General features: G+C 38.2%; 70 protein-coding genes and 4 tRNA genes (1 of these 74 only partly in view). 10 read left to right on the top strand and 64 right to left on the bottom strand.

All coding sequences use genetic code 11. The annotated features are described in order from the left end of the window. From IV67_RS01985 to IV67_RS01830, 34 genes are all read right to left on the bottom strand, one after another. Window positions 1–1,242: the 5' end (the start) of a phage tail tape measure protein gene (locus tag IV67_RS01985; protein WP_057786601.1), read on the bottom strand. It extends 3,885 nt beyond the left edge of the window; 1,242 of the gene's 5,127 nt are visible here — the first part of the coding sequence; its start codon is at window positions 1,240–1,242; the stop codon falls past the left edge of the window. Window positions 1,243–1,492: 250 nt separating this feature from the next. Next, the gene (locus tag IV67_RS01980; RefSeq protein ID WP_057786598.1) at window positions 1,493–2,053 is read right to left on the bottom strand and encodes a hypothetical protein; all 561 of its coding nucleotides are present in this window, start codon (window positions 2,051–2,053) and stop codon (window positions 1,493–1,495) included. Window positions 2,054–2,125: 72 nt separating this feature from the next. Further along, window positions 2,126–2,797, bottom strand: coding sequence for a major tail protein (locus IV67_RS01975; RefSeq protein ID WP_057786596.1), 672 nt, complete (start codon window positions 2,795–2,797; stop codon window positions 2,126–2,128). Beyond that, window positions 2,798–3,163: a DUF806 family protein gene (locus tag IV67_RS01970; protein WP_057786594.1), complete on the bottom strand. Its 366-nt coding sequence runs from the start codon at window positions 3,161–3,163 to the stop codon at window positions 2,798–2,800. It abuts the gene before it with no gap. After that, window positions 3,160–3,558, bottom strand: a complete 399-nt coding sequence (locus tag IV67_RS01965; protein ID WP_057786749.1) for a hypothetical protein — start codon at window positions 3,556–3,558, stop codon at window positions 3,160–3,162. Before IV67_RS01965 ends, IV67_RS01970 begins: the two co-directional genes overlap by 4 nt. A 29-nt stretch (window positions 3,559–3,587) precedes the next feature. Next, complete coding sequence (locus IV67_RS01960) at window positions 3,588–3,938, bottom strand: phage head closure protein (RefSeq protein WP_057786593.1); 351 nt, start codon at window positions 3,936–3,938, stop codon at window positions 3,588–3,590. Continuing rightward, a complete protein-coding gene (locus tag IV67_RS01955) occupies window positions 3,913–4,269 on the bottom strand; it encodes a head-tail connector protein (RefSeq protein ID WP_057786591.1) in 357 nt (118 codons plus the stop codon). The genes IV67_RS01960 and IV67_RS01955 overlap by 26 nt, the downstream gene beginning before the upstream one ends. A gap of 17 nt (window positions 4,270–4,286) precedes the next feature. After that, on the bottom strand, window positions 4,287–5,483 hold the full coding sequence (locus IV67_RS01950) for a phage major capsid protein (RefSeq protein ID WP_057786590.1): 1,197 nt from the start codon (window positions 5,481–5,483) through the stop codon (window positions 4,287–4,289). 2 nt (window positions 5,484–5,485) lie between these two features. After that, window positions 5,486–6,199 carry a head maturation protease, ClpP-related gene (locus IV67_RS01945; protein WP_057786588.1) on the bottom strand — a complete coding sequence of 238 codons (714 nt, stop codon included), beginning with the start codon at window positions 6,197–6,199 and terminating at the stop codon, window positions 5,486–5,488. Further along, window positions 6,186–7,376 (bottom strand): phage portal protein, encoded by a 1,191-nt coding sequence (locus tag IV67_RS01940; protein ID WP_057786587.1) that lies wholly within the window; start codon window positions 7,374–7,376, stop codon window positions 6,186–6,188. Before IV67_RS01940 ends, IV67_RS01945 begins: the two co-directional genes overlap by 14 nt. Continuing rightward, complete coding sequence (locus IV67_RS01935) at window positions 7,376–7,567, bottom strand: DUF1056 family protein (RefSeq protein ID WP_236698230.1); 192 nt, start codon at window positions 7,565–7,567, stop codon at window positions 7,376–7,378. Before IV67_RS01935 ends, IV67_RS01940 begins: the two co-directional genes overlap by 1 nt. After that, the gene (locus tag IV67_RS01930) at window positions 7,560–9,497 is read right to left on the bottom strand and encodes a terminase large subunit (protein WP_057786583.1); all 1,938 of its coding nucleotides are present in this window, start codon (window positions 9,495–9,497) and stop codon (window positions 7,560–7,562) included. Before IV67_RS01930 ends, IV67_RS01935 begins: the two co-directional genes overlap by 8 nt. Before the next feature lie 3 nt (window positions 9,498–9,500). Then, window positions 9,501–9,902, bottom strand: a complete 402-nt coding sequence (locus IV67_RS01925; protein ID WP_057786581.1) for a phage terminase small subunit P27 family — start codon at window positions 9,900–9,902, stop codon at window positions 9,501–9,503. Window positions 9,903–10,071: 169 nt separating this feature from the next. Beyond that, a complete protein-coding gene (locus tag IV67_RS01920) occupies window positions 10,072–10,560 on the bottom strand; it encodes an HNH endonuclease (RefSeq protein ID WP_057786579.1) in 489 nt (162 codons plus the stop codon). A gap of 66 nt (window positions 10,561–10,626) precedes the next feature. Further along, window positions 10,627–11,094: an NEAT domain-containing protein gene (locus IV67_RS01915; RefSeq protein ID WP_057786577.1), complete on the bottom strand. Its 468-nt coding sequence runs from the start codon at window positions 11,092–11,094 to the stop codon at window positions 10,627–10,629. A gap of 265 nt (window positions 11,095–11,359) precedes the next feature. Beyond that, complete coding sequence (locus tag IV67_RS01910) at window positions 11,360–12,187, bottom strand: aldo/keto reductase (protein WP_057786575.1); 828 nt, start codon at window positions 12,185–12,187, stop codon at window positions 11,360–11,362. A gap of 187 nt (window positions 12,188–12,374) precedes the next feature. Then, window positions 12,375–12,935, bottom strand: coding sequence for a hypothetical protein (locus tag IV67_RS01905; protein WP_057786573.1), 561 nt, complete (start codon window positions 12,933–12,935; stop codon window positions 12,375–12,377). A gap of 604 nt (window positions 12,936–13,539) precedes the next feature. Beyond that, window positions 13,540–13,607: transfer RNA gene (locus tag IV67_RS01900), tRNA-OTHER, on the bottom strand. Window positions 13,608–13,743: 136 nt separating this feature from the next. Then, window positions 13,744–14,136, bottom strand: a complete 393-nt coding sequence (locus IV67_RS01895; RefSeq protein ID WP_157050270.1) for a DUF722 domain-containing protein — start codon at window positions 14,134–14,136, stop codon at window positions 13,744–13,746. Between the two features lie 167 nt (window positions 14,137–14,303). Beyond that, window positions 14,304–14,531, bottom strand: coding sequence for a hypothetical protein (locus tag IV67_RS01890; protein WP_057786569.1), 228 nt, complete (start codon window positions 14,529–14,531; stop codon window positions 14,304–14,306). A 92-nt stretch (window positions 14,532–14,623) separates the two neighbouring features. After that, complete coding sequence (locus IV67_RS01885; protein WP_057786567.1) at window positions 14,624–14,863, bottom strand: hypothetical protein; 240 nt, start codon at window positions 14,861–14,863, stop codon at window positions 14,624–14,626. Next, window positions 14,856–15,089: a hypothetical protein gene (locus IV67_RS01880; RefSeq protein ID WP_057786565.1), complete on the bottom strand. Its 234-nt coding sequence runs from the start codon at window positions 15,087–15,089 to the stop codon at window positions 14,856–14,858. Before IV67_RS01880 ends, IV67_RS01885 begins: the two co-directional genes overlap by 8 nt. Beyond that, complete coding sequence (locus IV67_RS01875) at window positions 15,089–15,268, bottom strand: hypothetical protein (protein ID WP_057786563.1); 180 nt, start codon at window positions 15,266–15,268, stop codon at window positions 15,089–15,091. The genes IV67_RS01880 and IV67_RS01875 overlap by 1 nt, the downstream gene beginning before the upstream one ends. After that, window positions 15,268–15,666 carry a hypothetical protein gene (locus IV67_RS01870; RefSeq protein ID WP_057786561.1) on the bottom strand — a complete coding sequence of 133 codons (399 nt, stop codon included), beginning with the start codon at window positions 15,664–15,666 and terminating at the stop codon, window positions 15,268–15,270. The genes IV67_RS01875 and IV67_RS01870 overlap by 1 nt, the downstream gene beginning before the upstream one ends. After that, a complete protein-coding gene (locus IV67_RS01865) occupies window positions 15,663–15,890 on the bottom strand; it encodes a hypothetical protein (protein ID WP_057786556.1) in 228 nt (75 codons plus the stop codon). The genes IV67_RS01870 and IV67_RS01865 overlap by 4 nt, the downstream gene beginning before the upstream one ends. A 2-nt stretch (window positions 15,891–15,892) precedes the next feature. Continuing rightward, the gene (locus IV67_RS09200) at window positions 15,893–16,051 is read right to left on the bottom strand and encodes a hypothetical protein (protein WP_236698229.1); all 159 of its coding nucleotides are present in this window, start codon (window positions 16,049–16,051) and stop codon (window positions 15,893–15,895) included. Next, on the bottom strand, window positions 16,039–16,341 hold the full coding sequence (locus tag IV67_RS01860; RefSeq protein WP_057786554.1) for a hypothetical protein: 303 nt from the start codon (window positions 16,339–16,341) through the stop codon (window positions 16,039–16,041). Before IV67_RS01860 ends, IV67_RS09200 begins: the two co-directional genes overlap by 13 nt. 91 nt (window positions 16,342–16,432) lie before the next feature. Then, window positions 16,433–16,783 (bottom strand): DUF7694 domain-containing protein, encoded by a 351-nt coding sequence (locus IV67_RS01855; protein WP_057786552.1) that lies wholly within the window; start codon window positions 16,781–16,783, stop codon window positions 16,433–16,435. A 50-nt stretch (window positions 16,784–16,833) separates the two neighbouring features. After that, entirely contained in the window at window positions 16,834–17,001 is a 168-nt protein-coding gene (locus IV67_RS09195) for a hypothetical protein (RefSeq protein WP_157050268.1), read from the bottom strand. Further along, entirely contained in the window at window positions 16,994–17,821 is an 828-nt protein-coding gene (locus tag IV67_RS01850) for a hypothetical protein (RefSeq protein WP_057786551.1), read from the bottom strand. Before IV67_RS01850 ends, IV67_RS09195 begins: the two co-directional genes overlap by 8 nt. Before the next feature lie 11 nt (window positions 17,822–17,832). Continuing rightward, window positions 17,833–18,351 carry a single-stranded DNA-binding protein gene (gene ssb, locus IV67_RS01845; protein ID WP_057786550.1) on the bottom strand — a complete coding sequence of 173 codons (519 nt, stop codon included), beginning with the start codon at window positions 18,349–18,351 and terminating at the stop codon, window positions 17,833–17,835. Next, on the bottom strand, window positions 18,314–19,006 hold the full coding sequence (locus tag IV67_RS01840; RefSeq protein ID WP_236698228.1) for a putative HNHc nuclease: 693 nt from the start codon (window positions 19,004–19,006) through the stop codon (window positions 18,314–18,316). The genes ssb and IV67_RS01840 overlap by 38 nt, the downstream gene beginning before the upstream one ends. A 17-nt stretch (window positions 19,007–19,023) precedes the next feature. Then, entirely contained in the window at window positions 19,024–19,659 is a 636-nt protein-coding gene (locus IV67_RS01835; protein ID WP_057786547.1) for an ERF family protein, read from the bottom strand. 1 nt (window position 19,660) lies between these two features. Continuing rightward, complete coding sequence (locus tag IV67_RS01830; protein ID WP_057786545.1) at window positions 19,661–19,867, bottom strand: hypothetical protein; 207 nt, start codon at window positions 19,865–19,867, stop codon at window positions 19,661–19,663. Window positions 19,868–19,914: 47 nt separating this feature from the next. Between IV67_RS01830 and IV67_RS01825 the strand changes: the two genes are divergently transcribed. Continuing rightward, window positions 19,915–20,367: a hypothetical protein gene (locus IV67_RS01825; protein WP_057786543.1), complete on the top strand. Its 453-nt coding sequence runs from the start codon at window positions 19,915–19,917 to the stop codon at window positions 20,365–20,367. A 125-nt stretch (window positions 20,368–20,492) separates the two neighbouring features. Here the strand turns inward: IV67_RS01825 and IV67_RS01820 are convergent, their stop codons facing one another. From IV67_RS01820 to IV67_RS01785, 8 genes are all read right to left on the bottom strand, one after another. After that, window positions 20,493–20,750: a helix-turn-helix domain-containing protein gene (locus tag IV67_RS01820; RefSeq protein WP_057786541.1), complete on the bottom strand. Its 258-nt coding sequence runs from the start codon at window positions 20,748–20,750 to the stop codon at window positions 20,493–20,495. Next, entirely contained in the window at window positions 20,743–20,940 is a 198-nt protein-coding gene (locus IV67_RS01815; RefSeq protein WP_057786539.1) for a helix-turn-helix domain-containing protein, read from the bottom strand. Before IV67_RS01815 ends, IV67_RS01820 begins: the two co-directional genes overlap by 8 nt. Continuing rightward, window positions 20,925–21,137 (bottom strand): hypothetical protein, encoded by a 213-nt coding sequence (locus tag IV67_RS01810; RefSeq protein ID WP_057786537.1) that lies wholly within the window; start codon window positions 21,135–21,137, stop codon window positions 20,925–20,927. The genes IV67_RS01815 and IV67_RS01810 overlap by 16 nt, the downstream gene beginning before the upstream one ends. Beyond that, the gene (locus tag IV67_RS01805; RefSeq protein WP_057786535.1) at window positions 21,134–21,343 is read right to left on the bottom strand and encodes a hypothetical protein; all 210 of its coding nucleotides are present in this window, start codon (window positions 21,341–21,343) and stop codon (window positions 21,134–21,136) included. The genes IV67_RS01810 and IV67_RS01805 overlap by 4 nt, the downstream gene beginning before the upstream one ends. A gap of 9 nt (window positions 21,344–21,352) precedes the next feature. Continuing rightward, on the bottom strand, window positions 21,353–21,592 hold the full coding sequence (locus tag IV67_RS01800) for a hypothetical protein (RefSeq protein WP_057786533.1): 240 nt from the start codon (window positions 21,590–21,592) through the stop codon (window positions 21,353–21,355). A 127-nt stretch (window positions 21,593–21,719) separates the two neighbouring features. Continuing rightward, window positions 21,720–21,917 carry a hypothetical protein gene (locus tag IV67_RS01795; RefSeq protein ID WP_057786531.1) on the bottom strand — a complete coding sequence of 66 codons (198 nt, stop codon included), beginning with the start codon at window positions 21,915–21,917 and terminating at the stop codon, window positions 21,720–21,722. A gap of 2 nt (window positions 21,918–21,919) precedes the next feature. After that, on the bottom strand, window positions 21,920–22,639 hold the full coding sequence (locus IV67_RS01790; protein ID WP_057786529.1) for a phage antirepressor KilAC domain-containing protein: 720 nt from the start codon (window positions 22,637–22,639) through the stop codon (window positions 21,920–21,922). Between the two features lie 2 nt (window positions 22,640–22,641). Then, window positions 22,642–22,854, bottom strand: a complete 213-nt coding sequence (locus tag IV67_RS01785) for a helix-turn-helix domain-containing protein (RefSeq protein WP_057786528.1) — start codon at window positions 22,852–22,854, stop codon at window positions 22,642–22,644. Window positions 22,855–22,924: 70 nt separating this feature from the next. On the opposite strand from IV67_RS01785, the gene IV67_RS01780 reads away from it, so the two are divergent. The 6 genes from IV67_RS01780 to IV67_RS01755 all read left to right on the top strand — a co-directional run bounded on the left by IV67_RS01780 (window position 22,925) and on the right by IV67_RS01755 (window position 27,257). After that, entirely contained in the window at window positions 22,925–23,482 is a 558-nt protein-coding gene (locus IV67_RS01780) for a hypothetical protein (protein ID WP_157050267.1), read from the top strand. Between the two features lie 395 nt (window positions 23,483–23,877). After that, window positions 23,878–24,231, top strand: coding sequence for a helix-turn-helix domain-containing protein (locus IV67_RS01775; protein ID WP_057786524.1), 354 nt, complete (start codon window positions 23,878–23,880; stop codon window positions 24,229–24,231). A 10-nt stretch (window positions 24,232–24,241) separates the two neighbouring features. Next, window positions 24,242–24,655 (top strand): peptide-methionine (R)-S-oxide reductase, encoded by a 414-nt coding sequence (locus tag IV67_RS01770; protein WP_057786521.1) that lies wholly within the window; start codon window positions 24,242–24,244, stop codon window positions 24,653–24,655. Between the two features lie 27 nt (window positions 24,656–24,682). Beyond that, the gene (locus tag IV67_RS01765; protein ID WP_057786519.1) at window positions 24,683–25,240 is read left to right on the top strand and encodes a hypothetical protein; all 558 of its coding nucleotides are present in this window, start codon (window positions 24,683–24,685) and stop codon (window positions 25,238–25,240) included. 62 nt (window positions 25,241–25,302) lie between these two features. Then, a tRNA-Ile gene (locus IV67_RS01760) sits at window positions 25,303–25,376 on the top strand. Window positions 25,377–26,171: 795 nt separating this feature from the next. After that, window positions 26,172–27,257, top strand: coding sequence for a tyrosine-type recombinase/integrase (locus IV67_RS01755; protein WP_057786518.1), 1,086 nt, complete (start codon window positions 26,172–26,174; stop codon window positions 27,255–27,257). A gap of 213 nt (window positions 27,258–27,470) precedes the next feature. Here IV67_RS01755 and IV67_RS01750 read toward each other — a convergent pair. From IV67_RS01750 to IV67_RS01725, 6 genes are all read right to left on the bottom strand, one after another. Then, window positions 27,471–27,544: transfer RNA gene (locus tag IV67_RS01750), tRNA-Ile, on the bottom strand. 28 nt (window positions 27,545–27,572) lie between these two features. Beyond that, window positions 27,573–27,645 (bottom strand) — tRNA-Lys (locus tag IV67_RS01745). 66 nt (window positions 27,646–27,711) lie between these two features. Beyond that, window positions 27,712–28,506, bottom strand: a complete 795-nt coding sequence (menH, locus tag IV67_RS01740) for a 2-succinyl-6-hydroxy-2,4-cyclohexadiene-1-carboxylate synthase (protein ID WP_057786516.1) — start codon at window positions 28,504–28,506, stop codon at window positions 27,712–27,714. Further along, window positions 28,493–30,160: a 2-succinyl-5-enolpyruvyl-6-hydroxy-3-cyclohexene-1-carboxylic-acid synthase gene (gene menD / locus IV67_RS01735; RefSeq protein WP_057786514.1), complete on the bottom strand. Its 1,668-nt coding sequence runs from the start codon at window positions 30,158–30,160 to the stop codon at window positions 28,493–28,495. Before menD ends, menH begins: the two co-directional genes overlap by 14 nt. After that, entirely contained in the window at window positions 30,153–31,283 is a 1,131-nt protein-coding gene (locus IV67_RS01730; RefSeq protein ID WP_057786511.1) for an isochorismate synthase, read from the bottom strand. The genes menD and IV67_RS01730 overlap by 8 nt, the downstream gene beginning before the upstream one ends. After that, entirely contained in the window at window positions 31,264–32,499 is a 1,236-nt protein-coding gene (locus IV67_RS01725) for a DUF2075 domain-containing protein (protein WP_057786509.1), read from the bottom strand. Before IV67_RS01725 ends, IV67_RS01730 begins: the two co-directional genes overlap by 20 nt. 232 nt (window positions 32,500–32,731) lie before the next feature. Between IV67_RS01725 and IV67_RS01720 the strand changes: the two genes are divergently transcribed. Continuing rightward, entirely contained in the window at window positions 32,732–33,139 is a 408-nt protein-coding gene (locus IV67_RS01720; protein ID WP_057786507.1) for an Hsp20/alpha crystallin family protein, read from the top strand. Between the two features lie 105 nt (window positions 33,140–33,244). Here the strand turns inward: IV67_RS01720 and ndk are convergent, their stop codons facing one another. The 3 genes from ndk to IV67_RS01705 all read right to left on the bottom strand — a co-directional run bounded on the left by ndk (window position 33,245) and on the right by IV67_RS01705 (window position 35,307). Next, window positions 33,245–33,664, bottom strand: coding sequence for a nucleoside-diphosphate kinase (ndk, locus tag IV67_RS01715; protein WP_057786505.1), 420 nt, complete (start codon window positions 33,662–33,664; stop codon window positions 33,245–33,247). Window positions 33,665–33,747: 83 nt separating this feature from the next. Next, window positions 33,748–34,752, bottom strand: coding sequence for a YdcF family protein (locus IV67_RS01710; RefSeq protein ID WP_057786503.1), 1,005 nt, complete (start codon window positions 34,750–34,752; stop codon window positions 33,748–33,750). 6 nt (window positions 34,753–34,758) lie between these two features. Then, complete coding sequence (locus IV67_RS01705) at window positions 34,759–35,307, bottom strand: RBBP9/YdeN family alpha/beta hydrolase (protein ID WP_057786501.1); 549 nt, start codon at window positions 35,305–35,307, stop codon at window positions 34,759–34,761. A 125-nt stretch (window positions 35,308–35,432) separates the two neighbouring features. On the opposite strand from IV67_RS01705, the gene IV67_RS01700 reads away from it, so the two are divergent. Then, complete coding sequence (locus IV67_RS01700) at window positions 35,433–36,632, top strand: ammonium transporter (RefSeq protein ID WP_057786500.1); 1,200 nt, start codon at window positions 35,433–35,435, stop codon at window positions 36,630–36,632. Between the two features lie 504 nt (window positions 36,633–37,136). Here IV67_RS01700 and IV67_RS01695 read toward each other — a convergent pair. From IV67_RS01695 to IV67_RS01645, 11 genes are all read right to left on the bottom strand, one after another. After that, complete coding sequence (locus IV67_RS01695; RefSeq protein WP_057786498.1) at window positions 37,137–38,435, bottom strand: 2-hydroxycarboxylate transporter family protein; 1,299 nt, start codon at window positions 38,433–38,435, stop codon at window positions 37,137–37,139. Window positions 38,436–38,641: 206 nt separating this feature from the next. Then, a complete protein-coding gene (locus tag IV67_RS01690; protein WP_057786495.1) occupies window positions 38,642–40,048 on the bottom strand; it encodes a C69 family dipeptidase in 1,407 nt (468 codons plus the stop codon). Window positions 40,049–40,257: 209 nt separating this feature from the next. Beyond that, a complete protein-coding gene (locus IV67_RS01685) occupies window positions 40,258–41,139 on the bottom strand; it encodes a phosphate ABC transporter substrate-binding protein (RefSeq protein ID WP_057786493.1) in 882 nt (293 codons plus the stop codon). Between the two features lie 275 nt (window positions 41,140–41,414). Further along, window positions 41,415–42,173, bottom strand: coding sequence for a tyrosine-protein phosphatase (locus IV67_RS01680; RefSeq protein ID WP_057786491.1), 759 nt, complete (start codon window positions 42,171–42,173; stop codon window positions 41,415–41,417). Between the two features lie 79 nt (window positions 42,174–42,252). Next, a complete protein-coding gene (gene pgmB, locus IV67_RS01675; RefSeq protein ID WP_057786489.1) occupies window positions 42,253–42,906 on the bottom strand; it encodes a beta-phosphoglucomutase in 654 nt (217 codons plus the stop codon). Between the two features lie 2 nt (window positions 42,907–42,908). Then, complete coding sequence (locus tag IV67_RS01670) at window positions 42,909–45,266, bottom strand: glycosyl hydrolase family 65 domain-containing protein (protein ID WP_057786487.1); 2,358 nt, start codon at window positions 45,264–45,266, stop codon at window positions 42,909–42,911. 29 nt (window positions 45,267–45,295) lie between these two features. Next, window positions 45,296–46,798 (bottom strand): PTS transporter subunit EIIC, encoded by a 1,503-nt coding sequence (locus IV67_RS01665; RefSeq protein ID WP_057786485.1) that lies wholly within the window; start codon window positions 46,796–46,798, stop codon window positions 45,296–45,298. A gap of 21 nt (window positions 46,799–46,819) precedes the next feature. Further along, window positions 46,820–47,314, bottom strand: a complete 495-nt coding sequence (locus IV67_RS01660; RefSeq protein WP_057786483.1) for a PTS sugar transporter subunit IIA — start codon at window positions 47,312–47,314, stop codon at window positions 46,820–46,822. Between the two features lie 24 nt (window positions 47,315–47,338). After that, window positions 47,339–48,034 (bottom strand): trehalose operon repressor, encoded by a 696-nt coding sequence (gene treR, locus IV67_RS01655; RefSeq protein ID WP_057786482.1) that lies wholly within the window; start codon window positions 48,032–48,034, stop codon window positions 47,339–47,341. A 182-nt stretch (window positions 48,035–48,216) separates the two neighbouring features. After that, a complete protein-coding gene (locus IV67_RS01650; RefSeq protein ID WP_057786480.1) occupies window positions 48,217–48,954 on the bottom strand; it encodes a hypothetical protein in 738 nt (245 codons plus the stop codon). Between the two features lie 75 nt (window positions 48,955–49,029). Continuing rightward, window positions 49,030–49,968 (bottom strand): nucleoside hydrolase, encoded by a 939-nt coding sequence (locus IV67_RS01645; RefSeq protein ID WP_474193374.1) that lies wholly within the window; start codon window positions 49,966–49,968, stop codon window positions 49,030–49,032. Window positions 49,969–50,179: 211 nt separating this feature from the next. Between IV67_RS01645 and IV67_RS01640 the strand changes: the two genes are divergently transcribed. Next, window positions 50,180–52,126, top strand: a complete 1,947-nt coding sequence (locus tag IV67_RS01640) for a KxYKxGKxW signal peptide domain-containing protein (RefSeq protein WP_057786476.1) — start codon at window positions 50,180–50,182, stop codon at window positions 52,124–52,126. 113 nt (window positions 52,127–52,239) lie between these two features. Here IV67_RS01640 and IV67_RS01635 read toward each other — a convergent pair whose 3' ends face one another. Together IV67_RS01635 and IV67_RS01630 are read right to left on the bottom strand one after the other, a co-directional pair. Beyond that, entirely contained in the window at window positions 52,240–53,847 is a 1,608-nt protein-coding gene (locus IV67_RS01635; protein WP_057786474.1) for an Nramp family divalent metal transporter, read from the bottom strand. Window positions 53,848–54,140: 293 nt separating this feature from the next. Continuing rightward, window positions 54,141–55,487, bottom strand: coding sequence for a dihydrolipoyl dehydrogenase family protein (locus IV67_RS01630; protein ID WP_057786472.1), 1,347 nt, complete (start codon window positions 55,485–55,487; stop codon window positions 54,141–54,143). Between the last annotated feature and the right edge of the window lie 361 nt (window positions 55,488–55,848).

Genomic DNA, 55,848 nt, shown 5'->3' with positions numbered 1-55,848 from the left:
ACTTGCTTTCTCGCCCCCAGTAACGAGTAAATTAAAGGTTGTCTTATATTGGTTTTCTAACTCTGATGCCATTTCGGCGCCCTTTAATGATGCAGCACTAACAGCTCCAATTCCAATTGCAGCAGATAGCGCACCACTTCTCACTTTTTGAAAACCACGTTGCATTGAATCAAACGTTTTGTTGGACGTTCTATACAACGAGTTCATTCCTTGTCCCATTTTTGTAAATCCAAATGGGCTTAAGTGATCAACCTCTTTTTGAACAACACGAATCTCTTTACCATATCCTGCGAGTTTTGCTTCAGATTTTGCTACTTCTGTTCGTTGTTTTGCAATTGAATTTCGACTGCTATCCTCTGCAAGTTCCAAACGTTTTAATTGACTACGTTGTTCTGTCAATTCCCTGCTTTGTGAAGCATACGCATTTTTGGTCCCTGCTAATTTCGTCTGTAATGCAAGATTATGTTGCCCTTCGGCTTCTAACCTTTGCGTGTTAGCTCTGAACAAATCATTATTCTGACTAAGTTCCGCATTCAATTCTTTAATCTTAACTTCGCCACCGGCTAAACCAGATTGATAATGACGCAATTCAGTTGTAGTTTCTGCTAAGCGCTTTTTCGTTTCTTCCACACGCATAGCTTGCAGATGATACGCATCTGAATTTTTACCACTTTGACGCGATACGCGATTCAGTTCACCTTCTTGTATCTTTAAAACATCAGATAAAGATTCTTGTGAATTTTTTAGTCCTTCAACGTGAACTCTTGCAGCTCCTTCTGCTCTTCCCTGTGCTTGTAGACGTTGCTCACGAATGCGCATAATATCAGTATTTCTGTTTAACTTTTGATTTAACTCTGCTAACCCAGATTGATAATACCGATTTGCTTCTTCTGCTCTTTTTTGCTGTCCATTAAATGACCCAAGTTGGCGTTCAGCTTTCTCAAGTTCTTTTTGCAAATAATTATAAAGAGTTGCGCCTTTTTTCGTACTCGTATTTACATTTTCTAGTGACTCCCGCAACATTTTGATTTTCTGTTGCTGATTATTAACTGAATCACCCAGACCTTTATATCTTTCAGCAGCTGCACCAGCATAATCACCCGCAGCCTTTAATTGAGTTGTTGTGGTTTTCCATTCTCGTGTCGCCATTGTAGCTTCTCGCTGAAAATCACGTAATGCATTTTGAGCATTTGATGTGTCCATGGTCAGCTTTGTGGCCATCTCACGGGTAATCATTACCATAAGTTATCCTCCTTTCTTTACTGTTTTTTGATATTTTTATTTGCTTGGTCTGGTGTTAAATCCATATGACGCATAAAGTCACGAGCACTCATAGGACGATCATCACGAGATTGTGCTGCTAACACTTCCATCATTCGATAGTACGGCTGTTGTTCATATTCAGATGGTGCAATGTGTAAGTTGTAAAATGCTTGTTGCTCGGCATAATCTAAATCTTGGACTAAGTTATCCCAAAAATGATAACTTTCAACTAATCGTTTAAACCCTCATCTACTGTCAACTCTTCATCTTTCTTTTCTGCTTCATCTTCTTCAGATTCATCTGGAATGCCCAGAATTTGACGAGCAAGGTTACGCGAAAATTCAATAATGTCAGTACCATTTGCTTCATCAACGATTGCTTTTTGTTTTTTAGTTAAACGATCATCCAAAACATCATGTAGAAAATCAACAGATAAATCTAACGCTTCGATACTTTGATCAATCTTGTTAAGCAAATTATCTCCGTCATATGCTGGATTTTCTTTTTTGTTCATGATGGTTTGTAATTCGTTGACTTTAATTGCCTTATCGGCAGCGTTCAGATCACTATCTCGAATATCATCAATTGCTTCTGATAATTGAGTTACATCACGATAATAATCTTGAATCGCTTTTTCTAACTTCATATCTACAATATCTTGTTGTGCCAAATCCTTCATATATTGTGCAGTGCGACGGTATTGTAGTTGCGTTGGGACAATTTTCATTGGTTGATCATCTTCCAAATTAAACAATTCAATTGATCCATTTAACTCCATTGCTTGTGGCATTATTTATCTCCTTAATTATGTACAAGCCGCCCTTCCGTATTGTGTATTTATGGCGACGTTATTGCTTAGTTCTTAATCTTGCGGTACAACTTTTGTGTTTCCACCCTTTGCTGCATCTTCTCCAGCATTGGCAAATTCTGTTACATCTGCACCAGGGAAAAAGTCCTGGAACATACGTTCCTTAGTAAAGGCTGCATAATCTGGATAATACCAAGCTCCAAATCCATCATCGCCACGTTCGATTGCCTTAAATGTAATGTCATCCGTTTGGCGTTGTTCGGTTGCATTGTTAGTTTGCATATTTTGCGCTTGATCTTGTCCAATAGCTTTATAGAAACCTACATATAGCGGTTCTTCAATATCAAATGATTCTGCCGATTCAACCAAAATCGTGACATGAGTATTGTTTGTACCTGCAGCTTCAAAGCCACCATTTCCCTTTTCTTTACGGCCTAATAATTTATTAAGCACGGCATGTGGAAAAGCATTGGCTGTTAAAACACCTTGCGGTGACGCCTTACCTGTTGAAACGGCAACTACACGATTTGATCCAAAAATATCAGTTTGGCTTCCCGCCATATTGGTTAAATTAAACCCAACTAGCCCCATTACCGAACGTACATCCGCTTGAAAAATTCCAGACTTATCATCTTGACGCCCATTGATTCCATCAATTCCCGTAACGATTTTGTTAGTATTGTCGTCAATAATAGCGACCCAACCTCGATTAATTCCTAATGACATTTATAATGCCTCCTTTGTTCTGCTTATGTTTATTGTTGCTGTTAATTGTTTTGTATCTGGATCAGGTATAGCAGGCTTCACTTCATTTATTTGCCAACCACCCTGATTTAAAGCATTCATCAGTGCTATTAACTTTTCTTCTAAATCAAAAGAAGCATTTAAACTCAAAAATATTTGAATTTGAACGCTTCCTTCATAAGTATTAAATTGATTACTACCATAATCACCGACTCCACTCGTGCTATTCCTAACGAGAATCAGTGTTTTGTTTTTATCTTCATCTGCTTTTAAAGCATTTACTCGTATAGCATCGGCCCAAACAGCTTCCAGTTTAATTTGCCGATACGCTTCCATTAATAAACTCATAGGCCCTTCTTCTCCTGAATTTTAGCTAATGCTGCTGCTTCAGCCATAAACACAGGTTCTTTAGCCGTCTCTATAGCTTGGTCATAAAATGAATCACCAGGCATTTTTATAGTGCCATCATTTAAAAACCTCGCAATTCGTGCATGATTTACATCATTTGTAGAGAATCCCACTGCTGACGTGCCATCAATTCGTGTACCAGCTAATCTTCCAGAGGTTACGGAATCAGCCAAATGTTCAAATTTTGATGTATCACGGCCACTATTGAAATGACTTTTTTTCGTTTCCTCTTCTATCACTTTTTGCATTGCCAAAGCGCCAACTTTGGTTACTTTTTGTCTATCATCAACTGAAATATTAACTATTCCGCCAACATCGTGTACTAATTTATTCATTTGAGTTTCAAAATCATCGTCCAAAGCTATCAAGCACCTCTCTTCTCGATTAATTGAAGCGTTAAGATGTCATATGAATTTAAACCAGTTCCATTTCGCTCATCAGCACTAAGTGTCACGATTTTAAAGAGATCATCATCAATTTGACAATACATACTCTCTTTAATTTTGTGAGAATGACGCACCGCAATTAATTTAGTCTTTTTAATATCAAGGCCTTCCAATGTATATTGTTGATTCAACGTTTGTTGACGATAACCAAACCAAAGTTTAAATTCAGAAACAAACTCTTCTAATTTTTGACCATTAGCATCATATTCATCTTCACGCAAATAACCAAATGCCACCCTATGGTTAAATTGATTTGGATTGATTTTCATCTGTTACATCCTTTAATTCAAGATACACTTCATAGCGTCCACGCATTTGTCCGACAATAGAGTTTACAGCCATATTAATTGGATACATTGGAATGTTAGTTAATGAAGTTCTTGCTGCATAATATCCACTTGCTTGCGCGATTAGAGCAGTCTTGAACATCGGCTTGATTGAATCGTCTTCCCAGAATGATTCACTATCACCAACTGCTCCTTTTATATAGCTAGAAGCCGCATCAATATACAAATTAAGCAACTCATCATCTTCTTCCATATCCAGCCTAAGCGACAATTTTAGTTGTTCTAATAACTCACTTTTTTCATTATCACCCATATGCCACGCTCACTTCACTAAGCTGTAGGTGCAGTAGCTGCTGGTTGATCTGCAATCTTCTTAAATGATGCCGAAATCAAGGCATCTGAATCTGTTGCTTCCACATCAAAGCGGTCAATAACACGTACCTTTGTTTGGTCATGTTCGAATGCACCACCTCCGATATTTGTTGACAACAATGACATATGCTCGCGATCATAAAGTGTAATAGCTTGCTTCATATCTCCAAAGTACAATGGGAACGTATCCTTGGCTTGATTTGGCAACCATCGGTCGGCCACTACTACAACCTGCTTTCCACCAATTTGCTTAACTTCAGGTTGAGTAACAACCGGTTGAATCAAATATTCACCATGTGCATCCTTAACCTTGGCCAATTCAGAAAATCCTGATTGATTAGTAATAAACATAGATGTTGATAATAGTGCTGGGTCCAATGTCTTATTTTGCAAGTCCTTAATATCGTCAAACTTACTCAAAGTTTGCTTAGATGGTACAGCATTCATTTTTTCAATAATAGCTTGATTTCGTGTAACAACTACCTTACGAGCAATCCAAGTAGTTAGCCATTGTAGGATATTGTCTGCCGTATCCTTAAGCAATGAATTAGTAACTGTATTAATTCCTGCATATCGCTTAATTACATACTTAATAAGGGTTAGCTTAGGTGCGTCTTGTTCTTTAATCTCACCTTCTTCATCATCAAGATTTACAAGTGGTGTAATTTCAGAGAACTTTTCATATACTCGGCTTCCTGAAGCTGTAGTTACAGACTCATGATTAACATATTGTTCCAATGAATCGTATTGGCGCATCAATTGATGAATGGCAGTTTGTACATCAACCGGAATTGTTAATCCAGCTGCGTTTCCTTGTTCATCAGTAGATGAGGTTAGAGAGTTAATGATTGTTGGATCATTCTTCATCATTCCCTTAAATTCATCAATAAACTTAATCTTGTCCGCTTTCTCCTCACCATTAAGTGGTTGTACATCCTTATCACTCATTGAAGCCACTTCTTCTGCACGCGCATCCACCAAGTTTTGATATGCCAAGTCTCGTTGCGCTTTTGCTGCCTTAACATTGTTTTGCACCTTAGTAATGTCTTCAACCGTTACATCATCGACGTTTACCATGGCGTTTGCCTCAGCTTGTAAGTCAGACACCTTTTGTCCCGCATTTACCCATGCATCATTTAATTCATTAATAGTCATTTTTAATCCTCCAATAAAATAGTCGCCTTAGCACTTCGTTGTGCTAGACGACTTCCGTTGTTATTTGTCTTGTTCTTTTGTGAATTTTTATTTTGTGATTGCTTAGCAATTAATGTACCTACCTTATTAATTGCATCCGTTGATAACAAACCTGTTTCAATGGAATTTGTAGCCTTTGCAGTAGCCTGATTAGCAAACATAATATTGTCAGCAAAACCATACTCAACTGCTTCTGTAGCTGTTAAAAAGGTTTCGTCTGCCATCATCTTTGCAATCTCATCCATTGAAACGCCTGTTCGTTCGACATATGCCTGTGCAATAGATTGGTCCGTCTTATCAAGCATGTCCGCAACATGAGTTAGTTTATCTTTATTTCCTGCTGTTTCAGATACACTAGCTTGATGGATCATAAATTGAGCAGTTGGCGAAATATTAACAATATTCGCTCCCATTGCAATTACTGACGCCGCACTTGCTGCCATACCAGTGATATTAATAGTCACTTCCTTGTCAATTTGACGTAAAGCAGTATATATTTCACTTGCCGCCGTCACTTCTCCACCGCCTGAAGATAAATTAATTGTTAAATCATCATCTCCTAAGTCATTCAATGTACTTTTAACCTTATTAGGGCTAATACAATCAATTTCTAAAAAGTCGTAAATCCAACTTGAATCATTTCCGACAACCGGCCCAATTAAATCAAGTGTTTTCATTGTTCGTACCTCCTTCCTTTATAAATCTAGGATTGGTTTCTGGTATATCAGGAAAATCTTTACTTAAATATCCGCGCTCTTTAAGTAAAAGTTTTGCTTCTCCTGAAGTTAAAGCACCATCTTTCATTAAATCAGAAACTTCCCTAACTGTATTACCACCCAAAATGTCATAAACTGGTCTCAAATCTAACTCTACGTTATCGTTGAGTTTATTACTTAATTCCGCTTCAATCGTAATTGCAAAACGCCGCAAACTTTTAATATATTGCTCCATTTGCATTTGGATAGATGATTGTTGATCACCATTACCATTTAACTGACTATCATCAACACCATAAACTTTAGCAATATTGTTTCTTGTCCAATCGGTTGATGCCAATAATTTTGAAATATCATTTTTAACTTCGAATGGTGTAAAGCTTTCCAATTCATCTAATACAATTGGGCCACCCTTTGATGACTCCAGTCTCTTCATAAATGATCGTGATAATGCTGTTTTTTCTACCGCACCTTGTAAACCACCTTTTTCAACACCAACTTTTAAAATACCTGGCGTAAACACCGACTTCGCAAGCGATGTCAACGATAGTCTATTAGCTTCACGCTTAATTTGAAATTCATCCCCTAATGCTGAAAGAGGACTAATCCCCGTCTTTCCACCATTCGTACTCATCAGACGAAAATGTAGCATATCTCCACTAGGTATTCCTTGAACAAAACCAACTGCTGGCTCATCAAAAGTTGCGTTGTACATTAAACCTGCCCCATTCATCAAACGTACAGTTTGAACTTGACTTGGTCTTAAGTATTCAAACGACTTAATCTGTGCATTTTTATTTCTCCAAATATAAGCGAACGCCTCACCCCCTAACAATAACTGTGCATAAACAGACTGCCAAAATGCTAATTGGTTTGTCATTGGTGTCGGATTCTGCAAAATAAAGCTTGTCTTGCTTTGTTCCGTATGTACTTTTGCTGACACCAAATCAAAACTTAATCTTGAAATAATGGCATAAATATCGGAATCACGTAATGCATCGTTAGCATTTACATAATCGTTATTTAAACCAAGTTTGCTCAAAATATTTTCATTATCAATTGATAGCCCATTAGTTGATACATCCAACGTTTTGTTCCCAGTTTCATTCAGAAACTTAGGTGGTCGTAACATGGGCATTAAGCATCACCACCTTTATTCACTTGAATTTGTTCAACAATGACCCCCGCTATAATAAAAGTTAGTGTCAGCGTCACATATCCCCAAATTTGACCTAAATAAAAGCCGCCACAATTAAATGTAATTGCAGCAGCTATAAAAAATAGTAAATCCAAAATAGTCCAAATGTTTGAAAATAATTTCTTAAACATCATCATTCATCTCCAATCTTTCAAGTTCCTTTTGCAGTTTGTTCATTTCATCTTCAGTCATAATTCCACCATCTTCCGAGAAAATCCATTCTGCTTTAGCTTCATTTGACATGTTTTCAACACGCTTCTTTGGATCGTTGATTTCAGCATATTCTTCAAAATGATACATTCCTTGATATAAAGCATCAATAATTGCATCAACAACGTCAATCTTCAGAGTTGCTTTATCTTTGTCAACTTGAATGCCAATTTTATCTTCCTTAATCACTGCATTTAATAAAGCTTTTTCCATCACTTTATCGTCTAAACGAGTAATCGAACCTTCCACAAAAGCAGTTTGTAAAAATTTAGTTGGGTGCATTACATAAGGCGTCGTTTGTTTAACTGGCATATATTGCCAATCTACATTGATTCCCAATTGTTTTGCCCATTTCGTCAATCCATAAGGATCATATTCGAAAAGTTGAACATCCAGCATATGTTCATCAACATAATTCATTAACCAACGGTATATTTGGTCATCATTTACCATTCCTTGTGGGTGCGATGTAATAGTACAAAAGCCTTTTTCGGCAAGTTTCCGATACATAATGCCGTCTTGTTTTTCCTTCGCTTCAATTGAACCGGCTTTTTCCCAAGGTATAAACGAATGTTGCTCGATATGCCACTTTGGACTACCGTTTTCCATATATGGGTATACAAACGCAATTCCTGTATTATCACTCATCATAGAATAATCAAATCCGATATATACTGGCCGTCTGTCTATACTAAAATCTTGAACAATTGCATTATCAATATCTGCTAACTTTAAATATGATTTATTCGAATCTTGCAAGTAAACATTCATAGATTTATTTTGAAATTCTGCTAATTTCCCCTCGGTTATCATGGTTTCGCGTAATTTCATCAATGAATCAATCGTTGAATCATGTCGCTCTGCCATACCTATCAACGGTGTTGACTTTTCCCACGTTTCTGGCTGATATACTTCATTTTCATCATCTTGTGCCCAAACTAACCACAACTCAAAATCAGATTCACGATTCCAATCCTGCTCCATCACTTCTTGGCCACGTCTCAATCCGTTATGAAATTCCGTCCCCAAAAACTCGTAAGCTGTAGAAATCTTAATAAATTGATGATACTGAACATCTTGCTGTCCTGTTGTTATTCGTGATGTATACTTTCCTGCTTTTTCATCACCAGCTTCATCATAGACTGCAGTTGTAAAATGGTACCCATCATATTTACCGGATTCATTTGACACCTTTACTAACCTATTTCGCACCTTTTTTGCTATGATTTGTTTCTCTTGAACAATCATTCCGGTTTGTTTTGCATATTCACGATAAAGTGGTTGCTTCTCAATCAACAAACTAATCATGTCGCTGACATATCCATATAATTTGGCAGTTTGATCAGATGTATTTGCCGCTGCTAAAAAGTCTTGGTTATGCATACCGATACTTTCCAATAAGAAAGAATAAGCTAGGATAATAGCAGCAAAGTATGTTTTACCTTGTTTACGAGCTACACTTACACTAGCTAAAGTAAATCGCTTATCATCTCTGTCTGACGTTCGCCAACCTATTAATTGACACAAGATAAATTTTTGCCAAGGCATCAACGGTAATGGTTTCCCAGCATCTGGATCGGGGCATAATTTTGCAAAAGTCAAAATACTATTTACTTTTTCTTTACTATAAAAATATGGAAACTCTGGGTCCTGCTCTTCAACTCGCATTAAATCTCGAACATGGCGTAAGCAAGCTAATTGTAATTGATAACCTGCAATTTGCTTACCTTCTAGAACACGAAATGCATAGCAGGTTGCTTCATCAGTGTATTTGTGTTTAATATTAGATGAATCAAAAGTTAAGAATGAGCCTAATACATCTTTCGATTTGGTTAAATCTAACTTTTTCATATGTTATCCACCCGCCGCCTTTCTTAACTCGTCCATAATTGATATGTCATCTTTGTCTGTATCATCTATCAAGTCCAATAATTCAGCCCGTGCTTTGGGTGTCATCCCTAAGGCTTCACATCCAGCCTTTATATTTTTACTTGCGCGATCAATATCTGTAATGGCGGGATTTGATTTCAACATACCGCTTTCTGACCAGTAATGAATACCCACGCCATCTTCTGAATTGATTTCATCATAGCTTCGTCTCAAAATTTCATAGTTAATACAAATGCTCTCAATAATAGTTTTATCCAAGAGTTGAACATCGAAATTCTCTTTCAAAACTGGCACTAATCTTTTCCATAAATTCCGCGCTTCACCTTTCAGATAACGTGGTGGTTCGTCTGAAATTCCTTTTGTCATTGATCAACTCCTTTCTAAATTACTTAGGTGCATTTTTCTCTCATATATCTACTACAAACGTCCACGGTGGGCGTTTTTTGTTTGAAAAAAAGTTTTCAAAATCCGATATTTTTACGAGAACACGAACTGTGTGCGCTCCTTTTTACTCACAACTACAGGGGGGTCTAAATTATTTTTCAATTAATTTTGCGATTGCCCCCGTTGATTTTATTTCGGGGACTTTCTTTTTATTTTGTTGCTGTCCTGTTCCATAATAATGTTGTTCCCATGCTGTCTTTTTAGAGTGACAACGACCACATATAACCGATAAGTTCGTGACATCTGCCTTTCTGTCTGTGTCGTACTCTATAGGAACAATATGGTCTACTACCTTAGCAGGTGTTACTCGTCCATGCACTGCACAGTACTGACACAGATAACTGTCTCGATTCAACACAACCTTACGCAACTCAACCCATTGTTTGGTTCGATAGAATGACGTTTGTTCTCTTTTAGTCCCATCCCTATTACGTATCTGTTTGTTATATCTCTGCGTCATATACTTATCATGCCTATTCCTGTCTGCTTCTTCTAAATCCTGGTGCGCATCACAGTATGCTCTGCCGTTAGTTGCAAGACTATGGCATCCAACCTTACGACATTGTTTAACTCTTGGCATAACATCCCTCCAAGTTTTGTGCACAAAAAAAGAGAACCACTTTACAAAGTCCTCTTTTTTATATTTTTAATTAACACTAGACATATCTAGCTTAACGTCGACTGGTTGACTCTCTGTAAAGAAAATCACATTAATATCAACATGTCCATTTAATGTATTCTCTAATACACTAGTTGGTAATGTGAATGTCCATGAATTACCGTTCTTAACTCCAGATGTTCCATTAATTGAAAATCCTGTAATCATCTTTGCAGACGATGCACTGTTAGCTGAAATAGTAAGTTTTGCTGTATTTCCCTTAATAGTTACATCACTTACAGCTGACATGTATTTCCCCATTGTTGAAGCGTTAGTCGTTCCTTGCTTCAAGTATGTTGTATTGACTTGGTACATACCATCTGTGTACTTTGCAGAATTACTTACTTGTGAAGATGTAGCATTTGCTACATTATCAGCATGAATATTTGGTGCAGCTATACCAAACCCTATCGATGATACAACAGTTGCCAAAATAAACATTTTCTTACTAAACATAATCAAATTCCTCCAAAATAAAATACAAGTGCAACAATTAACAAAGTTATTATATATACCATTACCTTAAATCAACTTTAATTCTTATAAAAAGCACCATACAAAAAAGAGCAACCCATCGGTTACTCTTAATACATTTTAAATTTATAAAGTGCTATTATCTTAACTTTCTATCTTTAATACTTGTCAAGTAATAAACATTACATTCAATCCAACCACCGAATTAAAAAATTGAAAACCCTTAATGTTGATTAGCTACACTTACTTAAAATTCTTGATACGTTTCCGGGTTTTGGTCATGTGTTCTCCCATCCGGTCGTGACATAGAATTAATGTTCATCATTTCCGAATCGCTTAACATAAAATCAAAAACATCTAAGTTTGCCAACTGATTTTTATCACTCGACGACTTAGGAATAGGTACAACTCCTAACTGAATCTCCCAACGTAATATAATTTGCCCAACATTTTTATTATGACTTTTGGCAATTTGTTGTAAAGTTTCGTCTTCTAAGACGCTACTTGCTCTTCCTAAAGGACTCCATGCTTCAGTTAAAATTCCTTTACTCTCATTGTATGCTCGTTGTTCTTTTTGATTAAACAATGGATGTAATTCAATTTGGTTGATAACTGGTAACACACCGGTTTCCTTTTCCAGACGATCAATATGTTCCGGTAAGAAATTACATACACCAATATTGCGCACTAACCCAAACTTCTGTGCTTCTATGAGTGTTTCCCATGCTTCAACATAGTGGTCGTCTTCAGGATTAGGCCAGTGCAATAAATAAAGATCAAAGTAATCAAGTTGACTTCTATACAAAGATTCTTGAATGGTCTCAATACTATTTTCGTGATAGTATCGTCCTGGCAATTTTGATGTAACTAGCACTTCAGAACGATCTACTTTAGATGTTTGGATACCTTGACCTACAGCACCCTCATTTTCATAGTTGTATGCAGTATCGATTAATCTATATCCATTATCGATGGCATGTTTAATCGAATTTGCACCACTTGTTCCATTTAGTTTATATGTTCCAAAACCAATTTTCGGAATAGACATTCCGTTTAAAAGAGTATATTTTTCCATAAATAAATCCTCCATTTTCAACTACGGTTCATTCTACTCTTAATTGAAACAACAAAAAAGAGCAACCAACTTAATGATTACTCTTTAATGTTTTGACAACCATTTTATTAGACAATAAACAATTAAAAAACCAATAATTATTGAAATGCCAAATGCTATTATCCAAGTTGCCATAATGCGTTATCTCCTATTCCTTAATTTTTCTAATTTCATCTCGGTATCTTGCTTCGCTGATTTTATTTAAATCATTAATTTTTATTCTTATCAGGTCAATTGGATCAAATGATTGACCTGTAAAATCTTGTTTTAATAATGAAACAATTACTGCTATGAAAGCTATAAATGTATATGTATCTTCATCGCCTTTTTTATTTTCAGATTGGTTCTGTTCTGAATTATCTTGAGTATTCTGGACATACAAAAACTGCATAAAGTTTCCAACTGTTTTTATTGTTTTTTCTGATGCATACCCTATTGTTTGCCCTTGCAATGCAAGCAAACCGAACGGCCCCATCTTTTTAGTTCCTTCATTATCGATTAATAAATTTGACCATTCCAAAATTAGCTTTTGCATATCTGATTGTCCATTTAAACGATAATAGTTATCAATTTGTAATTGCTTATCAAAATTAAAATTTCTATTTTGCTTTAGCGCATCTCTAAACATATCTGGAATTTTTTTAGCAAATCCCCAGTAAAGAACTCCCAAGATAACTATTAAGCCACTTCCTAATTGAACCCATGTCATAATCTAAAGTCTCCTGTCATTTAATAAGTAAATTATACCAAAGTTCAGTAACTATGCCCAAAATAAAAAGCCTGTCATCTCTGACAGACCTAACATGGTCTAACTTGCGTATTTGTTTTACATTCGTATCTTTAACTGGTCGAAATCGACCAGTTTACATGTACTTGTGGATAACTCTAAACTAGGTCGATTTATACCTAGTTTACTCTTCATTACTATGTTTTACTCTTCAATGCCCCCAGTAGGATTTGAACCTACGACCCACGTTTGACGGCTTTATTCATTATATTTAAATCCAGTAAAAAAGACAGATACATCTGCAGATGTGTCTGTCTTTTAATAAATTACTCTCATCTAACAATTGAAAACTGCTAAAGTTTTAGTCAGCCTTCTTATAATCAGGGGCTTCTGGAGTAGACTTCACTTCTTCTTGAGGACTAAGTGATGACTTCTCTTCTTCCTTACTATTTTCTTGAGACATTATATTCTCCCCCTCTCTTTATATATTCAGCACCATTAGCACTTAAACATATTCTATCAAATTAAATCTACATATTAAAGCCCCATGCTATTTAAATAGTTAGGTTTAAATATCTATTCTTTATAGACACGACAGGAATCGAACCTGCAAATATACCTAAGTATGTGGCTTTACCATTAAGCTACGTGTCTAACCAGATTAAATAAGAATCAAGGAGTTGATTCATTAGCTTGTTGAATAACCATCATCTAATTATTCAACACTATCATAATAACACCTTTTTTTAGTCAAAAACGGTTAAGTTTGCAAAAATTCCGGCCCATGGTTTCACTTTATCCATTCTTTGATCACATCTTTAAAGTCATCTCGCCATTTTCTAGCAGTTCGTTCTGTTATATTCCCTGCAGTAGCTATTTGTTTCCAGCTCGTATGTCGGTTTCGGTATCGGTCCCTAATTACCTGTTGCCGTTCTGGACATAATACTGTAAACCATGTCTTGATCAGAAACTCTTGGCTCTTAAGTTCAGCCAGTTGTTCATCTTGCTCATATCTAGCCAGCTTATTTTCAATCGTTTTATCATACTTAAATTGAGCTTTTCCACCCCCAACATTTTCATCAGTGTTGTTACTGACGCTTAGCTCCAATATCCGAATTTGAATTAGGTTAGGATAATTGCCTAAAAAATAGTTCTCTAACATCTTGTCATATTTATCAGCCAACCTTTGCCCTCCATGTTATAATTATATTGCTTTAAATCAAAGGCGCCTAGTATTTGCTGGGCGTTTTTTATGTTATGATATTTGTGCATGGATTGTTACCTTCTTTTTCAACTTACTCCCATATAGCCCAATCCATGTAACACCACTTCCCCATAAAGTGGTGTTTTTTATTTGTCTTTTTCTAGCCATTCAACAACTTTGCAATACGTATCTTGATGCACCGTTACTGTTTGCTTATCCAAAAATTTAGCCAACGTTGGTGCTGTAATCTTAATTTTTCGAGCAATCATCGTGTCAGGTAGCTTTCGATTATGCTTGTCCCCATACCGTTTAAGATACTTAACTCGCTTTGCTAATTCTCTACGCACTTCTGGTTCAATTTCAACTAAACTCATCTCGGCCTCCTTTCTACGGTTAAATTTAAGTTTTTAATTTTATTCAACATTCATTTTAACCTAAACCTAACTGCAAATAACACAAATATAAACTAAAAACCTTTATTGTTGTCCATGAATTCAATTACTTTAGATAGCTGATCTGATGAACATTTTATTTTAATCAGGGCATTTCCCACATTAAGTACTAATGAAATTACAGCTACTGCAATCCAAATTAATTGCCACGTTGCTTGATAACCACCTATTTTTGCAATTAAAAGTGCAAATCCAACATAAACAATTGATTGAACAAAATTACTACATAATCCTTTAAATGCGTATTTAATCATCTTCTACCTCTACGATTTCATATCCAAATTCTATTCTGCCATCATCTTCAAACATCGCCGTCAATATATTAGCCACTTTTAGTTGGATTTTTGTTTCTTCTAATGACTCCCATATTTGAGGTTCGGTCGCTCCAATTTCAACTGGCTGAATACAACCGCTGCCAAAGTGTTGAAAATATAATATTTCACCGTTGTTATTACTTCCAGTTTTAATAGCGTATTTCATTACTCTTCTACCTCATCAAGTTCACGAGTGAAACACCATGTTGTAACGTATCCAAAATCAATCAGAACAAAACGTCCTAAATCACGAACCACTTTTTCTTTTTTACAAACTCCAGTTGGACCTTCGCCCGTAAACTCACTTTTATAGCGTGTTTTAAATTTCTTACCAACGTTACTCACTATTCCACCTCAACTACTTCTGTTTGTGGATTACTCCACTTTTCTGCTTCTTCTCGTGTATCAAATTTGTAAGGTGTATATTTATCGCCAAAGTATAAATTCATAAGTCCATGTTTATTTAACGCTAAAAACCAATACCCAGTAAATAAATCTATTTTCTTAGACCTTACAATCCACTTTTTAGGCTTCTCTGCTTCAAATTGCGGGTCGCCATTAACATGCTTAATGATTTTTAAGAACACGTTAAAATCAAGACCTACACCGTGCGTACAACGGTAATGTTCCAACTCCGGATAGCAGTTTTTAAAAAATAGGTTCATTCCAATATCAAACGTATGTCTTCCAAAATCCTCTAACTCATCCATCATCTCTTTAGATACTTGTTCTAGTTCACTCATGATTTCTTCACCTCTTCTAATTCACCATGTGTTTGACGCTTGTATACTTTAGCTACGTCATATGTGAACCCTTCAGCATATGTGAAAGTCTCTTCATGCTCGTTTGGATCTATTACAATTGGTCGGCCTTCATCGTTTTGATAAGCCACCATCGGGAATATTCCAGGAGCATCATCTCTTGCTCCAGTAAAATGTACAATGTAATGCTTTTCTTGTTCACTCATGACTACTCTCCAATCTTTTCAATCCATGCTTTCACACCTTGATTCGTTAACTTTAATGCTTCTCGGGTAGCTTGCTCATGTGTCATGCATTGTTCAACAACTGTCTCTTCATTCGTAACTTCTGATTTTGTCTTTACTTGATAAGCCATTAATTCACCCATTCGTTGATACGATTTTGTTGCTCACGAATTTTTTCTTTCTTAAGTGCGATTTCATTAGCTTGCAAATTCAAGTGTTCTTTTGACCTCTTCAGTTGCTCGCTGTACATATCCGCCTGACAACTAAAAATAATAAAAATAAACATCAATGTAAGCAGTGTAAATCGCAATGACCAGGGGATATACTGCCAACTATTCCAATATCCAAACATAACTAACGATGTCACAAACAATACATACAACGTTCGTTGTCGTTTGCTTACTTTTTCTTCAATCTTCTTTAATTTATTCATCTATTCTCCCTATAATCCAAATAATTATTAAGTCGATTACTAGCCACAATAAAATTAGAATCCATATTATTTCCTAATTAATACTCATACTTTAAACAAATTCTTTTGGCTGTAATGGAATCGTTGTCTTTGTTGGGCGCCATAAATGTAAAACTTCAACACCATTTTTTATGCCATCAGTTGCTGGACTAATGTAGTCATCGTCAGCTGGATGTAATTGCATAGCCGTTTCGTCAGGTTTAAAAATAAGTTGCTTAAGTTTCTGCATCGTCTGCCAGTCAGGCATACGCTTACGATTTTTATTACTGATGCTAACGTGCTCCCAGTTACCACCATTACTCAAAATTACAATCCAATCTAGCCAAATTAAAGCAAAGCCATCTTCTGCTTCTTTTATAATTTTTACGTTGCTCTGATTAATAATTTCAGTTTTTGTTTTCATACTAAACTCCTAACACCCACCACTGGTCCCACCAAAGTACCTCTCTTTATTTAGAAACTAATTTCTTGTACATCTACACAACTGAAATGGTTCTTTATTTCACCACTCTTTAATGCATCAAAGGCTCGTACTTTTGCATCATCTTCGTTGTAGTATGCCTTACCTTCAAAGACACCGTTATCATCATCAATAATTACATACCGTTTAAGATCACTCATTGTTTTGTTCCTCTTTCTTTAATTGCGTTAAATCTAGGCTTTGTATATCAATATCTGTCACAATTTTCGGAACAGAATCTTGATTTAGAAGTCGCTGTTCGCTCTTGGTAAATTTTATAAACTGATCATAATTCTTTGCGCCCCAATCGACTGCGTTGCTAACAATTGTGATTGCATAACTAACTGGTTTTTGGACTTTACCTAAGTTAGATTTATCTAATGCGTCTTTCAGTGCATCATCAAACATTGCGTTCAGCTCTTTAACTGAATCAACATTTTTAACTAGTGGCAATAACCGTTTCGTCACTACCGCTGAATATTCATTTTGATTTTGCAGCTTGTTTTCATTAAATGCTTTTTTCACGCTTGTATTAATGACTTGTTCATCATCATCCTCAGTATTATTAGTACTTGTTTTATTAGTATTTGTTTTATTAGTATTTGTTAGTGTTGGATTCACCGTGTCCGGTAATGCCGTGTCCGGTGACACCGTATCCGGTAAATCCGTGTCCGGTACATCAAACATTGGTTCGTCTGAAATAAACCAATCATATCTTCCAAATCGTCCATTACCGTCTTTTTGTTGAACTCGCTTTAAATATCCATAATCTTCAAGTTCTCGTAATCCTTTTCTTAATAAATCAATCCCATCCTGATCAGAATGATTGACAAGTTCACTTGTATAGAACTGCCAGTCAGCAGATTGAGCAAACATATAGTAAAAAATGCCTCGCGAATACCAATGTAACCTGCTGTCTTCCGTTATCACATTAGATGTTGTCGTAAAACCTTTTTTCCGTGCTTTAATTACTTTGGCCATACTGCAACCTCCTAGAATGGTAAGTCATCGTCTGAAATATTGACTTCTTGACCATCCGCAAAAGGTCCATTGGCTGGCATGCCTGTATTTTGACTTTGTGCGTTATACACATTACCTGCCGCATTATTTCCAAACGCATTAGGTGTTTGTGAAGTATCACCAAATCCACCATTATTCTGCTGTACTGCATTCTTACGTTGTTCACTTTCAGCTCGACTCTCTAATAATGAAAAATTATCTACCACTACCTCAGTGACATAAATTCGTTGTCCCTGTTGATTCTCATAGTTACGTGTTTGAATCCGTCCCTCTATGGCAATTAGCGAACCTTTTCCTGTAAAGTTGGCTAAGTTTTCAGCTGATTTACGCCAAATCACACAGTTAATAAAGTCTGTCTCACGTTCCCCATTCGCATTAGTAAATTGTCGATTGACTGCCAGGTTAAAACTCCCCACAGCCGTTCCTGAACTCGTATACTTCAAGTCCAAATCTTTAGTTAGTCTTCCAACCAGTACGGTTCTGTTTATCATCGATTTGTTTCATCCTTTCATAAGTCATAATGCCTAATTGATTTAGCATTTTGGGTTCTAAGTAAATTCCTTTAACGTGGTATAAGTCTGAAAAAGTAGGCCAGCCCATATTCCCAGCCTCTTGATGGTGAATACGACACAAAGCCACCAATCGCTTTTCTCGATGATCCGCTAATGCTCTAAATTGATTATTTCCAATTGCATCAACGTGGTGTACATCTGCATGTTTCCCACAAAGCACACAGCTCCTGTATTTAAGCGATTGATACATATACATGTCTAAATCATCTTGATATGACAAAGCGCTCTTAGAGAGCGGAATATGCCATTTAAGCGCATAGTCTAATAAAAAGCTAATGAAATATCTTGCTGTCGTCATATCTGTGTCACTAAATGAAAATGTTTCTTCTCCCGTTTCTTCTACAAATAATTTTTTCATTGCATCTTTAAAACTACTTTCATCTTGTCCAATTTGCTTAGCCATGTCATGAAGCAAGGCATAGGCTTTCTTACGCTGCACTGCACTAATCTTCCGATTATCAGGTATATTCAACACAGCTTCTGGATAATCTTCATGTGTATACAAAGATAAGGTTGCAAGTTCTTCTGGGTTCTCTGCTGCAAATCTTACAATATTACCCTGCACACCAATCATGCGTCCCCAAAGCTCCATTACTCTAGCCCAGCATCATTAATGCTATAAATGGCTGCCCCTGCTAAAAGAGAAGCAGTGTTCGCAGACAATTTGTTTAATCCATTATCAGTGTTAGCATGTGTATCTAATCCCGCAGTTGCAAATACTTGATCAATTTTCGCTTTTGGTACCTTTTTCAATTTTTCTTTCAGACGGGCAATGATGGCTTTTCTAACCTCGTCTTGCTTCAGCTGTTCTTGCTTAACTGCCGTTATTTGCTCCCCATCATCATCTTCATCGGCAACCACTCCAAATGCTGTAGCTAAGCTTCCACGACGGGCATACGTATTGTTGGCCAACATTTGTTGCGGTGTTGTTCCAATGTCAACAGGTAACCCCTCTAAGGCAATTACTTCTCCTGATGTATGGCGAATATAAGTAATAACCTGACTCATTCGCTTTCCGTTTGCATCAATGTCTGTGATAATTTCTTGTTGATAGCTCAATCCATGTTTAGGAGCAATTTTCTTAATAGATTTAGTAATGTCTGATAAATCAGCATAGTTTCCAAAGTGCCCTTTATGGTTTTTGGTTGGCTGTGTTAACTCATCTTGAAATTTTGCTAATGCTTCATTCAATTCTGGAGTTGGATCTAATCGTATATTTCGTTGCATATTAATCTCCTAGTTCAATGACCTTGGCACCCATAAATCGTAAATATCTTTCAAAATATGGAGTAACCAATTCCTCATCAATATAATTTCCGTCTACATCAATCCATACATATTGACCTGAGTAAATCTCGGTGTCTTCAAAATCAAAGCCTACAGGTTCATCATCATCTGGTGGATCAATGCGTGCATCTGGTACTTCATCTTTCATTTAATCACTCCTTTTTGCTATACTCTTCATAAAACGAGGTACTTATAATGTCGGTTTTTAATATTTTATCTATATTTGCTTTTGTCTTTTCAGCCATAACTGTTGCATTAAAAATTGTTGAATATATCCCAGATTTAAAGGTCATTTCATTGTTTCAATATAAAATGAAAAATGCTGAACACATTTCCAAATTAGTTATTTCTTATTCAAATTATTCTCCCCAACCTATTTCAATTCTTGCCATTTCAATAATGTGTTCAGATGGAAAAATATATAATGTTCCTTTTACAAAAATGACAGATGTTGAAAATTTGTACTCTGACTTACCGTTTAAAAACTTTCTTCCTTGGCATAATGATTTACTTTTCATTGAGATAAAACTCCCTAAGAATGTTGAAATAACTAAAATCATTACTCAAACAAATCGAAAAAAATTCAAAAACAAGGTTAATGAGATAGATTTAACACCATCAGAATGGCTGTCACTAAGAACCAGATAGTATAAGGAAACACCTCTTTAATAAAGGCTGTCTTTATAACAAGACTTACTAATTCGAAAAAATTTTTTATTGGTTCCATTTGCCTGCCCTCATTTCTTCGTGTTATAGTTTAGGAGTAAATTTCTTCATAACCTATTTACTCCCGAAGCGTTCTCTGTTGCAGCAGAGTTCGCTTTTTTATTTACGTATTTTTCATCAGTTCGACCAACAATATAATCAATGCTAGTCCCATAAAAATCAGCAATCTCCCATAACACTTTATAATTCGGCGTTCTTTCATTACGTTCATAATTGCTGTATGAATTAATTACTAATCCTAATTTTGAAGCTAATTCTGTCTGTGATAAATTTTGAGACTCTCGTAATTCTTTTAGTCTATTCATCTGTTCTTCCCATCAAATAGTCGAGTGACACATCATAATAATTAGCGAGTTTAATCCATGCTTCTTTATCAGGCTGTCGTTTGCCTAGTTCATATCTAGATAGAGTATTAGGGTCTATTTTTAATTGCTTGCTAACGTATATGATAGTTTCGCCCACATCTAGCCTTAGTTGTCTTAATCTGCTAACCATTTCGTTTGCTCCTTCCATTCTTTACTTACTGCAACTTCTTCTGCATAGTCTCTTCCAAGTAACCCCCATAAGATTAAATAACCCATTACATGTAATGGCTTACGGAATGGCTTGTAATAAGAAAGGTCGGTAATTATTGTCCCTAGGCCAACTGCTGCCAAAATAAAAGTTATCGTTACTATTAAAGGTCCTGTCATTTGTATTCCCTCCGTGCATATTTTCTAACCAGATATTGTGAGAACTTTCCTTGTACCAGGTCAATTTCAACACCCATCTTTACAAAATTAGGATCTACACGAACTTTGCTATTAAGAGTGTCTTTATTAATATTTAGTATTAAACAAACCTGAGGTCCTGAAATCCACTCTTCATCGCGAGACGGCATTTTAACTTCTTTTTCCATAAACTATCCCTACCACTTAATCGTCACACCATCATTATTGGTGCCTACCTCGTACTTCAGCTCTTCAATGTCGGTCTTATGTGACTCTACATACTCTGTACAACCATGCTCTTCAACCTCTCCATCATATGAAAATGTGATGTGGTCTTGAGTATGCATAACATTTTTAATCTTCTCTTCAACGATAGGGTCAAACCGTTCTAATCCTTGAACATATGCACTACGCGCTTGCTTTGCTGTTAATTTCATTTCTATACCTCATTTATTGTTTTATAATGTGTTTGCTGAGCATCGATTGGCGTAAAGAACTGGAAAATATCGCTAAAGATAGTACTAGCCAGCACGACTAGTTACTAATTTTGTAAAGAGCAACTCATTAGCCAATTTGAGTGCTCTTTCTTTTTTTTGCATAACTGGCAGCATTTTTGTCTATCAAGTTAACAATAGCCAATGTGATTTCTCGCAATTCTTGATCTTCCATCAATTCTTCATCAATCGAAGCTTCATCTTCTCGTTTAGCTGCTTTTTGATTTTGATACATGGCTACATTCGTATCACGTTTTGTCTTATCCATCTCTATTCCTCCATCTCTAATTCTGTTTGTTCTGGGTTAACAAACTTCTTATAAAAATATTCTCGTCCGTATGGTGTAATTCGCATTCGTGGTGTGTACTCAATACCATTTTCACCAACACCGCCACTCTTCAAAGTAAACAACTTAGGTACATATTTCTTATACGGTTGTAACTTTCCGTTACGTCCTTGTTGTCGATAGATATACTTATGGTTGAGCAGTACATCTACTAGCTCGTTTTGCTTAATTCCCATTTCAGCTGACGCCTCACGTACGCCAATTGCCTCGCCAGTTGCAATGAACTTATCGTGCAACTCAGCTTTTGGTGTGAGTTCAGCAATCTTACTTTCGTATCCGATGAGCTTGTTGTTCGCATACTGTAATGAACGTGCCATCATCAGTTCTGGTGAGTTCCATTGCTTTTCTATTTGAATGAAGTAGTCTCGAATTTGATTACCACGTTCAGTCTTGGTCATCATTGAGATGTGCTTGGCCATATCGACTGAAAGCGAATAGTCATCAAGCATTCGTGTAGCACCATTATTAACAACCGTAGGCAAACCTACACTTGTAAAATCACTTCCGGCAACAAACATATCTTCATATCTGCCAAACCAAAGGCTAAACCTTTCCTTAATACCAAGTGCCTTGTGTAACTCTCGAGCACTAACTCGTTGTTCGCCTTGTTCATTCGTTTGAATGTTAATTAATTCGTTATCCATTGTTATGCCTCCTGTGTTTGCATATTTAAAATTTTTGTCATCTTATTACGAAGCTCAATACTTTTTGGATCCGCACCACCTTTAATTGCCCGTGATACTTGAGCTTGAGATGTACCTAACATTTCTGCTACTTCCTTTTGCTTAAATCCCGAACGCAACATTGCAGTTTTAAAATCGATATATACATTTTGTGCTTCCTTTTCCAATGCAGTCATAGTCTCACCTCCTTCCTATGTTTATTTTTGCTATAATTTAGATAATTAATAAAAAATGAGGTAAATGATGATGAGTGTTGATATTTGGGTACTTCTAGCATCTACATTAATTTCCGGTTTATGCACCGCTATTCCTGCTTCCTTGACTGTCTATTTTTCTTTCAAACAGCATCAAGAGACTAACAAACACGATGCAGAACAACAGAAAATACAGAATACTCAAGAAATAGAATCTCTAAAGCTCCGTCACCAACAAGAACTTGATGAACTGAAAATCAATCATGATTATAAAAACCAGACGAGCAAATTACATGAATCTTTTAGTATTGCTAAACAAAATAGAGAGCTGATGTTCAAAGATTTGACAACATATCTTGAAAAGCTAAATGCATATTACGAGGATCGTTCATCAGCCTCGTTTTATGCTCTTACAGAAGCGGAATCTAGGATTCTTCTGTTCCTAGGAGAAGATGAATCTCAATATCTTCTGGATGCTCGACGAACTCTCTCGACTTATATTGACGATAGCCATACTGTCGAAAGTGAGTCATGGACTCACTACAAGTTCATAGTTTCAAAAATAGCCCAATACAAGTCAGAACTTGGCCTAACAGTATATAAAGACTAAATCCCTTTGCTGTGCCCCAGAATAGTTCATAATCCTTCTTATAAACGCAATAAGCCCATGTACCAAGCATGATTAATAGCATCCACATGGACAGGAAGAGACCGTATAAAAACAGCCATGGATTTGAAATATAAGACATATATTTTCTCCTTTCTGTATATTTTTTATCAAGTTGTTGACTGATTTTTACAACTATTGTAAAATAAGTGCATACGAAATAAGCCAATAAAAGCACTGCTATCAATTGTTCACTCGCCAAAGTTACTTGTGATAGTGGTTTGTTTTTTATTGCTTAATTACTTGATGAGTTAATAATAACAACCGTTGTAAAAATAGTCAACGCTTAATCACAATGATTGTAATTTTTTTCTCTTTGAAAATGGAGAATCGCCCACATGACTATATTTGATCGAACAAAAGAAACCGCAAAATCAAGAGGCTACAGCCTACAAGAAACCGCCAAAAAGGCTGGATTAAGTCAAAATGCTATTTACAACTGGAAGAACACTACACCGAGCGATGTATCTTTGAATTCTGTCGCTAATGTCCTAGGTGTATCAGTAGACTACCTATTAGGTAATACTGATGAGATGCACCCTAAGCAATTGACTGGTGATCCAGATGTTGACGGTGTTGATTTAAATGATTACTTCAAGAAACGAGGATTACTTCGTTTCAACGGTAAACCTATTCCAGAAGAGGATTTAAGAATCATCTATCGTATTCTGGAAACCGGCGAAGAAGATTAGAGGCCTGCCTATGGAAGACTGGTATCTTGAACTCATTAGAGACCTTTATAGAGAATCTGATACAGAATTATTTATTTCTGAAAAATTATCATCTGAAACACCTAGTTTTTATGACCCAATTAAAAATAAAGCCGTCATAAATAGCAGCTATCATAAAGTCCACGGATATATTGGATTTGCTTGCATACATGAACTAGGTCATGGCAAAAATAGATCTAAGTTCCCCTTTGCCATACGCCCTTTTAATGAATATGATGGATCTGATAACGCAGAACGAGCAGCAAATGAATTTGCAATTAATGCATATCTAGACCACCATTTTTCCAATAACGGACGAGACAATTGGAAAGATGTCATTGATATATACGAGATACCATCTTCCTTAGACTATCTCGTTATTGAACTAATGGAAGATCGCAAATAAAAAAGCCACCCGAAGGTGGCGGAAAGTGTGAATATTTTGAATAATAATAACAAAACTCGTTCTAATAATAACTCAACAAAATCAAAAAACGGACTACTAATTCTACTAACCGTATTTGCTGGTATTATAGCTCTCGCAGCAGTTTTTTTCATAGGTATTTCTATCTCAAACTCTTCTCAATCAGCTAGCTCAAGTTCACAGGTATCATCTGATTCGTCGTCCAAAGTCTCATCATCAGAGAAAGATTCATCTTCTCAAGATAACAATGTGCCTGTCTCATCTCAGGAATCTAAAGAACCCGTTGATGATGGATACAACTATGTTTTAGTATTTGCGGATGGAACAAAGCGCCTAAGTAGGACCGCTCCCACAGGCTCTGCTTGGCAAGAAGGAACATCTTCACCAGCTAGTAATGGTCATCTTGGTCGTACTACTTATAACCAAATGTCCTTTAAACAAATGGGTGGAAAAACCTCACCAAGCGATCAAAAAGATTCTCGAGATGACTATATGAAAGAATGGAATGATGAATATGATGCAGACAGTAACGCTATGTTAGAAAAATCTATTCCTTACTACGACTAAATTAAAAAAGCACCCTAAGGTGGCATACATAGTCCAACCGTGAAGACTATAAAAGCTTCCCTGAATCATTAGCTCAGTTGGTTAGAGCAGACGGCTCATAACCGTCCGGTCGTTGGTTCGAGTCCAACATGATTCATTACAAATTAAAAAGCCACTAATCAAAGTTAGTGGCCACGGAATCTAAGTTCCAGTATGCGGACTCGAAGTCCATAAGTGAATATTAGCATATCCATAAAAATTTGTGAATAAAAAGCCCCACCGAAGTGGAGCAAAACACTACTTACGTAAGTAACGTTTAATTGCGTCAATGATGAACGGCGTTAAAACCGATACGATCAATGACAATATAGCTGTAAATGCAGCAAGTACAAAACCTTCCATGATAGGAAAACCTCCCATCTAGCATCTTATGTGATTGTGATGCCAAATAAGAGTATACATGAATAAGTACAAAATAAAAACCATTTAGGCAATCACTCCTAAATGGTTTGAAATCAAGAGGTTTCCCTATTGAAAGATTTTGTACTTAAATTGTATCACAAGTAGATTAATAATTGCAAAATAAAAAAACTTTTATATACACATTTACTCAAAGGAGCACAACTGATTGACACTTTTAAGTCCTGACCTAACATTACTATTTCTTATCATCGCCAATATATGTATTACTATACTTTTATGTCTACCATCTGCAGTTATAGCATGGTATGTACATTCTTCATTTAAATGGTTGTTTACACTTTTATTTGTTTTATTTCTACTAGCTTCACTCTTCTCTATTTGGCAATACAACCAAGTGTAAATACTTATAAAGACAATAAAACAAAAACATTATATATTACTTGTTTGTACTAACTTCACGTCAATATACGACCTGGGTATGTCTTTAAACTACTCAATTTTTAAAACGAGAGGTTAGGTTTAAATTAACATGGCATCAATATCTAAAGTTGGGTCAACATACAAAGTAAGAGTAAGCATTAGAGATGGCGATAATTATAGGAGAAAAACTAAAAGTGGATTCAAGACAAAATCAGCAGCTAAAGCTTGGGCAATTGAACAAGAATCATTAAAAAATACAAGCGGATTATCAATTGGTGCAGATCAATTATTTTCAAACTATTTTGAAGCTTGGTATAAATTATATAAAACTGACATTACTGAAGCTTCCCTTAAATGGTACCGTCATACCCATAGATTGTTGGTCGAATACTTGCCCAACGTAACATTAGAAAAATTAAGCAGGCCAATTCTACAAGATTTTTTCAATCAACTTGGAACAAAGAACGCCTATTCAACCAATCAAAAAGTAAGAATGTATATTCGTTCTTCTTTACAAAATGCAATTTATGATGGACTGATATATCGTGACGCAACGCAAGGAGTCGTTATTACTGGAAAGGATGGCAAGTCAAAAGATCTCAAATTTCTAGAAACCAAACAAATGGCAGACGTTATTCAATTAATTCAATCGATTCCTATTGCCGAAAGAACCATCAGTGATGAAATGATTCTCACGGGCTTATATACAGGAGCTCGTTATCAAGAAATTGCTGCATTGACGTTATCGGATATAAAGCCCGGACTTATTTCAATAAATAAAGCTTGGGAACAATTCGAGAAAAAAATAAAAGAAACTAAAACAAAAACATCCAATAGAATAGTTGACGTCCCTGTTCAATTTACAAATGAGCTAATGGATTGGGGAAAAAGCAGTAATAAACACTCTTTTATATTCTCTAAAAATGGAAAAACGCCCGTAACATCTGCTGCACCTAATAAACGACTACATGAAATCTTACGAGAAATTAATTCTCCTAAACAAATTTCTTTCCACGGATTACGTCACACTCACGCAAGTTGGTTGTTATCACAAGGTGTGGACACACAGTATGTATCTGAACGCCTTGGTCATTCATCGGTAACAATTACGTTAGAAGTGTACACCCACCTTTTGCAAAATAAGCGTGAAACAGAATCACAAAAATCCGTCAATCTTCTCAAAAAATTAGAATAATATGATTCATATTCACCAGAAAAAAAGTCCGAATTTCGGTCCAAATGATGGTCCAAATCGGGTCCAAATTGTGGTCCAAATGAAACAGAAAATGGCAGAATTTGACAGAAAATGACAGACAAAAAGCGTAATTATAAATACAAAAAACTGCTGTAAAGCCTTTTATACCAGGCAAAACAGCAGTTTATAGCAATTTAGTCAAAATGACCAAAATGTTCCCTGTCGGACTCGAACCGACGACCGGACGGTTATGAGCCGTCTGCTCTAACCAACTGAGCTAAAGGAACGGACCAATTTAATCAAACGATTAAATCATGTCCCCGCACGGACTCGAACCGTGGACCCAAGGATTAAAAGTCCCTTGCTCTACCAACTGAGCTACGGAGACAAACCCATCTTTATAAAAAGACCAATTTCAATTATACAAAAAGATTTCAGATTTGTATAGCAACAATTACAACTGATTTAACAGCGCTTCGAAGGCTTGTGGTGCTTCGAAATGAACATTATGGCCTGCATCCGAAATCACAAATCTGCGACCATTGGTCAAACGCGTTTCCATTTGATCGGATATGCCCAAAAATTTCTGATCAGTTGCACCATTGATTAAAATAGTTGGTAACTGAATATCAGCTAAAGCTGGCCAGAAGTTGGGCATTTGACCTGTACCAAAATAGTTTAGTGAAGCCTGTACGTTTTCCACATTTTGCTGAACGCGTTGTTGATGCATAAATGTTTGTTGTGCTTGCGACACGTGTGCTTGACTCTTAAAGAGCGGCATTTGCTCCCATTCATCAATGAATGCTTCCATGCCCACTTCACCCACATGCTCGGCTTTTAGTTGATCTGCCTTTTGTCGGTCTGTGCGTGCTGCGGCTTCAGCTAAGCCAGGTGTCCCACTCTCTAATACGAGCATCTCAAGATTTTCAGGATAGGTCAATGCATATGCTAATGCTAAGCGGGCGCCCATTGAATAACCGACTAAACGGATTGGCTCATTGGTCAACTGTCGTAACACACGCTGTAATTCTGCAACTTGCTGCGAACTAGCAAAACGCATGGCCGGATCAACCGTCGGCTTATCACTCCCAAAACCTAATAAATCAAGACGAATGATTGTGCCCTGCGGTGCAATTTCAGCAAAATCGGCATGACTGCCTAAAAAGCCATGCAGAAAAACCCAAACAGGTGCACCCGCACCTGTTTTTTCGTACATATAGGGATAACCATCAATTTCAATCGTTTCCATGCAATGCTCCCAATTCCTTCAATACTGTTTGATGGGTCTCATAATTCGTTTGACGTTGCGTTTGAACTTCAATCAAGTGCAAACCTTGACTAGGTGCTTTAACCAGTTCAACCAATGCCTGTTGGCTGGTTGCTAATGTATATTTTGCATTATACAACTCGGCCACCTTAGCAATCGAAAGCCCTTGTCCCGTCCCAAATAACAATTCGAAATATTCATCTGCCGCCGCTTGTGGTAAGAATGAAAAAATACCACCACCATCATTATTCGTGACTAGAATTGTTAAATTAATTTTTTCCTGTTTTGCCAACATTAACCCATTCATATCATGATAAAAAGCCAAATCACCGATGGCCAACCAATTATTTTCATGGTCAAGCGCCATCCCAACGGCACTAGAAATCGTGCCATCAATACCATTAGCACCACGGTTAGCCCAGACATGGACCGCATTTTGTGCTTGCCAATAATTGTCATAATCACGAATTGGCATTGAATTGGCAATAAATAAATTAGTATCCGCTGGTAATTGCGTCATTGCCTGCACAACTTGTAAGTCGTTAAAGTCAGTCACATTGGCGATAACACGCGCGACATCTTTTTGAGTGTCTTGCCAAGCTTGGCTAAATTCCGCATTATTTTTAAAATCAAGCTGATCAAACGCATTTAAAAATATCGGCGCTTCTGTTTCAACAACAACATCCGTATAACGGGTATGGTCACGTCCACTAAATGCGGTGCCAACTTGAACAACTTGAATCTGATGCTCTTTTAGCCATGCTAAGACTTTTGCCGAGACCGGCGTCCCACCAAAACGAACAACCAATTTTGGCATTGGCAAGTCCGCAATCGTCCCAGCACTTATCAGCGCATCAATTCCCACAATTGCAGTCAAACCTGGTCGTGTTTGGCTCAAAACATCAGCTATTACTGGGATATGATGGCGTTGTGCAACTTGACTTAATTGTTCAGAATAGTTCGCACCTTCTTGTGGTCCTGCTAAGAATATCACGGGACCTTGTAACCATTCGTCATCAAGCTGCACGCTTGCGTTGGTTGCCGCAAAGACAATCGGGGTCACTTCTGGCCATGCTTGACCTAAGTCTGGCATCAACGGCTTGCGTAATGGCAAATTGATTTGAATCGGTCCTGCTGGCGCCGTCGTTGCCAAATGTACTAAATGTTGTGTCTTATACACAATATACGCAAAAGTATCTGGCGTTGTGCTTTGCACACTGATTGTCACATCAGCTTTAGTTTGGTCACCATATAAGTTGGTTTGATGCAAGGTTTGGGGTGCCCCAATCGCCTGTAATTCTTCCGGTCGGTCAGTTGTTAGTGCAATTAAGGGCACGTGTGAACTTGATGCTTCGGCCATTGCTGGTGCATAGTTAACCGTTGCTGTCCCAGATGTTGCCAATAAAACAACTGGCTCGTTTTTAGTTTTCGCAATCCCTAAGCCCAAAAATCCGGCTGAACGTTCATCAACAGCAATATGTAAGTGCATGTCAGCCACTTGATGGGTCACAAATTCAGCCAAGAGTAAAGCGACGGGCGTTGTTCGTGATCCAGGCGATACAACCACATGCCGCACACCTTGTTGATATAAACTTTCTATTAAAGCTTTAATATTTTCAGTTAATTGTTCATTCATGAGTTTGTCCTTTAATCAGTGTGCGCATTGGTGTCATCTTTAATTGAATTTCGGCTGCCTCTTGCGCTAAATCAGAATCAGGTAAAATTCCTGCACCCGCAAACAATGTTAACGCCTTGGTATTGGCATACATGGACCGAATGCCGACCACGAATTCACCACTACCATCCGGATATTGATAACCAATTGGTGCTGCAAATAAACCACGTGGTTCAGCTTCATCTTCGGCAATAACAGCTTGCGCCCAGGCTTGTGGCATCCCCCCCAAAGCTGGTGTTGGATGCAAACGTTGTACCAAATCGAGCACCGTCATCGTTGCGTCCAAACGACCTGTAATTGGCGTATATAAATGTTGAATTTGGGGTGTCTTCAAAATTTCTGGTACTGCGGCATATGTTAAATCATGCATATCTTGCAGGCGTTCAGCAATCGTTTGGACCACAATATCATGCTCATGTCGATTTTTCTTGTCTCGCCACAAATCATCTGCCAATGCGGCATCCTCCGCTTCGGTCGCACCACGTCTGATTGATCCTGCCACTGCGGCCGTTTCAAATTGCGCCCCTTGCATCCGCACAATCCGTTCTGGCGTTGCTGAAACAAAGACTTCCTGCTCGCGCTTAATAACCATATGGTAGCTATGCGGTTGTTGCTGTTCTAAATCATCTAAAATGACATCCAAAGCTAGTGGCCCATCCAATGCCAAATGCGTTTGCATGCCTAACACCACTTTTTCTTTGGTAGGATCATTTTGTAATGTCGCTAGCACCGGCGTCATCCGCGTCACCCAGTCGTCTTCCTGCCTCATTTGAACAAGCCGTCGTAACACATTGGTCCGTTCAACTTCACTTTGCCATTCTGTGTTTTGGGTTAAATCAATGACCGTCTTCGGCGCCACAAAGTAGCCACCCATAATCCCAACAAGTGTTTGTTTGGAGTTAAAATTGAATCCACCAAAAATCGGCCCGCTTTGTGCTGCGACCCATTGATTGAGCATATCCGGATTTTCCCAATCCATCAATTCCGATTGACGACCAAAGCCAACCAGCCGTGTTTTTTTATCAGCTGATGCAAAATATACAGCATCTGCTTGCTGATTAAATTCATTCATCCATTTTTGCATGTTCTCGACTCCAATCTTCTTGTAACGCAACTAAAACCGCTCGTAAGTTGTCATCCGCAACCGTTAAATACAATCCTTTGATACCACGTGTCAACAAAATACTAGCAGCGTGATACATGACCGCTTGCTGCATGTTCGCAATCTCTTGCTCAGTTGTTAAATGTGGCGACTTCTTATAAATTTCTCGATGGGTCACTTTTTCTGTATCAATAACCATCTGGCGCGTCGCTTCATCATAAACAAATGGCGGCCCCAAAATCACACCCGCATAGTTTAAGTCGAATCCTTGCATGGTATAGATTGAACCGACTTCATTAATTGATTCCGGCCGCTCCCCCCACGGTGTCTTTTGTGCATCATATTCATCCCATGGCAAACTAAAATCGTCCATGTATACATGATGATCACCATTTGGTAAGCGTTTAAAACCACTTGTCGCAATCATGCGTGACAAGCCCACTTCTTGATTGCGCTGCTTAATTGCAGCATACATATCGCTTGCCCGGTCATAGATTCTTAAATCATAGCTGCCTAAATCAGCTGGTATTGGTTTGATTGTACCAACACTCAAATCCGCTAACCAATCCAACACAGCCGGATTCGCTTGCACCCGATATTGTAAATCTAAATCAAACGTTTTTGTCACCGCAGTATGGGTGACTTCATCGATTAAAGCCTGATTCCAAAATGCCTTTGATTGCATCACCTGTTCTAGGTCAAAAACAACGACTACAACTTTTGCAATTTTAATAAGCTCACTTAATTGATTGTCTTGCATGAATTTAATATAAGGTTCAGATTTAGACAATAGCAAATGTCCTTCATCTACCACAATCACATCATATTTTTCATGTTGTTTATGCGCTTGATTGATTAAACTAGTTGGCCTTAAATAATCTTTCTTGCGTAACATCGGCTCTTGACTGGCCAATTCCTGATAGACTTTTAGCAATTCTGGGTGATTGACCGTAAAAGCATTTTTAGTCCCGGCATAGACAGAATGATTTTGACGACTGCCCGTTTGCAGGCGTTTAAATAGTTCCGTTAAAACAACACTTTTCCCAGTTCCAGCTTTACCACGAATAATTGCCACCGCACCCGCTTCATTTGGCTTCCGTAATTGTGCTTGGATAAAGTGTTCAATCTGGGTTAATTGTTCTTCTTGCGCATCGGTTAATTTATCAACATTAAATTTTTTAATTATCTCATTTTCCATAGATTTATTATAACACCGTCGAAAACCTGCTGTAATCAGCTTTATTCAATCTACACAAGCGTCAAATTAGCACTCTAGTGGATAAAGTGCTAATTTTTTCGAAAAACCCCTTGTTTTTCTTTTTTATGGTGCTATCATAATAAATGTAAGCAAGGCAAGGGCAAACAAAAGCAAACCTAAACTTACTTACCAACTCAAAATAACAATAATAAAATAAAGAGAGGTATTTATCATGAGTATCGAAGTACGGACATATAACGATTTGAATCACTTTATCGACCAAGTATCACGTGGATTGTTCAACGAGGCCCAAGCCCCATCAGTTTTGAATGCTGATGTGACTGAGTCTGAAGACAAGTACACCGTTCATGTTAATGTACCTGGTGTCGACAAAGACAATATTAGCTTGAACTATCGCGATGGCGTTCTAAACATCGATGCTAAGTATGATCACTTTGAAGACCACGAAGACAAAGATGACAACGTGTTATTGAGCGAGCGTACTGAAGGTTCAGCTCACCGTAGCTTGAACTTGCCTGGTGTCGACGAAGCTGAAATTGAAGCTAACGTTGAAAATGGTGTGCTTACACTTATCTTGCCTAAGGTCCAAGAAGCTGATCACAAAATTTCAATTAACTAAATTTCATTAAAGTCTGTTGTTCGGTTATTTCCGGAAACAGGCTTTTTTATAATAAAAGAAACCCCAGTTTACTAGATTCACTCTAATAAGCTGGGGGATTTTTATTTATTTTCCAAACCAAATGCCAATTTCGCGTTCAGCAGCTTCTTCACTATCCGAACTATGCACGACATTACGTAGCACACCATCTTCCCATTCGCGACCAAAATCACCACGAATTGTTCCAAAATCGGCTTCACCCGGATTTGTCGCACCGGCTAAACGTCTGAAACCAGGAACCACGTTAACACCACTTACAATCATGGCAACAATCGGTCCTTCTTGCATATAACGACTCATTTTTGGATAAAATGGCTGATCCACTTTATCTGCATAGTGTTGAGCCAACAGCTCATCCGTAGCATGTGTCACTTTCAAATCTTGAATTTGATAACCTTTACGTTCAATTCGTGTAATCACTTCGCCAATGTGGCCAAGCGCAACGCCGTCTGGCTTAATTAGAATCAATGTACGTTCTTGTGTCATGTTGTTGCCTCCATTTTTAATTATCATCAGACATTAACACATTCATTATACTATGATTCATTGGTCACAACCATTCTTTCTGGCTAAAATACGAAAGCGCTACCAATTAAAAGCAATAGCACTATGCCCACTAAATGCCAATGCTTTGCATGATACATAATCGCAAAATACTCACGCATGTAAGCCTGCCAAAAATAGGTTGGATCAGTCCGTCCGGCAATTCCCTGGGTTGGCATCCCTGCTTTTTGGGCCAACATAGCGGCGCGATAAAGATGATAGTCACTCGTCACAAACGCACCTGACCTAAGGGCAATCTTTTCTTCTAACAAAAGGCGCTTTGAATTGACCATATTTTCCCATGTACTGGTTGATTCAGTCTCAACCAATATCATTTTGGAAGGATAACCCTGATCAACGACATATTGACGCATCGCAACCGCCTCTGGCCGACGTTCATCTGATCCTTGCCCGCCTGACATAACAAATAACGGTTCAATTTTATGCTGTTGTACAAACCGTAAGCTCGTATTAATTCGGGTTCGCAGTGTGGATGAGACAACCTGACCCTGGTCTAATTTCGCCCCCAAAACCAACAAATAATCAATTGGTAAGTTACGTTGCTGCCTGTGTCGATACAACACAAAACCAATGCCAAAGGCAAACCACCAGAAAGCAAAATAACTAGCAACAAGCAATCCTAGTGTTAAACTTGGTCGCAACCATGATAAATACCCAAATCCATAAACCATGCTACTCATGATGCCCAGTCCGAGACTTCCGACTACAATTACCATTATCGTCTTGTTAACTAACCCATACCCATTTTCATGCCATGTACGTAAAACACTACGCAATAAGGAACGTGCTACCCACAACACAAATAAAACAGCTAGAGTGACACCAATCCCCAGGATTGTTAGCCAGCTATATGCCACAATTGGATGTCCGGCTGTTAAATGGGTCATCCCAATACAAAATAACACAATGGTTAGCAATGGTAGTACCCCATTCCAAATCCAAATTCGCGCTAATTTCAAATTAATTAGCTCTATCACAGCAATCGTGGCAAAAGCTAGCCAAATACTCATGTCACTTTACCTCACATTATCTTTATAAAATAGCTTGGCCAATTCTCCGATTAACGGTTGTCGCCATCCAAGAAAATGACCACCATTTTGCTGAATCAATATATCTAAATGCAAGCGCGTTGCCAATGCAAAAGTCTGCTGCCAATTGACAACCGGATCATCTTTTGCCGTCAGCAATAGCCCTTGATCAATCGTATTCTGAATCTGCTCATAATTCAACGGCACAGCTAAAAGCGGTTTAAATTCCGGAAAAGCAGTTACTGCTGTATCAAAGCCGCCAACTAAAATAACATTTACCTGTTTCAAGTTATTTTGACTTAAATAATGCAGAATATACCAGCAACCCAAACTATGTCCAATCAAACAAATAGGCGCATCAGTTTTAATGGTTGTCATAAGTAAGTGTTGCCAAGCAGCGACGTCTAACGCCTGTTGCGATGGCATGGACAAACGCGTCACCTCGGCATTTAAGTCATCACTAAGCAATTGGTCGAGCCATGGGTACCAAACTGAATTTTCATCAGCGCCGAACCCCGGAACAATATAATAATGCATAAATCCCCCTATATAAGCGCCTTTAGACTAAATTATTTCGCCATGTTAGCTTTTTTTACAAATTTACACACTATGTTTTTTAAACAATTATACTCATTGGTATAGTTAAAGAAAGAAGGCCAGTTATGAACAATACCGACATCGTTTTTATGATTTTATCCAGCTTACTTGTATGGATTATGCCCGCAGGGCTAGCACTATTCTACGGCGGCTTAACGCCACACAGAAGTATGATTAACACCATGATGATGGTACTGTTACCACTTGGCTTTGGCATTGTGTGTTGGTATCTTTTCGGTTATAGCCTAACCTTTAGTGGCGACCATGCACTGATTGGTAATCTAAAGCATTTCGCATTCAACGACGTTTCCTTTACCACCAGTACCAAGGGTCTACAAATTCCAGACGCGGTCTTTGCCATGTTCCAAGGAATGTTTCCTTTAATCACATTAGGTATTATCGCAGGTGCCGTTATTGATCGTATCAATTTGAAATTTTTCATCTTTTTCTGCATCGGTTGGCTAGTACTCGTCTACTACCCACTAGCCCACATGGTTTGGGGTAATGGACTTATCGAACACCTCGGTGCCCTCGACTTTGCCGGTGGTGATGTTGTCCATATTTCATCTGGTATTACTGCTTTAATTTTAGCATTGAAAATTGGAAAACGCCAAAATGCTGAAGCACCAACAGTCCATTGTGCACCAGCTGTTGCGATTGGAATGGCACTACTTTGGTTCGGTTGGTTTGGATTCAATGCAGGATCAGCACTAGGCATCAACGAAGGTGCCTTATACGCCTTGCAAAACACTTTCCTAGCCAGCGCAACCAGCTTTACAATCTGGAACATTTTGGATTACTACACAACCAAACATATTTCACTCTTTGGTAGCTTAACCGGTGCCTTAGTCGGATTAGTGCTCATCACACCTAGCGCTGGATTAGTCACAACCAACAGTGCTTTATTGATTAGCATCCTGGGTACACCCATTCTCTTCTTCGCAATTCCAGCATTAAAAGCACGCTTTCACTACGATGATGCCTTAGATGCATTTGGTGCGCACGGCTTAGGTGGTATCTTAGGTGGTATCTTTACCGGTCTATTTGCAAGTGAACATTTAGCAGGCGTCCAAAACGTCCTTCAAGGTAATTTTCAACTACTTGGTTCACAGCTCTCTGGAATTTTAATCACAATCCTTTGGGCAACAATCGGTACGCTATTACTAACCAAGTTATTAAATAGCTTCATGCCTTTAACAACCGACCTCAAGCCAGACATGACCCGTGATATGATTGAACACGGCGAATCAAGCTTTGAAGTCTAAAGTATCACTACAAAAAAGTCAGACAAATTAAATTTGTCTGACTTTTTTTAATTCAATTGTTCATGCACATTCATTAATGGAAGAATGAAATATAGAATTCAGCAATAGTCAACATAATCGCACCAGCAAGACGATTTTCTATTTACTGCGCAAATCAAGTTAAGTTCATATGCTGTGAAGCAACAAAAACGGCGAGGTTCCGGCACCTGTACAAAATATATATCCGCTAAAGCCAGCCACAACACCAATTGTTGTGACACTAATCAAAACCTTATATTCAATAAACGTGCGAAAACAGCCAAGTTCAACAATGATAGTCCACTACCAGCTAAAAAAGCGTGTGAATAGCTTCAAGCCTTTAACAACTGACCTCAGACCAAATATGCCCCGTGATACGCTTAAACGCAGAGAATCAAACTTTGAAGCCTAAAGCATCACCACAAAAAAAGTCGGACAAATTAAATTTGTCCGACTTTCTTTAATTCAATTTTTCATGCACATTCATTAATGGAAGAATGAAATATAGAATCCGGCGATAACCAACATAATCGCACCACCAAGACGATTTCCCATTTGCGCAAATCCAATTAAGTTCATACGGTCTGAAGCAGCAAGAACGGCAACGTTTCCGGCACCACCCATACTGTTGTTACAGAATCCAGCAGTGATAGATGCTTCGATTGGGTACAAACCAAATAGGTATCCGATAAATCCAGCGGCAATACCAATTGTTGCGACACTAATCAAAACAAGTAGCACGAACTTTACATTCAATGAGCTTGCCAAAACATCCAAGTTCAACAATGATAGTCCAACACCAGCCAACAAAGCGTGTGTCATGTTGTTTGTAACTGATTGTCCAAACAACACAGCTGAATTTTCATAGTATTCTGGCAATAGACCCAAAGCCTTAACCAAGATAACTGACAAAATAATGAAAGCATAGCTATTGATGCTTGGAATCAATGAATTAAGCAATTGTCCAATCATGTAGAATGACATTGCCATAATCAAACCAACACCAAGTTGCTTCATGTTACTGAAGTCCAAAGCCTTCTTCTTAGCTGAAGTATCTTCATCTTGATCACGCATAATTTGTCCGTGACCATTCCACTTGCTGTTAATCATTGTCTTTGAAACAACACCAGCAGCAATAATGGCAACAACGTTTCCAAGCACTGTAGCTGGGAACAATTGTGACAAGTATGTACCGGCTGATCCACCTAGTACATTAGCATAGATTGATGACAATGGAACGATTCCGGCTCCAACACCACCAGCCATGATTGGGAAAGCAACATACATAATTGATTGTGTAAAGCCATTACCCATCAACATTCCAGCTAATCCAACAACGAAGAAACATACAGCCATTGACAAGAAGGCAACAGGCATGAAACGAACAGCTGCACGAAGCAACATCTTACGATCCATAGCCAAAATTGAGCTCGTAATCAATGAAACAATGAAGAAGTCAATGAAGCCCATGTTGCTAGTAAAGTTACCAGCTGTCTTCACCAATTCTTCTGGAACAATCCCAACATATGATAGAATAGCTGCCGCAAACATTGTAAATACGGCTCCACCACCAAGATATGTTTTAAATACTGGTAAGTTAGCTCCTAAATAATAAAAGATATCTCCCATTAAGACAAGGACGAAGATGGCACCCAACATGTTGTTAGGCAATACACCCATATTCACCACAATAACTAGCAATACTGCCATTAAGGCATATGCCACTAAGCCGATTCCATCAACCTTGATTGACTCTAGCTTAGAAAAAATTGATTTCGTATCCATGACACTAAATCCTTTCCGATTCCTAAAAATAAGTTCTTATTTACACTCTTAAGTATATGATTTTTTTCACAAAATACAAGCACTTTATTTATATTTTTCAAAAAAAGTTGCAAAATAACAATTTTTTTAAAATATTTAAAATGACGTTGTGCTTTTAAATAGAAAAACCTATCGCCAAAAATTTGACGACAGGTTTTAAATTTATTTTAATCGTTCAAGTTATAACGTAAAGTCATATTTGCTGAGCCCAAGGTAACCATCTCACCTAATAATTTGGTTTGACGAGCCACAGAATCATCAGCAAGCTTTTGATTTGCATCAGCTAAGACATCCTCAACATGCTCACCAGCAACTACAGCTGCATCTGCTTCATGTTGGATTTGTCGATATGCCGTCATCGCCTGTAACTCAAAGGTATTTCTTAAATCGACATACAAATCATAATTCGTATCACCAAGTAATGCAGTCGTACAACTCAACCAGTACATATTATTAAGATCAAACGTTGCACTTGCATCACGATATGAAGCTGGTGTATCGGTCACATTTGCATAGAATGGCACAACTGTATTAAAGGTATTAGCGCCGAAGGCAAGCCAATGAATACCTGCAATTTCAGCAGGGACATTGTTTCGGATTTGTAAAATATGCACATTATGATTTCGATTTAGCCCAATTGACCGGAATAATTTACGGTCACTTTCGCTACCACTACCATATGGGTCGTATTGTGTATTTTCGTAGTGCGCACTTAAAATAAATTTTACATCTTCAATCGAAATTTTACGATTGGCATGCGCAATAAATGGTAAATCTTGTTCCATCGGCTCATGTTCAACGGCTGGTGTTAAGTATTTTTGTCCATACCAAACACGTGGATTATTATAAACCGTATCCTTGATAGAAGCAGATCCAAAGATATGGCGTAAATTATAACCATCAAAATCTGGATTTAATTGATTTTCATCAATGAATTTTTTCAAATCGGCTGATGACAATGTATCATCCCCATCAAAATCAAAAGCGTCAATGCTCATACGATTTGCTGCGACCACATAAGCATCATCGGGAATCCGTACTGCAGCCCAGTGATGCCCACCAATTGTTTCTAACCACCAAACTTCATCTTGATCAGCAAAGGCAATCCCATTTGGTTCATATGTCCCATAGTCTTCAAGCAACATGCCTAAACGTTGCACCCCTTCTTTGGCAGAATGAATATAAGGAAGCACCAATGTGACAATATCTTCTTCACCAATACCGTTATCAATGAATGGGTCCAACGCTTGAATACGTGGATTCGTTGTGATCGTTTCCGTTGCCGACATCGCCACATTTTCTGCATTAATTCCAGCTGCTGGCCAAATTCCATCGGTCAACACCGCATTAGGCATTGATGTATAACGCATGGGGTCATCTGGTAAATCAATAGTCACATGACTCAAAACAGAGCTGTAGTGACGCGGTTGCTCGTCGGGGGTAACAACTGTAAATCTTTGAGGATCAAGCGCTTCATGCCCATCATCGTTACGTGAAATAATTGTTGATCCATCTAACGACGCCTTCTTACCTACTAAAACCGTCGTACATGAACCATGCACTCTATCTGTCATCTGTGTACCATCCTTTATTTATTGATAGTTTCAGTATAAACCTTTTTCAACCGCCTTGCTGGGCTCAAACGCCACCTCATTTAAGCCAAAATTTATAGCTTGTCCATGTGATATACCGTTTTAATACAAGTATTTTGCATGCTTGTTTGATTAAATTCCACAAAAAAAGACCACCAAAATAAATTGTGGTCTTTTTTTATTACAAGAAATTAGTCTTCAATCTTAGTAACCTTGTTCTTGTCATCCTTTTCAACCTTCATATCTGACATTGGAATGTAACCAAGCTTCTTAGTTGTCTTCTTCATGTCATCTGATTGAACGAACTCAATATATTGCTTTGTTTCCTTACTTGGGTTCTTTGTTGTGTACATGTGCTCGTAAGCCCAGATCTTCCACTTGTTATCGGCAACGTTTTTATCCGTTGGCTTAACATTATCAACACTAAGTGTCTTCAACTTATCGGCACTCTTACCTTGTGTATATGAAAATGCTAGATATGAAATTGCACCTGGTGTTTGTCCAACAATCTTTTGAACCGCACCATTATCATCTTGTTCTTGTGATGACTTAGCTGACTTTCCATCCAAAACATTTTGTTCAAAAGTAAAACGAGTTCCAGAACCTTGTGCACGGTTGATTAAGACAATCTTTTCATCCTTACCGCCTAGTTCCTTCCAGTTGGTAATCTTTCCTGTAAAGATATCCTTCAATTCATCAGCAGAGACATTCTTAACATCAACATCTTTGTTTACAACTGGTGCGATTCCAACTGCGGCAACTTTGTTGTCCTTCATCTTGTCGGCATCAACACCCTTTTTTTGTGAAGCAAAGATATCTGAATTTCCAATATCAATTGACCCCTTACCAACTTGGCTCAATCCGGCACCAGATCCACCACCTTGAACGTTAACAGTAATGTCGCTGTTCTTTTCAGTGAACTTTTCACCAGCTTCTTGAGCCAATGGTTGCATCGCAGTAGAACCAACAGCCATCACTTTACTATCAGCTTGTGCAACTGTGGCACCGCCCAAAATTGTGGCTGCAGCCAAAACGCTAGCACCAAGAGTTGTCTTAATCAATGTACTTTTCATGAAAGTATCTCCTTTTAAAATTGCATGTTCTTATAATTAATGTTGAAAGTGATTGAATAATTTTTAGTTGTAGTAGCAAGTATTAGAAGACCCAACCTCTTTCAACAAAACCTATTATAGACAACCAATGTATAAACGCTGTAAGTTTCATGGGTTTTGTGTAAGCATCGTGTAAACATCTTATTTACAATCGCCAGAACCCCTACTGCAATCACTTTCTATAAAAAAATAAAATGGATTATTTTTGCAAATAATCCATTTTATGGTGTCTTTATTTATGCTTCCAAGTAAATATCACGAAAACGTTGGATATAATCAGCCGGTAATGCTAACCCTTTTTGTAAATAATTTTCGAATGTGCCAAAGGCTGCTTCAATTGTTTGCACTGATTGTTTCAAATAACTTGCATCCACTTCAAATAATTTTTGCAAGCCGACAAGGTCTTCTGGTGTGGCATGTACATGTGTTTGAATTTCAGCAATGGCACGTTCATTTTCCACACGACGCATATCATTTGTTAATAAATAGTCTTCTAGAATTGTGTGATTATCAATGCCAGCAATTTTTAAAATTAGGGCAGCCGCATAGCCTGTTCGATCTTTACCCGCAAAACAATGGAACACAATTGCTTCGGGTTGTTCAATCAAGTGCATCAAAAAGTCATGGTATGCTTGTTGCGCTTGTTTAGACAAAACGAGCTCAGCATATGTATCAAGCATAAAAGCTTGCCCTGCTTCTGCATTTTGTAACATGGCATCAAAACTTGGCGCGCCGCTACCAGCACCCAAAACATCAATTTGTCGATAAGCAATACCCGTTACATCTGAATCTGGTGTATTTTGAACTTCTTCATCAGTTCGAAAATCAATAATTGTCTTAATTTTTTTATCAGCTACTAATCCTGTTTTTTGAGCATCAGTCAAATCAGTTAGTTGTGCACTTCGATAAAAATAATTTGGTTTGAGCATTCCTGCTAAACCAGTGTATCCACCAATATCTCGGAAATTTACAATATCCAATGTTTTTTCATCCATCTTTCACGCCCTCCGCTTCTATTTATTTCATTATAACGAAAAAAGCGACCCAAATCAGGTCGCTTGAATCAACTGTTTACTATACTTGTGCTTTAATTGCAGCCAAGCTCACTTCTTGTGTTGAGGCGAGCGTTACATCACCAGTTACACCAATCCCAATGGCCAATTCATTGGCCCCACGAATTGATTGGATTCCTGCCTCAGAATCTTCCAAGCCCATCACATATTGTGGGTCTAAATCTAAAATCTCAGCAGCTCGCGCAAAAATTTCTGGGTCAGGTTTACCAGCATGTAAACTAGCTGGATCAACAATGCCGACAAAATAGCTCGTCAAACCTAGTCGTTCTAAAATGAATGGTGCATTTTTTGAAGCAGAAGCCACACTCATCTGATAACCATTTTCTTGCAATTCATCCAAAAAGTTTTTCATCCCCGGTAAATTATCATCGGGTGTCAATGTCGCAATGAGTTCCTTATATGCGTCATTCTTTGATGTTGCTAACGCCTCTTTTTGAGCGTCAGAGTATTTATCAACAATGTCGCCAGCCTCCAAAATCATATTCAATGAATCCATTCGGCCAATCCCTTTTAAATTCTCTTGTAATTCGGGATTCCAAGTAACCCCCAGACTTTCGGCTAATTGCCGCCAAGCCATCGTGTGAAACTTAGCTGTATCTGCAATGACCCCGTCCATATCAAACGCGACACCTTTTATATCGTTAAACTCAACCATTTTTATGCCTCCAAACTCACAACTAAAGGCTCATCCGCCATTAGTGTATAAACATCACCCGCAACTTCGACCCGCATCTCATGATCAGATGTAATTGAAATAAAAGCATGCGTTTCAATAATATCAATTAACGTATTCTGATAGCGTTGCTTAAAGTGCAATGATTCCCATGAAGTTGGCAAATGTGGATCAATTTCTAGCATATCACCGGTCAATTTAACACCACCAAATTTATTTTGAACCACTGCCAATGTTTCACCCATCACACCAGTATGGATACCTTCAGCGGTTGTTCCACCTTGAATATCATCTACATCTGAACGAATGGCACTTGATAGTAAAGCTTCAGCCTCATCTAAGCGTCCTAGTTCAACATCAATACCAGCAAAAACGGGACGTGATGTCGTTGAACCATGAACTGTACGTGCTAAGTAATATTCTGTATTTGCCAACAACCAATCTGCTTCAACTGGATAACCTAATTGGTTCAATAACTTTTCAACATGCTTACTGTCAAAGTTATACATGAGCATCAATAAGTCAGTTTGCTTTGCAACTTGGTAATCATCGGGAGACTTACCTTCTGCCTTTAGCAAGCGATCAACACGGTGAATATCACCATACTTTTCTGTATAAGCTTCAAAATCCAGTTCCTTCAAATTGAAGTAGCCTTCATATTGCGCAAAGACACCTTCGTCATTACGTTCTAAGCGCAAACCGTGAGCAACATCTGAAACTTTTTCCATCATCAATTCATCAAAGTCATCACTAAATGCAATTGCCTCAAATGCTGACAATTCATCCCCTAGTTCCAAAATCCATTCCAATAACCAAGCTAACATCACATTGGTGTAAGCATTATTTTTCAAACCGCCTTCATTTGAATCTGGGTAAGCTTCGTGAAATTCATCAGGTCCCATCACACCACTAAGGTCGTAGATGTCATCTGATGCAAGTTCGACCTTGTTAAGCCAGAACTTCGCAATCTCCAAAATCATGGTTAAGCCACCATTATTAAGTAAGCTTTCATCACCTGTAACCTTTGTATAAACCCAAAGATCATACGCAATCGCAAGACTCACATGACGTTGTAAGCGAGAATTATCTGGAATCCATGTGTTATCTACTGTATTCAAATGAATCACTTGTGCTTGTTCGTCCCCATAAAGTCCCGCTTGCCATGGGAACATTGCCCCTGCTTCTTGTTCTTTGTGAGCATTCGCTTGTGCAGCAGCAAGTCGTTGAATACGATATTGAATCAACGCACGCGCCGTTCGTGGATCGTTAGCAGCATAATAAGGAATTAAGAACAACTCATCCCAAAAAATATGTCCACGATAGCCTTCACCAGTTAAACCACGTGAGCCAACGGATACATCAAGCGATGGATTTGCGTTTGACTGCGCTGCTTGACGTAAATGGAAGACATTCATGCGAAGCAACTGTTGCATAGTGGTATCCTCAGCAACCAACTCGATATCAGCTTCGCGCCATACTTGTTCCCAATAATCAGCACTATCCAAACGAACTTGTTCAAACGAAGTCTCAGCCATTAACTCAGTTAATGCGGGCGCGAGCTCCTCAGAATAATCTTGTGACGTAATCACAGAAATATTTTTTACTAATGTAGCTGGAACGCCAGGTAACAACTCTGTTGTAAAGGACTCCACCAAATTTTCTTCAACAATATCAACCGTCTTTGGCAAAAGCTGACTTTGTTGGAGCACCTGTGTATCAACACCAAGACCAATGTTAATCCCTGACTGGCGTGTTTTAACAAATACTTGTTGTGCTTCAATATCGACACCGTCAACATCAAATTCACGTGATTCAAAATCACGATAACGCTTCACATTTTGATTGATAATACTTGTATCAACTAAACTTTCAAGTTGCACCTTCGCTTTAAAATCAGTCGAAATTTGTACTTGCAAGGCAATTTGACGCCAAGCAATTGGATCAACAACTTTTGTTGTCGCAACCGTCACCGTACCGTCACTTACCTTAAATTGATGAATTTCAGTTAAGGCCCCATTATCAAAATGTAAGGTACTTTCACGTTCTGATAATTTTTCTTGCGTTAACAATTCACCATTAACATTGATTTTAATCAATTGTGGATTGGGTAAATTCACTAAATCTTCATTTACAACGTCACGACCAGCAACAGGTGTCTTTGTTTGATTGAACACCCCTGCAACATATAGTGCAGGATAGTGGTTTTCATCATACGTTGCCCAAACCGGTGCACCACGCCAACCAACATACCCATTTCCCAATGTTAGTAAGGCTTCTTCTCCGTATGACTTAGCTTGATCAGTAATGACATCATATTTCAGTTGCCAATTTTCAGTACTCATGTGAACATCCTTTCTACAATCAATAATAATTATTCAACAGCGTCTTTAAAGACATTCTTCTTTTCAGCTTGACGTGCATTTTCCAAATCTGAATCTGAGAAGCCCCAGAAATAAACACAGATAAATGAAATAACCACCGTCACAGCTGATGCAATAACAAAGGCCCAAATATTAAATGAGTTTGTTGGTGAGAAGAATGAGGGGAATCCAATCAATGATCCGGTAAATCCAAACATATCAACCTTCATTAATCCTGCCAATAAACCACCAATGGCACCACCAATATTCGACATCCAGAAGACACGACCGTACTTCAAGTTAACCCCATACATGGCAGGTTCAGTAACACCAGCAAAGGCTGACAAAGCACCGGCTAATGATAGCCCCTTCAAATTTTCATTCTTAGTCTTGGCCCAAACAGCTAAAGCTCCTGCACCTTGAGCAACCATTGTGAAGCTAATTAATCCATTCAAAACTGAGTGTCCAGTTGCTGCAATGTCGTTTGAGATAATTGGAATAACCATCCAGTGCAAACCAAAGATAACCAAGCACTGATAGAATCCACCAATAACAAATCCAGCCACAGCTTGATTAAGCGTTACTAACCAATTAATTCCAGCAGCCAATCCAGCTGAAAGCAATGAAATAACCGGTCCCATAACAACCAAGACTGTAATTGTTACGATAAATACAGTGAACAAAGGTTGGAAAATCGAACGTACTGCTAATGGCAAATGCTTCTTCAACCAATTTCCGACTGGACGTGCCATCCATGCCGCAAAAATAATTGGGAAAATTGAGTATGAATACTGTGGGATGTGAATAGGAAGCCCGAACAAATCTGCGTTCAAAGGCACATTAAATAATGTTGGCATTCCTTTAGTTGGTGCTGCCCAAAGTGCCGCAATTGATGGGTGAACCAAAACACCAGCAATCGTTGCGACGACAATTGGATCAGATTTCAATTGCTTAGCCGCACAGAATCCAACTAGAATTGGTAGGAAGTAAAAAGCTGAGTCACCCATCGCATTGATAATGATGAATGTACTTGACTCCGGATCAATCCAATGTAAGTTTTGCGTAAATAACGTCAAGAATCCCTTCAGAATACCTGAAGCCGCTAACAATCCGATAACCGGAATCATTGATCCCGTAATCGTTCCAATCAAAAGTTGAAAGGCATACTTAATCCAACCAATAAATGACGTCGGTTTCTCAGCTTCTGGTGTTGAATCGGTTGTCTCAGTATCCTCTTCTGATCCGCCAGCATAACTAGCTCCTAATTGTGCAATAACCTCATCATAGACATCTTCAACCGCTTGCCCAATAACAACTTGATATTGACCTAACTGTTTGTTATAAACAGCACCTGCAACACCATCTAAATCAGTAATCGTTGCAGTATCGGCTTTAGTTTCATCTTTTAGATAGAAACGCAAACGTGTAATACAGTGAATCACTGAATTAATATTTTCTTTACCGCCAACGCCTTCAATAATGGCACTAGCCAATGCTTTATAATCTTGTCCCATAACTTTTACTCCTATAATTATTTAACGTTCAGCCGTCCCAAGTTCTTGCGTTGCTTTTACAGTTCGCGCTGCATCATCAATTTTTAACGTTGCCCCTAATTTTTGTTGATTTGGCATCACAACCATCACTGTCTTATCAAGCCCACTTTCTGCAATTTGACCCCAATCAACTTTTACAAGTTCATCACCAGGTTCAACAATATCGTCTTCAGCGACTTCGGCATGAAATGGCGCTCCTTTCAAATTCACAGTGTCAACACCAATGTGAATTAAAAATTGTAATCCATCTGCTCGTTGTAGCCCAATTGCATGCCCTTGTACCATCGTGACCTTTGCATACACTGGCGAAACAATTTTGGCGTCCTCATCGGGTTCAATGGCATAACCAGTTCCCATCATTCCTTGTGAAAAAACTGGATCAGAAACATCAGACAATGGTAAGATATTCCCATTTGTCACCGTATAAACACGTTGATCATCAACTAATTCTTTCTTCTTCTTTCCAAAACCAAACATATGTTTACTCCTTAAATATATTTATTAATGTCTCTTGGCAAAAACAACACTTGAAAAGCGATCGCCGCGATGTCTCGATTCGGTATATGACAACACACGACTGTCTTTCAAATACGTTTTACTACGAACAACAACAACGGGTGTACGCACTGGAATGTTCAAAAGCCGCCGATCTTCAACTGTCGCTTGTTCTACGGTCAAAGTTTTCACAGCGTAATCAATTTCTAATCCCAAATCTTGTTCAAAATATCGGAACAATGATGTCTTTGCATCAGTTTCCGTAATTTCCGGTGCAACGGATTTAAGCACATAATCATAATCAACAATGTCTGGCTCTGCATCAACCATCCGGACCCGGACAATTTGTTGTACCGGTTCAACTTCTTCAGCGCCGAAAATCTTAGGTATCACATCAGCTTTAAATGAAATTAACCGATTTTCTGATTGCAAATTCTCACTATTAACAAGTTCGGTATAACTCATAATTTCAGTTAACGGAAAATGAAATTGCTTTTGATCAATTGCAATTGTTCCTTTACCTCGCAAGCGTTGTACATAACCATCTTCAGCCAATTGTTTCATGGCCTTACGAACAGTTTCGCGAGCAACACCATAATTCATCATTAATTTATGATCACTAGGTAATAATTTACCTTGTTCAAATTCACCAGCATTAAGCCGATCTTTTAGATCAAAATAGATCTCCCGATATTTTTCCATCACGCTCCCTTTCCTTACATTAATAATGTACCAATTTATGAAAGCGGTTACAACAAGATTATACAACCACTCTCGCAACATGACTAGTCATGTCGTTGAAAACGCTTACCACAGCAACACATTCGCACCAGACAACTTTTTGCAATAAAAAAAAGCATTCCACTAGTAGAATGCTTAAACGTTTAATTTGTAGATAGATTGGCCTGTTGTAATCGTAAATTATCAGCTAGTAAATCAGCTAATCTGGCCCCCATTGGTTTAAAAGTTGTATAAGTAATAACACCTGACGTCACGCCACCAACAAGCGGCACTGACTTAGTAATGGTCTGCCCTAATGTTTGATGGCTGATGCGATGTCCAACCATAATCCCAATTTTCTTTAACATCGGATGGCGTAAGGTTTCAACTGCCGCTTTTCCGGCAATTTTAGTCCCAATGGGACCAGCCATCTTTTGCGACCCCACATAAATGAGTGACGCTGCTCCCGATACACCTAGCATCGCGCCAAGTAAACCAAACAGGCGCATACGTTCGGCTTCATTTAAATGTGTGCCTTCAGTGAATAATTCATCCTCTCCGAACAAATATGCCATTTGTTGCGCCATTCTTAAAGCAAGTGAGAAATACTGCATGACATCAAAAGTCCCAGTTCCCATCATAAACAGCGGATTGCTGGGCAACCCGGCCGCAATAGATCCCGTTGTTGCCTTACTCACATTCTCTTTGATTAATTTATCAGCCATCTCACGCAATTCATCAGCTGAATAATATGCTTGTGGTCCATCTTTTAAAATACCTGATAATTCCTTAGACCCTTTAAATTGCGACTTCAAAAAACTTTTTCGGTCAACATGTACAATTGGTAACTTAATTAGCGCATCAACTGTCCGATTCGCTAATTGATATTTATCTTTACCCATATGCTCCCCCATCATCTTGAAAGATTTTTGTATATATATGATACCTGATGGTAGTTTAAAACGAGCATAAAATAGCTAGTCAATTAATAGAGAATCAAAATAATCAAAAAAAGCATCATGATCAACGTCGTAGATGAATTGTAAAGGATTTCCATTCACCTTTTCTTCTGTGCGACCACGACTAGGCCCACTTGTGTGAACGACCACATTTTTAGTTGTTTGCTTGCCTAAGCTTGGGTTATGTGCATATAAGGTTGTTAACACATCCCACAAATAATAGGTTGAATTTGTTTCAAAGTGGGTCAATGCTGGTACAGTAGCATACATTTGACCAACAAAATCAATTAACTCATGTTGTCGTTTACTTGCCCAGCGCAGACGAATTTCTGGCGTTAACGGAACTTGACGTGTACTTTCTAAGCCAACCATTTCAATCTGGATGCCACTCTTTACAACAATGTCAAAAGCTGTTGGATCCCAAAAGACATTCCATTCTGCCGTCCCATCTTGTTCCGGTTCCGCAATATTACCAGCTTCAAAGGTTCCACCCATCACAACTAATCGTTTAATTTTTTCAATCAGACTTGGCTTTTCAGACAACACTCGTCCCAAATCACTAACCGGCCCGGTAAAAATTAAAGTAATTGGTTCATGTGTTGTCTCAAGTAAATGACGCAAATCAACCGCCGCCGAATTTTTTGATAGTTCTGGAAGACCCCCTTGATTCTCATTTAAAATCGGCAAAGCATCAACGATAAAGGTTTGCATGCGCCATTCTTTAGGAAACGGATCATTTGTTTTGGCATCCGACTGGCTAAGCAACAAGTTATGGTGCTTTGAAAAACGTTGAATCATTTTTTGTGAAGCGCTCACCGCCGGTTCAATATAACAGTCTGCTGGTACAACACCAACCCCGACTAATTCCAACTCCCCTTTTTGCTCTAAACGCAACAACATCAATAATGATGTTAAATCATCAACGCCACCATCATGACTAAAATAAACTTTTTCCATCAAAGTTTCTCCTATCTTTAAAACGCAAACAATTTCTATAAATATAATTAAATCAACCAAGGTAATCATAACATTAAAACAACAAAATCTGTTCAAAAAGCTTTATTTACGAACTTATTAAATATAACTGACATTTCGGCCATTAATGTCAATATTATGTTAAAATATACACATATCATTATTGCAAAGGTTTAGTATTTAGGAGATTGTTATGAATGAACAAACAGAACATGTGAAATTATATAAATCAGGAAAATTTTGGGTATCAGCTGTCGTTGGAACTCTATTTTCTACAGCAGCATTAGGTTTAAACACCGTTGATGCCCACGCTGATGATGGTACGGCTACAAAGGCCAACGCCACACCAACAATTGAGCAACAAGGTTCTACTCAAACAAATCAAGCCGAAGTAACTCTGGACGCAGCAAAGACAACTGCTGACCAAAACGCTACTCCTGCAACATCACAAGCTGCTTCAAACAGTACAACAGAGCAATCAACTAGTGCAGCTGCTTCTACGCAAGCTGTTAGTTCACAAGCTGTATCAACCAGTGCGAGTCAATCAGCATTGGCAACTGAATCAGTTGATACACAATCAGCAGCGCCAGCATCTGCAACTGCAGCAGCAACACAAAAATATCCAAACGGAACTTATAAAACTGATACATCAAAGTCTTATAAGAAGGCCGGCGCCACTACTGAAACATCAACTATGCAACAGTACATGGGCAATACTGGCTCAATTAAAATTAATAATGACCAAACAATCATTACTTTACCCGCTAAAAATGCAATGACAGCCGGTTGGCTTCAAAAGATAACACTAAATGGCTACACTGGTGTTAAGAATGGGACAGACTTTTCATTCACCATTCCAACTTCTGAATTGAATGCACAAATGAACGGATTTGTTAAGGTTTATGCTGACCTAGGATTTATGGTTATCGATGAGGAACAACCTTTTGCACTTCAATTGGATCTTAGCCAAGTAACGGCTGCTGCTGAATCAAATGCAGCTTCTCAATCTGCAGCTCAGTCTCAATCAATCGCACAATCTAATGCTGCTTCTAAGTCTGCAGCGCAATCTCAATCTGTTGCACAGTCTAATGCTGCTTCTAAGTCTGCAGCTCAATCTCAATCTGTTGCACAATCTAACGCTGCTTCTAAGTCTGCGGCGCAATCTCAATCTGTTGCACAATCTAATGCTGCTTCTAAGTCTGCGGCGCAATCTCAATCTGTTGCACAGTCTAACGCTAATTCTCAATCAGAAGCGCAATCTCAATCAACGGCCGAGTCTAAATCAGCCACTGATTCTAAGTCAAATCGTCAACTAGCAGACGGTAACTTCTCAACTACTGGAAGTTACAAGAAATCTGGGTCACAAGAATCTTCTTCAATGGGACGTCACCTTTCTTCAGACGTGAAAGTTTCAATCAATGGTAATCAAACTGAACTTACCATCACAGCAACATCAGAAGAATCTGCTAATATGATACCAAAACTTACCTTGAATGGTATCGTTGGTCAAAAAGATGGATTAATTTGGACATTCAGTCTCCCAACTAGTGCTTTATCTGAAATTCTTTCAGGAACTGTCACTGTCCAAGCTGGCCCCTACAACAATACGCAACCTTTCGATTTGTTAATTGATACAACTGACATCCCAACTGCTACGACGCCCGATTCACAAGCACCTAGCGAATCTGAAACGGGATCACAATCTCAGGAACAAAGTCAAAGCCAAGACAACAGCGAAGCTCAATCTGAAGCCCAGAGCCAAGACAACAGCGAGGCTCAATCTGAAGCTCAAAGCCAAGACAACAGTGAAGCTAAGTCTCAAGCTCAAAGCCAAGACAGTAGCGAAGCTAAGTCTCAACATGTCGAAACACCAGAAACAAAGTCACACGCGGACAAGCAACTTTCATCTGACTCTGCAACTGAAACAGTTGTAGAAGTATTAGGTGGTTCTACTGCACCTGCAACTTCTGAATTCACAGTTGCTACGCCTGAAGCAAAAGCTGTTATTAAGCAATCAGCTAAAAATTCAGGTAAGCAAGAACTTCCAAATACAGCCGGAAGCCAAGAAGCTGTCCTAACTGGACTTGGTGTCCTAATCGGTACAATTGGACTTGGTGGTGCGCTTAAAAAGCGTCATTAATCGTCAAAAAAGAAGCTAGTTATTTATAAAACTAGCTTCTTTTTTATTCATTATTTTTTGGAAAACAAAAGAAAAAAGCGTTCATAACTGAACGCTTTTTCATTTGCTATTAATTATCCTTGAACATTGTGTTTTGCAGCCATTTCAGCAGCGTAACGCTTGTTTCCACGATACAAATCAATCACTGTCCAAGCAAGTAATGCCAAAACAAGAATAATTGCAATGTAGGCAATGATGTTTGCTTCAAGCAATTGTCCACTTGTAATGTTGTCGCCAAAGAATGCAGCAATAGCACCAGTCTTACCAGGAAGACTAATCAAGTTCAAAACAGTTAATGAAATAACTGATACCCAACCCATAATCTTAATAATCCATGAGTTCTTGAAACGATCCCCCATTTCAACCTTACTATCAGTCATCATCAACAATGGAATCATTGAGAATGGCAAAGCGAAAGCAAGGAACACTTGTGAGTTATTCATGAGGTTATTAATCGCTTCGTGTTGTTGTACTTCTGGCTGACCAGCTGTCATCAACACACAAAGAATAACTGGAATAACTGAGATTAAACGTGTAATCAAACGACGAGCCCATAGTGGCATGCGCATGTGCACGAATCCTTCCATGATAACTTGTCCAGTCAAAGTTCCAGTAATAGTTGAATTTTGACCTGAAGCCAACAAAGCAACCGCAAATAATACTGACAATGCACCTGACTTAGCAACGCTAATCAAAACTGGGTTGCTCAAAGTAGATGAATCTGAAAGTGCATGGTACAAACCAAAGAATGATGGATCTTGAACAGCACCACTCTTAAACACTGCAACACCCATAATCAACAACAATGCATTAACGAAGAATGCAGCAGTCAATGAGATATTTGAATCCCATGTGCTGAAGCGAACTGTTTGTGCAACAGATTCTTCATCATCATGATCAATTTGACGTGTTTGTGAAATCGCTGAATGCAAGTACAAGTTGTGAGGCATAACTGTAGCCCCAATAATTCCCAATGAACCGCTCAAAGCAGTCATTCCATTAACTTCCTTAGTTGAAAAAGCTTCAGCTGAAGGTACCAATCCTTGAACCACAGCGGCCCAATCAGGATTTGACAAGGCAACTTGATAAACGAATACGAATAAAATAACCAAAATCAAGGCAACAACGATTGCTTCAATCTTACGGAATCCAATTTTTGTCAATAAGAGCAATAATAGAACATCTAATACGGTAATGAAAACCGCAATAATTAATGGAATTCCAAATAATAGATATAACGCAATCGCAGCACCAATAACTTCGGCAATATCCGTTGCCATGATGGCTAGCTCAGTCAAAATCCAAAGAATAACACCCAATGCTTTACTTGTTCGCGCACGAATTGCTTGCGCTAAGTCCATCTGTGTCACAATACCCAGTTTAGCTGCCATGTATTGCAAAAGCATCGCAATTAAACTTGATAGTAAGATAACAGACATCAATAGATATCCGAAGTTTTGACCACCGGTAATTGATGTTGACCAATTACCTGGATCCATATACCCAACGGAAACTAATGCACCCGGTCCTGAATAACGTAACAGTGTCTTCCAAAATCCAGCATCGGATGCTTTTGGAACGGGAATTGTACCATTGATTTCCTCCAATGACTTTCCATTGGCATAAGAAATCAATCCAAACTTCTTCTTTGGCTCCTCAGTAGCCTTTACCTCTTCACTCATATTACCCACCTTTCTATTATATGTATGAGTGTTCGAGTATCTTAAAGCATATGCACCTTAAGGTATTCTTTAACGTAACTCATTGTACGCTCCCATTTTAAATATTGCAAACATTAATATTATATTTAGACAAAATTACTATTTATTCTATTTGTAAAAATTATTTTACATATATAATAAAAATATTACACAGTTTTTTTGTTCATTTCGTTAAGAGTTTATTATTAATGTTACTTGAAAATGACAACGCTTCCAAAACAAAAAAGACACGGAAACCGTATCTTTCGCATTTGCTATTCATATAAATATTGTAAGTCACTAGCGACGCTCGGATACACTGGTACCCACTTGTTTAAATCTTCTGATGTGTGCCCATTTGCAATCATTTCAGCAAAATAGTTTAAAAGCTCTTCTGCATTGGTTGCTAGGACTGTTGCACCAACAATCATTCCCGAATCATGATTCACAACAACCGATGTCTGTGCGCTTACATCTTGAATTCGATTATAGGTATACCAGCCAGACAAGTCATAAACTTTAATTTCATATTCAGCTGGATTCTTTTTAGCAACATCAAGACTAACGCCCACTTGTCCCAATTCAGGACCTGCAAAAACCAATTGCGCAATTGTTGGATAATGAATCGGTTCAGAAATCTCTCCACTGATTAATTTCGCGACATATCGCCCTTCAATGCCAGCTACAGGTGTTAATTTAGGTGCTGGTGAAGCAGCTACATCTCCAATTGCATAGATATTTTCAACAGTGGTTTGTAAGTATTCATTGACTTTAACCCCACCAGTCTCTGCCATTTCAACCCCAGCTGCTGATAGATCCAATGCCGCAACATTCGCTGGACGCCCCGTAGCAGCATACACATGTTTAAATCCAGCTACAGTCTCGTCATCTGTACTTACTTCCAATTCATTAGCTGTTTTCTCGACACGAGTGACATGTGCATTCCAGTGAAAATGAACGCCCTTTTGAATTAGATTATCCGCCACTTGCTTCGTATATTCTGCGGGAAAAGCCTTTAATATTTCATGATCACGTTGAAAAACATGAACTTCCACGCCCGCGGTCACTGCTATATTAGCCAGCTCAATGGCAACATATCCCGCACCAATTATCGCGATTTTTTCAGGAAAAACTTTTTCATTCAAAAAATCATCACTAATTTCAATAAATTCAGCACCTGGAATATTGGGTACCGCTGCCTTGGCTCCCGTCGCAATAATTATTTTATCTGCCGAAAGTTCTTCGCCTTCCAAATCAATCGCATGGTTTGACAATAATTTAGCGGTCCCTCGATTATGATGAATATTTGCTTGTCGCAATCCACCTTCTGTCGCCCCTGGAATTTTTGATGTGTAACTGTCTTTAAAATCAATCATTGCAGGCCAATCTACAGTCAGCTCTGCTGTCCGTGCCAATCCTTTAGTCTGATATAGAGATGTTTGACGTTTTGCCTCAACCACACCATATAACATCTTTTTGGGATCACAGCCACGATTCGGACAAGTTCCACCCCATAAATCGTTCTCAACAATTAATACTCTTTTTTTATCGGCCAAAGCGTAGGCAACTTGCTGTCCTGCCGGGCCGCCTCCAATTACTACTACATCATAATCATAGCGCATGATTTATTTTCTCCTTTTCGATAGTATTGTTACGATAAGCGTAGCTTTCTCATGCCTAAATGTCAAAATGTTATATACAAAAAACCTTCGAGTTGGGAAGCTCGAAGGTTTCTTTATTTACACATGCTAACTTGTGTTCATTATTTTTAGGAGTAGGAGTAGGTTATAAATACAAGCATGTGTTTTTTCTTTTATTGTTACGATAGAGCCTTGGGTAACTCTATGTCTTGTATTATGCCCATCTAAGAATAAAACAACATTAAATAGAACCAAACCCAACCTTAAATTCTTCTCCCACCCTTTTAACCACAAAAAAACTTCGAGTTGGGAAGCTCGAAGGTTTCTTTATTTACACATGCTG

It is taken from the genome of Weissella minor, assembly GCF_001437425.1.
Taxonomy (GTDB): Bacteria; Bacillota; Bacilli; order Lactobacillales; family Lactobacillaceae; genus Weissella; species Weissella minor.
Note: the sequence above shows the minus strand (reverse complement) of the source record. Positions and strands in the feature narration are given on the sequence as shown.

What these genes read in the sequence shown, in the direction of transcription:
- IV67_RS09195 (WP_157050268.1), bottom strand. Translation starts at nt 17,001, where the DNA reads ATGAGTGATCTTAAACGGTATGTAATTATTGATGATGATAACGGTGTC.
- IV67_RS01795 (WP_057786531.1), bottom strand. Translation starts at nt 21,917, where the DNA reads ATGGATAAGACAAAACGTGATACGAATGTAGCCATGTATCAAAATCAA.
- IV67_RS01970 (WP_057786594.1), bottom strand. Translation starts at nt 3,163, where the DNA reads ATGAGTTTATTAATGGAAGCGTATCGGCAAATTAAACTGGAAGCTGTT.
- IV67_RS01815 (WP_057786539.1), bottom strand. Translation starts at nt 20,940, where the DNA reads ATGGTTAGCAGATTAAGACAACTAAGGCTAGATGTGGGCGAAACTATC.
- IV67_RS01680 (WP_057786491.1), bottom strand. Translation starts at nt 42,173, where the DNA reads ATGGATGAAAAAACATTGGATATTGTAAATTTCCGAGATATTGGTGGA.
- IV67_RS01975 (WP_057786596.1), bottom strand. Translation starts at nt 2,797, where the DNA reads ATGTCATTAGGAATTAATCGAGGTTGGGTCGCTATTATTGACGACAAT.
- IV67_RS01830 (WP_057786545.1), bottom strand. Translation starts at nt 19,867, where the DNA reads ATGAAAGATGAAGTACCAGATGCACGCATTGATCCACCAGATGATGAT.
- IV67_RS01920 (WP_057786579.1), bottom strand. Translation starts at nt 10,560, where the DNA reads ATGCCAAGAGTTAAACAATGTCGTAAGGTTGGATGCCATAGTCTTGCA.
- ndk (WP_057786505.1), bottom strand. Translation starts at nt 33,664, where the DNA reads ATGACACAAGAACGTACATTGATTCTAATTAAGCCAGACGGCGTTGCG.
- IV67_RS01635 (WP_057786474.1), bottom strand. Translation starts at nt 53,847, where the DNA reads ATGAGTGAAGAGGTAAAGGCTACTGAGGAGCCAAAGAAGAAGTTTGGA.
- IV67_RS01670 (WP_057786487.1), bottom strand. Translation starts at nt 45,266, where the DNA reads ATGAGTACTGAAAATTGGCAACTGAAATATGATGTCATTACTGATCAA.
- IV67_RS01780 (WP_157050267.1), top strand. Translation starts at nt 22,925, where the DNA reads ATGAGTGTTGATATTTGGGTACTTCTAGCATCTACATTAATTTCCGGT.
- IV67_RS01840 (WP_236698228.1), bottom strand. Translation starts at nt 19,006, where the DNA reads ATGATTGGTGTGCAGGGTAATATTGTAAGATTTGCAGCAGAGAACCCA.
- IV67_RS01860 (WP_057786554.1), bottom strand. Translation starts at nt 16,341, where the DNA reads ATGAATAAATTAAAGAAGATTGAAGAAAAAGTAAGCAAACGACAACGA.
- IV67_RS01785 (WP_057786528.1), bottom strand. Translation starts at nt 22,854, where the DNA reads ATGACTGCATTGGAAAAGGAAGCACAAAATGTATATATCGATTTTAAA.
- IV67_RS01930 (WP_057786583.1), bottom strand. Translation starts at nt 9,497, where the DNA reads ATGAAAAAGTTAGATTTAACCAAATCGAAAGATGTATTAGGCTCATTC.
- IV67_RS01800 (WP_057786533.1), bottom strand. Translation starts at nt 21,592, where the DNA reads ATGAAATTAACAGCAAAGCAAGCGCGTAGTGCATATGTTCAAGGATTA.
- IV67_RS01915 (WP_057786577.1), bottom strand. Translation starts at nt 11,094, where the DNA reads ATGTTTAGTAAGAAAATGTTTATTTTGGCAACTGTTGTATCATCGATA.
- IV67_RS01885 (WP_057786567.1), bottom strand. Translation starts at nt 14,863, where the DNA reads ATGATTAAATACGCATTTAAAGGATTATGTAGTAATTTTGTTCAATCA.
- IV67_RS01730 (WP_057786511.1), bottom strand. Translation starts at nt 31,283, where the DNA reads ATGCAAAAATGGATGAATGAATTTAATCAGCAAGCAGATGCTGTATAT.
- IV67_RS01935 (WP_236698230.1), bottom strand. Translation starts at nt 7,567, where the DNA reads ATGTTTAAGAAATTATTTTCAAACATTTGGACTATTTTGGATTTACTA.
- ssb (WP_057786550.1), bottom strand. Translation starts at nt 18,351, where the DNA reads ATGATAAACAGAACCGTACTGGTTGGAAGACTAACTAAAGATTTGGAC.
- IV67_RS01925 (WP_057786581.1), bottom strand. Translation starts at nt 9,902, where the DNA reads ATGACAAAAGGAATTTCAGACGAACCACCACGTTATCTGAAAGGTGAA.
- IV67_RS01940 (WP_057786587.1), bottom strand. Translation starts at nt 7,376, where the DNA reads ATGCCCATGTTACGACCACCTAAGTTTCTGAATGAAACTGGGAACAAA.
- IV67_RS01945 (WP_057786588.1), bottom strand. Translation starts at nt 6,199, where the DNA reads ATGAAAACACTTGATTTAATTGGGCCGGTTGTCGGAAATGATTCAAGT.
- IV67_RS01695 (WP_057786498.1), bottom strand. Translation starts at nt 38,435, where the DNA reads ATGGATACGAAATCAATTTTTTCTAAGCTAGAGTCAATCAAGGTTGAT.
- IV67_RS01835 (WP_057786547.1), bottom strand. Translation starts at nt 19,659, where the DNA reads ATGCAACGAAATATACGATTAGATCCAACTCCAGAATTGAATGAAGCA.
- IV67_RS01825 (WP_057786543.1), top strand. Translation starts at nt 19,915, where the DNA reads ATGTCGGTTTTTAATATTTTATCTATATTTGCTTTTGTCTTTTCAGCC.
- IV67_RS01790 (WP_057786529.1), bottom strand. Translation starts at nt 22,639, where the DNA reads ATGGATAACGAATTAATTAACATTCAAACGAATGAACAAGGCGAACAA.
- IV67_RS09200 (WP_236698229.1), bottom strand. Translation starts at nt 16,051, where the DNA reads ATGGGTGAATTAATGGCTTATCAAGTAAAGACAAAATCAGAAGTTACG.
- IV67_RS01820 (WP_057786541.1), bottom strand. Translation starts at nt 20,750, where the DNA reads ATGAATAGACTAAAAGAATTACGAGAGTCTCAAAATTTATCACAGACA.
- IV67_RS01965 (WP_057786749.1), bottom strand. Translation starts at nt 3,558, where the DNA reads ATGAATAAATTAGTACACGATGTTGGCGGAATAGTTAATATTTCAGTT.
- IV67_RS01980 (WP_057786598.1), bottom strand. Translation starts at nt 2,053, where the DNA reads ATGCCACAAGCAATGGAGTTAAATGGATCAATTGAATTGTTTAATTTG.
- IV67_RS01810 (WP_057786537.1), bottom strand. Translation starts at nt 21,137, where the DNA reads ATGACAGGACCTTTAATAGTAACGATAACTTTTATTTTGGCAGCAGTT.
- IV67_RS01890 (WP_057786569.1), bottom strand. Translation starts at nt 14,531, where the DNA reads ATGAGTTTAGTTGAAATTGAACCAGAAGTGCGTAGAGAATTAGCAAAG.
- IV67_RS01725 (WP_057786509.1), bottom strand. Translation starts at nt 32,499, where the DNA reads ATGGAAAATGAGATAATTAAAAAATTTAATGTTGATAAATTAACCGAT.
- IV67_RS01905 (WP_057786573.1), bottom strand. Translation starts at nt 12,935, where the DNA reads ATGACATGGGTTCAATTAGGAAGTGGCTTAATAGTTATCTTGGGAGTT.
- IV67_RS01705 (WP_057786501.1), bottom strand. Translation starts at nt 35,307, where the DNA reads ATGCATTATTATATTGTTCCGGGGTTCGGCGCTGATGAAAATTCAGTT.
- IV67_RS01865 (WP_057786556.1), bottom strand. Translation starts at nt 15,890, where the DNA reads ATGAGTGAACAAGAAAAGCATTACATTGTACATTTTACTGGAGCAAGA.
- IV67_RS01855 (WP_057786552.1), bottom strand. Translation starts at nt 16,783, where the DNA reads ATGAAAACAAAAACTGAAATTATTAATCAGAGCAACGTAAAAATTATA.
- IV67_RS01850 (WP_057786551.1), bottom strand. Translation starts at nt 17,821, where the DNA reads ATGGCCAAAGTAATTAAAGCACGGAAAAAAGGTTTTACGACAACATCT.
- IV67_RS01690 (WP_057786495.1), bottom strand. Translation starts at nt 40,048, where the DNA reads ATGACAGATAGAGTGCATGGTTCATGTACGACGGTTTTAGTAGGTAAG.
- IV67_RS01955 (WP_057786591.1), bottom strand. Translation starts at nt 4,269, where the DNA reads ATGGGTGATAATGAAAAAAGTGAGTTATTAGAACAACTAAAATTGTCG.
- IV67_RS01910 (WP_057786575.1), bottom strand. Translation starts at nt 12,187, where the DNA reads ATGGAAAAATATACTCTTTTAAACGGAATGTCTATTCCGAAAATTGGT.
- IV67_RS01805 (WP_057786535.1), bottom strand. Translation starts at nt 21,343, where the DNA reads ATGGAAAAAGAAGTTAAAATGCCGTCTCGCGATGAAGAGTGGATTTCA.
- IV67_RS01640 (WP_057786476.1), top strand. Translation starts at nt 50,180, where the DNA reads ATGAATGAACAAACAGAACATGTGAAATTATATAAATCAGGAAAATTT.
- menD (WP_057786514.1), bottom strand. Translation starts at nt 30,160, where the DNA reads ATGAATGAACAATTAACTGAAAATATTAAAGCTTTAATAGAAAGTTTA.
- IV67_RS01665 (WP_057786485.1), bottom strand. Translation starts at nt 46,798, where the DNA reads ATGGGACAAGATTATAAAGCATTGGCTAGTGCCATTATTGAAGGCGTT.
- IV67_RS01870 (WP_057786561.1), bottom strand. Translation starts at nt 15,666, where the DNA reads ATGAGTGAACTAGAACAAGTATCTAAAGAGATGATGGATGAGTTAGAG.
- IV67_RS01960 (WP_057786593.1), bottom strand. Translation starts at nt 3,938, where the DNA reads ATGAAAATCAATCCAAATCAATTTAACCATAGGGTGGCATTTGGTTAT.
- treR (WP_057786482.1), bottom strand. Translation starts at nt 48,034, where the DNA reads ATGGAAAAATATCGGGAGATCTATTTTGATCTAAAAGATCGGCTTAAT.
- IV67_RS01770 (WP_057786521.1), top strand. Translation starts at nt 24,242, where the DNA reads ATGGAAGACTGGTATCTTGAACTCATTAGAGACCTTTATAGAGAATCT.
- IV67_RS01685 (WP_057786493.1), bottom strand. Translation starts at nt 41,139, where the DNA reads ATGAAAAGTACATTGATTAAGACAACTCTTGGTGCTAGCGTTTTGGCT.
- IV67_RS01645 (WP_474193374.1), bottom strand. Translation starts at nt 49,968, where the DNA reads ATGGAAAAAGTTTATTTTAGTCATGATGGTGGCGTTGATGATTTAACA.
- IV67_RS01755 (WP_057786518.1), top strand. Translation starts at nt 26,172, where the DNA reads ATGGCATCAATATCTAAAGTTGGGTCAACATACAAAGTAAGAGTAAGC.
- IV67_RS01630 (WP_057786472.1), bottom strand. Translation starts at nt 55,487, where the DNA reads ATGCGCTATGATTATGATGTAGTAGTAATTGGAGGCGGCCCGGCAGGA.
- IV67_RS01950 (WP_057786590.1), bottom strand. Translation starts at nt 5,483, where the DNA reads ATGACTATTAATGAATTAAATGATGCATGGGTAAATGCGGGACAAAAG.
- IV67_RS01880 (WP_057786565.1), bottom strand. Translation starts at nt 15,089, where the DNA reads ATGAAATACGCTATTAAAACTGGAAGTAATAACAACGGTGAAATATTA.
- pgmB (WP_057786489.1), bottom strand. Translation starts at nt 42,906, where the DNA reads ATGGTTGAGTTTAACGATATAAAAGGTGTCGCGTTTGATATGGACGGG.
- menH (WP_057786516.1), bottom strand. Translation starts at nt 28,506, where the DNA reads ATGGAAACGATTGAAATTGATGGTTATCCCTATATGTACGAAAAAACA.
- IV67_RS01775 (WP_057786524.1), top strand. Translation starts at nt 23,878, where the DNA reads ATGACTATATTTGATCGAACAAAAGAAACCGCAAAATCAAGAGGCTAC.
- IV67_RS01700 (WP_057786500.1), top strand. Translation starts at nt 35,433, where the DNA reads ATGAACAATACCGACATCGTTTTTATGATTTTATCCAGCTTACTTGTA.
- IV67_RS01660 (WP_057786483.1), bottom strand. Translation starts at nt 47,314, where the DNA reads ATGTTTGGTTTTGGAAAGAAGAAGAAAGAATTAGTTGATGATCAACGT.
- IV67_RS01710 (WP_057786503.1), bottom strand. Translation starts at nt 34,752, where the DNA reads ATGAGTATTTGGCTAGCTTTTGCCACGATTGCTGTGATAGAGCTAATT.
- IV67_RS01720 (WP_057786507.1), top strand. Translation starts at nt 32,732, where the DNA reads ATGAGTATCGAAGTACGGACATATAACGATTTGAATCACTTTATCGAC.
- IV67_RS01650 (WP_057786480.1), bottom strand. Translation starts at nt 48,954, where the DNA reads ATGGGTAAAGATAAATATCAATTAGCGAATCGGACAGTTGATGCGCTA.